61 protein-coding genes and 1 riboswitch (2 of these 62 running past the window's edge) are annotated in these 57,508 nt (G+C 40.8%); of the genes, 5 read left to right on the top strand and 56 right to left on the bottom strand.

Annotation, left to right across the window (positions count from 1 at the left end; genetic code table 11):
• The 24 genes from AMD01_RS15385 to AMD01_RS15270 all read right to left on the bottom strand — a co-directional run.
• A protein-coding gene (locus tag AMD01_RS15385) for a tetratricopeptide repeat protein (protein ID WP_245638956.1) crosses the window boundary here: on the bottom strand, positions 1–1,019 show its 5' portion. Its footprint begins 253 nt before the window's first position; only the first 1,019 of its 1,272 coding nucleotides appear in the window; it begins with the start codon at positions 1,017–1,019; the stop codon falls past the left edge of the window.
• Positions 1,020–1,201: 182 nt separating this feature from the next.
• Positions 1,202–2,302, bottom strand: a complete 1,101-nt coding sequence (locus AMD01_RS15380) for a prephenate dehydrogenase (protein WP_053402313.1) — start codon at positions 2,300–2,302, stop codon at positions 1,202–1,204.
• Positions 2,303–2,402: 100 nt separating this feature from the next.
• Positions 2,403–3,488, bottom strand: a complete 1,086-nt coding sequence (hisC, locus tag AMD01_RS15375; RefSeq protein WP_053402335.1) for a histidinol-phosphate transaminase — start codon at positions 3,486–3,488, stop codon at positions 2,403–2,405.
• Between the two features lie 5 nt (positions 3,489–3,493).
• Positions 3,494–4,306 carry a tryptophan synthase subunit alpha gene (trpA, locus tag AMD01_RS15370; protein WP_053402312.1) on the bottom strand — a complete coding sequence of 271 codons (813 nt, stop codon included), beginning with the start codon at positions 4,304–4,306 and terminating at the stop codon, positions 3,494–3,496.
• Positions 4,272–5,504 carry a tryptophan synthase subunit beta gene (gene trpB / locus AMD01_RS15365; protein WP_053402311.1) on the bottom strand — a complete coding sequence of 411 codons (1,233 nt, stop codon included), beginning with the start codon at positions 5,502–5,504 and terminating at the stop codon, positions 4,272–4,274. Before trpB ends, trpA begins: the two co-directional genes overlap by 35 nt.
• Positions 5,501–6,124 carry a phosphoribosylanthranilate isomerase gene (locus tag AMD01_RS15360; protein WP_053402310.1) on the bottom strand — a complete coding sequence of 208 codons (624 nt, stop codon included), beginning with the start codon at positions 6,122–6,124 and terminating at the stop codon, positions 5,501–5,503. Before AMD01_RS15360 ends, trpB begins: the two co-directional genes overlap by 4 nt.
• Positions 6,111–6,878 carry an indole-3-glycerol phosphate synthase TrpC gene (gene trpC / locus AMD01_RS15355; RefSeq protein ID WP_053402309.1) on the bottom strand — a complete coding sequence of 256 codons (768 nt, stop codon included), beginning with the start codon at positions 6,876–6,878 and terminating at the stop codon, positions 6,111–6,113. Before trpC ends, AMD01_RS15360 begins: the two co-directional genes overlap by 14 nt.
• Entirely contained in the window at positions 6,871–7,896 is a 1,026-nt protein-coding gene (gene trpD, locus AMD01_RS15350; RefSeq protein WP_053402308.1) for an anthranilate phosphoribosyltransferase, read from the bottom strand. The genes trpC and trpD overlap by 8 nt, the downstream gene beginning before the upstream one ends.
• Complete coding sequence (gene trpE / locus AMD01_RS15345) at positions 7,889–9,409, bottom strand: anthranilate synthase component I (RefSeq protein WP_053402307.1); 1,521 nt, start codon at positions 9,407–9,409, stop codon at positions 7,889–7,891. Before trpE ends, trpD begins: the two co-directional genes overlap by 8 nt.
• A 322-nt stretch (positions 9,410–9,731) precedes the next feature.
• On the bottom strand, positions 9,732–10,799 hold the full coding sequence (aroB, locus tag AMD01_RS15340; protein WP_053402306.1) for a 3-dehydroquinate synthase: 1,068 nt from the start codon (positions 10,797–10,799) through the stop codon (positions 9,732–9,734).
• Positions 10,800–10,915: 116 nt separating this feature from the next.
• Entirely contained in the window at positions 10,916–11,689 is a 774-nt protein-coding gene (locus tag AMD01_RS15335) for a CheR family methyltransferase (protein ID WP_053402305.1), read from the bottom strand.
• Positions 11,690–11,892: 203 nt separating this feature from the next.
• Positions 11,893–12,339 (bottom strand): nucleoside-diphosphate kinase, encoded by a 447-nt coding sequence (ndk, locus tag AMD01_RS15330; RefSeq protein WP_053402304.1) that lies wholly within the window; start codon positions 12,337–12,339, stop codon positions 11,893–11,895.
• A gap of 100 nt (positions 12,340–12,439) precedes the next feature.
• Entirely contained in the window at positions 12,440–13,405 is a 966-nt protein-coding gene (hepT, locus tag AMD01_RS15325) for a heptaprenyl diphosphate synthase component II (RefSeq protein ID WP_053402303.1), read from the bottom strand.
• Positions 13,406–13,529: 124 nt separating this feature from the next.
• Complete coding sequence (locus AMD01_RS15320; RefSeq protein ID WP_053402302.1) at positions 13,530–14,237, bottom strand: demethylmenaquinone methyltransferase; 708 nt, start codon at positions 14,235–14,237, stop codon at positions 13,530–13,532.
• Positions 14,238–14,250: 13 nt separating this feature from the next.
• Entirely contained in the window at positions 14,251–15,015 is a 765-nt protein-coding gene (locus AMD01_RS15315; protein WP_169775973.1) for a heptaprenyl diphosphate synthase component 1, read from the bottom strand.
• Positions 15,016–15,273: 258 nt separating this feature from the next.
• Positions 15,274–15,504: a trp RNA-binding attenuation protein MtrB gene (gene mtrB, locus AMD01_RS15310; RefSeq protein WP_053402300.1), complete on the bottom strand. Its 231-nt coding sequence runs from the start codon at positions 15,502–15,504 to the stop codon at positions 15,274–15,276.
• Positions 15,505–15,542: 38 nt separating this feature from the next.
• A complete protein-coding gene (gene folE / locus AMD01_RS15305; protein ID WP_053402299.1) occupies positions 15,543–16,109 on the bottom strand; it encodes a GTP cyclohydrolase I FolE in 567 nt (188 codons plus the stop codon).
• Between the two features lie 154 nt (positions 16,110–16,263).
• Complete coding sequence (locus tag AMD01_RS15300) at positions 16,264–16,536, bottom strand: HU family DNA-binding protein (RefSeq protein ID WP_053402298.1); 273 nt, start codon at positions 16,534–16,536, stop codon at positions 16,264–16,266.
• A 562-nt stretch (positions 16,537–17,098) separates the two neighbouring features.
• Positions 17,099–18,577 (bottom strand): stage IV sporulation protein A, encoded by a 1,479-nt coding sequence (gene spoIVA, locus AMD01_RS15295; protein WP_053402297.1) that lies wholly within the window; start codon positions 18,575–18,577, stop codon positions 17,099–17,101.
• A 287-nt stretch (positions 18,578–18,864) separates the two neighbouring features.
• The gene (locus tag AMD01_RS15290) at positions 18,865–19,590 is read right to left on the bottom strand and encodes a hypothetical protein (protein ID WP_053402296.1); all 726 of its coding nucleotides are present in this window, start codon (positions 19,588–19,590) and stop codon (positions 18,865–18,867) included.
• Positions 19,591–19,616: 26 nt separating this feature from the next.
• Positions 19,617–19,820 carry a DUF2768 domain-containing protein gene (locus AMD01_RS15285; protein WP_053402295.1) on the bottom strand — a complete coding sequence of 68 codons (204 nt, stop codon included), beginning with the start codon at positions 19,818–19,820 and terminating at the stop codon, positions 19,617–19,619.
• Positions 19,821–19,915: 95 nt separating this feature from the next.
• Positions 19,916–20,950: an NAD(P)H-dependent glycerol-3-phosphate dehydrogenase gene (locus AMD01_RS15280; protein ID WP_053402294.1), complete on the bottom strand. Its 1,035-nt coding sequence runs from the start codon at positions 20,948–20,950 to the stop codon at positions 19,916–19,918.
• A 19-nt stretch (positions 20,951–20,969) separates the two neighbouring features.
• Positions 20,970–22,280, bottom strand: a complete 1,311-nt coding sequence (der, locus tag AMD01_RS15275; protein ID WP_053402293.1) for a ribosome biogenesis GTPase Der — start codon at positions 22,278–22,280, stop codon at positions 20,970–20,972.
• Positions 22,281–22,622: 342 nt separating this feature from the next.
• A complete protein-coding gene (locus AMD01_RS15270; RefSeq protein WP_053402292.1) occupies positions 22,623–23,225 on the bottom strand; it encodes a YphA family membrane protein in 603 nt (200 codons plus the stop codon).
• 129 nt (positions 23,226–23,354) lie between these two features.
• Between AMD01_RS15270 and AMD01_RS23580 the strand changes: the two genes are divergently transcribed.
• Positions 23,355–23,486, top strand: a complete 132-nt coding sequence (locus tag AMD01_RS23580; RefSeq protein ID WP_083446571.1) for a YpzI family protein — start codon at positions 23,355–23,357, stop codon at positions 23,484–23,486.
• Between the two features lie 27 nt (positions 23,487–23,513).
• Here AMD01_RS23580 and fni read toward each other — a convergent pair whose 3' ends face one another.
• From fni to prsW, 9 genes are all read right to left on the bottom strand, one after another.
• A complete protein-coding gene (fni, locus tag AMD01_RS15265; protein WP_053402291.1) occupies positions 23,514–24,566 on the bottom strand; it encodes a type 2 isopentenyl-diphosphate Delta-isomerase in 1,053 nt (350 codons plus the stop codon).
• A 12-nt stretch (positions 24,567–24,578) separates the two neighbouring features.
• A complete protein-coding gene (gene rpsA / locus AMD01_RS15260) occupies positions 24,579–25,718 on the bottom strand; it encodes a 30S ribosomal protein S1 (RefSeq protein WP_053402290.1) in 1,140 nt (379 codons plus the stop codon).
• Between the two features lie 175 nt (positions 25,719–25,893).
• Complete coding sequence (locus tag AMD01_RS15255) at positions 25,894–26,475, bottom strand: lysophospholipid acyltransferase family protein (RefSeq protein ID WP_053402334.1); 582 nt, start codon at positions 26,473–26,475, stop codon at positions 25,894–25,896.
• Positions 26,476–26,480: 5 nt separating this feature from the next.
• Positions 26,481–27,152, bottom strand: coding sequence for a (d)CMP kinase (cmk, locus tag AMD01_RS15250; RefSeq protein WP_053402289.1), 672 nt, complete (start codon positions 27,150–27,152; stop codon positions 26,481–26,483).
• A gap of 121 nt (positions 27,153–27,273) precedes the next feature.
• A complete protein-coding gene (locus AMD01_RS24515) occupies positions 27,274–27,450 on the bottom strand; it encodes a YpfB family protein (protein WP_169775972.1) in 177 nt (58 codons plus the stop codon).
• 84 nt (positions 27,451–27,534) lie between these two features.
• The gene (locus tag AMD01_RS15245; RefSeq protein ID WP_053402288.1) at positions 27,535–28,188 is read right to left on the bottom strand and encodes a flagellar brake protein; all 654 of its coding nucleotides are present in this window, start codon (positions 28,186–28,188) and stop codon (positions 27,535–27,537) included.
• Between the two features lie 132 nt (positions 28,189–28,320).
• Complete coding sequence (gene ypeB, locus AMD01_RS15240) at positions 28,321–29,667, bottom strand: germination protein YpeB (RefSeq protein ID WP_053402287.1); 1,347 nt, start codon at positions 29,665–29,667, stop codon at positions 28,321–28,323.
• Positions 29,668–29,681: 14 nt separating this feature from the next.
• Positions 29,682–30,578, bottom strand: coding sequence for a spore cortex-lytic enzyme (gene sleB, locus AMD01_RS15235; protein WP_053402286.1), 897 nt, complete (start codon positions 30,576–30,578; stop codon positions 29,682–29,684).
• A gap of 159 nt (positions 30,579–30,737) precedes the next feature.
• Complete coding sequence (prsW, locus tag AMD01_RS15230) at positions 30,738–31,409, bottom strand: glutamic-type intramembrane protease PrsW (protein WP_053402285.1); 672 nt, start codon at positions 31,407–31,409, stop codon at positions 30,738–30,740.
• Positions 31,410–31,513: 104 nt separating this feature from the next.
• Between prsW and AMD01_RS15225 the strand changes: the two genes are divergently transcribed.
• On the top strand, positions 31,514–32,485 hold the full coding sequence (locus AMD01_RS15225) for an asparaginase (RefSeq protein WP_053402284.1): 972 nt from the start codon (positions 31,514–31,516) through the stop codon (positions 32,483–32,485).
• A 290-nt stretch (positions 32,486–32,775) separates the two neighbouring features.
• Positions 32,776–32,958 (top strand): hypothetical protein, encoded by a 183-nt coding sequence (locus AMD01_RS24210; RefSeq protein ID WP_157052753.1) that lies wholly within the window; start codon positions 32,776–32,778, stop codon positions 32,956–32,958.
• 39 nt (positions 32,959–32,997) lie between these two features.
• On the opposite strand, the gene AMD01_RS15220 is transcribed toward AMD01_RS24210, so the two are convergent.
• From AMD01_RS15220 to AMD01_RS15180, 9 genes are all read right to left on the bottom strand, one after another.
• Positions 32,998–33,969 (bottom strand): YpdA family putative bacillithiol disulfide reductase, encoded by a 972-nt coding sequence (locus AMD01_RS15220; RefSeq protein WP_053402283.1) that lies wholly within the window; start codon positions 33,967–33,969, stop codon positions 32,998–33,000.
• A 158-nt stretch (positions 33,970–34,127) separates the two neighbouring features.
• Positions 34,128–35,408, bottom strand: coding sequence for a Glu/Leu/Phe/Val family dehydrogenase (locus tag AMD01_RS15215; RefSeq protein ID WP_053402282.1), 1,281 nt, complete (start codon positions 35,406–35,408; stop codon positions 34,128–34,130).
• Positions 35,409–35,702: 294 nt separating this feature from the next.
• Positions 35,703–36,296, bottom strand: coding sequence for a genetic competence negative regulator (locus AMD01_RS15210; RefSeq protein ID WP_053402281.1), 594 nt, complete (start codon positions 36,294–36,296; stop codon positions 35,703–35,705).
• A 125-nt stretch (positions 36,297–36,421) separates the two neighbouring features.
• On the bottom strand, positions 36,422–37,336 hold the full coding sequence (locus AMD01_RS15205; protein WP_053402280.1) for a MerR family transcriptional regulator: 915 nt from the start codon (positions 37,334–37,336) through the stop codon (positions 36,422–36,424).
• Positions 37,337–37,447: 111 nt separating this feature from the next.
• Positions 37,448–38,215, bottom strand: a complete 768-nt coding sequence (locus AMD01_RS15200) for a metallophosphoesterase (RefSeq protein WP_053402279.1) — start codon at positions 38,213–38,215, stop codon at positions 37,448–37,450.
• A gap of 116 nt (positions 38,216–38,331) precedes the next feature.
• A complete protein-coding gene (locus tag AMD01_RS15195; protein ID WP_053402278.1) occupies positions 38,332–38,790 on the bottom strand; it encodes a DUF2663 family protein in 459 nt (152 codons plus the stop codon).
• Positions 38,791–38,831: 41 nt separating this feature from the next.
• Positions 38,832–39,413, bottom strand: coding sequence for a CPBP family intramembrane glutamic endopeptidase (locus AMD01_RS15190; protein WP_053402277.1), 582 nt, complete (start codon positions 39,411–39,413; stop codon positions 38,832–38,834).
• A gap of 5 nt (positions 39,414–39,418) precedes the next feature.
• Positions 39,419–40,942, bottom strand: coding sequence for a RecQ family ATP-dependent DNA helicase (locus tag AMD01_RS15185; protein ID WP_053402333.1), 1,524 nt, complete (start codon positions 40,940–40,942; stop codon positions 39,419–39,421).
• Between the two features lie 48 nt (positions 40,943–40,990).
• Positions 40,991–42,034, bottom strand: a complete 1,044-nt coding sequence (locus AMD01_RS15180) for a YpbB family protein (RefSeq protein ID WP_053402276.1) — start codon at positions 42,032–42,034, stop codon at positions 40,991–40,993.
• A gap of 242 nt (positions 42,035–42,276) precedes the next feature.
• On the opposite strand from AMD01_RS15180, the gene AMD01_RS15175 reads away from it, so the two are divergent.
• A complete protein-coding gene (locus AMD01_RS15175; protein WP_053402275.1) occupies positions 42,277–42,525 on the top strand; it encodes a ferredoxin in 249 nt (82 codons plus the stop codon).
• 91 nt (positions 42,526–42,616) lie between these two features.
• On the opposite strand, the gene AMD01_RS15170 is transcribed toward AMD01_RS15175, so the two are convergent.
• On the bottom strand, positions 42,617–43,189 hold the full coding sequence (locus tag AMD01_RS15170) for an ECF transporter S component (RefSeq protein ID WP_053402274.1): 573 nt from the start codon (positions 43,187–43,189) through the stop codon (positions 42,617–42,619).
• Positions 43,190–43,341: 152 nt separating this feature from the next.
• Positions 43,342–43,490: riboswitch (FMN riboswitch) on the bottom strand.
• A 251-nt stretch (positions 43,491–43,741) separates the two neighbouring features.
• Here AMD01_RS15170 and serA point away from each other — a divergent pair.
• Positions 43,742–45,313, top strand: coding sequence for a phosphoglycerate dehydrogenase (gene serA, locus AMD01_RS15165; RefSeq protein ID WP_053402273.1), 1,572 nt, complete (start codon positions 43,742–43,744; stop codon positions 45,311–45,313).
• On the opposite strand, the gene AMD01_RS24205 is transcribed toward serA, so the two are convergent.
• The 13 genes from AMD01_RS24205 to AMD01_RS15105 form a co-directional block, all read right to left on the bottom strand.
• Positions 45,303–45,470 (bottom strand): hypothetical protein, encoded by a 168-nt coding sequence (locus tag AMD01_RS24205; protein ID WP_157052752.1) that lies wholly within the window; start codon positions 45,468–45,470, stop codon positions 45,303–45,305. The genes serA and AMD01_RS24205 overlap by 11 nt on opposite strands.
• 108 nt (positions 45,471–45,578) lie before the next feature.
• Positions 45,579–46,724 (bottom strand): hypothetical protein, encoded by a 1,146-nt coding sequence (locus AMD01_RS15160; RefSeq protein ID WP_053402272.1) that lies wholly within the window; start codon positions 46,722–46,724, stop codon positions 45,579–45,581.
• Positions 46,702–47,250: an RNA polymerase sigma factor SigX gene (gene sigX, locus AMD01_RS15155; protein ID WP_053402271.1), complete on the bottom strand. Its 549-nt coding sequence runs from the start codon at positions 47,248–47,250 to the stop codon at positions 46,702–46,704. Before sigX ends, AMD01_RS15160 begins: the two co-directional genes overlap by 23 nt.
• Before the next feature lie 35 nt (positions 47,251–47,285).
• Positions 47,286–48,335, bottom strand: coding sequence for a FecCD family ABC transporter permease (locus AMD01_RS15150; RefSeq protein ID WP_053402270.1), 1,050 nt, complete (start codon positions 48,333–48,335; stop codon positions 47,286–47,288).
• Between the two features lie 182 nt (positions 48,336–48,517).
• Positions 48,518–50,308 carry an ATP-binding protein gene (locus AMD01_RS15145; RefSeq protein WP_053402269.1) on the bottom strand — a complete coding sequence of 597 codons (1,791 nt, stop codon included), beginning with the start codon at positions 50,306–50,308 and terminating at the stop codon, positions 48,518–48,520.
• On the bottom strand, positions 50,308–51,024 hold the full coding sequence (locus tag AMD01_RS15140) for a response regulator transcription factor (RefSeq protein WP_053402268.1): 717 nt from the start codon (positions 51,022–51,024) through the stop codon (positions 50,308–50,310). The genes AMD01_RS15145 and AMD01_RS15140 overlap by 1 nt, the downstream gene beginning before the upstream one ends.
• A gap of 217 nt (positions 51,025–51,241) precedes the next feature.
• A complete protein-coding gene (gene ccsB, locus AMD01_RS15135) occupies positions 51,242–52,420 on the bottom strand; it encodes a c-type cytochrome biogenesis protein CcsB (protein ID WP_053402267.1) in 1,179 nt (392 codons plus the stop codon).
• On the bottom strand, positions 52,417–54,045 hold the full coding sequence (locus AMD01_RS15130) for a cytochrome c biogenesis ResB family protein (protein WP_053402266.1): 1,629 nt from the start codon (positions 54,043–54,045) through the stop codon (positions 52,417–52,419). Before AMD01_RS15130 ends, ccsB begins: the two co-directional genes overlap by 4 nt.
• A 12-nt stretch (positions 54,046–54,057) precedes the next feature.
• Complete coding sequence (resA, locus tag AMD01_RS15125) at positions 54,058–54,579, bottom strand: thiol-disulfide oxidoreductase ResA (protein ID WP_053402265.1); 522 nt, start codon at positions 54,577–54,579, stop codon at positions 54,058–54,060.
• 250 nt (positions 54,580–54,829) lie between these two features.
• Entirely contained in the window at positions 54,830–55,561 is a 732-nt protein-coding gene (locus AMD01_RS15120; protein ID WP_053402264.1) for a pseudouridine synthase, read from the bottom strand.
• A 120-nt stretch (positions 55,562–55,681) separates the two neighbouring features.
• Positions 55,682–56,215, bottom strand: a complete 534-nt coding sequence (locus tag AMD01_RS15115; RefSeq protein ID WP_053402263.1) for a spore maturation protein — start codon at positions 56,213–56,215, stop codon at positions 55,682–55,684.
• The gene (locus AMD01_RS15110; protein WP_053402262.1) at positions 56,212–56,811 is read right to left on the bottom strand and encodes a nucleoside recognition domain-containing protein; all 600 of its coding nucleotides are present in this window, start codon (positions 56,809–56,811) and stop codon (positions 56,212–56,214) included. Before AMD01_RS15110 ends, AMD01_RS15115 begins: the two co-directional genes overlap by 4 nt.
• Positions 56,804–57,508: the 3' portion of a D-alanyl-D-alanine carboxypeptidase family protein gene (locus AMD01_RS15105; RefSeq protein WP_245638955.1), read on the bottom strand. Its footprint extends 423 nt past the window's final position; 705 of the gene's 1,128 nt are visible here — the last part of the coding sequence; its start codon lies beyond the right edge, outside the window; the stop codon is at positions 56,804–56,806. The genes AMD01_RS15110 and AMD01_RS15105 overlap by 8 nt, the downstream gene beginning before the upstream one ends.

Genomic DNA, 57,508 nt, shown 5'->3' with positions numbered 1-57,508 from the left:
TCATTATAAGAAACGGCTGTTTGAATGTTTTCAATGACATCTTCGTATCGCTCTTGGCTCATGTAAAGGGTAGAAACTGTTAAAATAGCTTCAATGTAACCTGGATCGATGGCAATGCCTTCACGTAGCGCATGTTCCGCCGTTTCTTCGTCGCCCATCTTGAGCGCAAGCTTTCCTTTGTAGAAAAATAGTTCTTTGTTAAACTCATCCTGCTTAATACCATCGTTAACGGCCTCAAGCGCCTCTGGTAGCATTGATTCATGCTCATAGGCTCTTGCTAGGAAGAGATATAGAGAGTGATACTGAGGATCTAATGCTTGTAATTCGATAAATTTCTCAATCGCGGTTTGATAATGCTCCGCATGATACGCAGCAAGCGCATATTCAAACAGCGTGTTAATTTCTAACTTGTTGTCGAGCGCTTTTTCAAAATATGGAATAGCTTGTTCGTATTCACCTGTTCCACATAGACTTTCCGCTAAACGTTGATTTAAATCAATTCCGTTGAAATCAAGCGTTGATTTTTGCTCAATTAAGCGCTCGTAGTAAGTAACCGCCTTGCGATATTCTGCTTGACTTAAGTAAAATTCTCCAAGTCCAAAATCGATGACTTCTTCCTTCGGCAATAGTCGCTTTGCTTCTAACAGCTTTGCTTCTGCTACCTCACTTAGTCCTTGCATTTGATACAAATCAGCTGTTAGCAGAAGGCCGCGAACATAAATCGGGTCGTCTGATTCAATTGTATCTAAAATAGCAATGGCTTTTTCTTCTTCTTCTAGATCGACATATACCTCAGCTTTGAATAAAAGCAGCTCACCTTCTCCTGGATAATACTCCAAAAGCTCGTCCACTAACGCAATCGCATCTTCAAGAAGTCCCCACGTATAAAATTGTTCGGCTAGAAGTAATTTGTCTTCTGCGCTCGCTGTTTTTTGTAATTCCTTTATAAGAGCTAGCCCTTCTTCAACACGATCATTTTCTACATATTGAATGGCTTTTTCTAGTTCTCTCATCATCATTCCCCTTCATTAGCATACCTTCATATGCCCGTTTCTTTCCTCTATCTTATAAAATCCATATTGTTAGTTCAACTAAGGTATTTCATTATGACATAACTATATCCTAGAAGCAAAGTATCTGCTGAGAGGTAACCAATGAAAAAGAGCACCTACATGAGATGTAGAAATGCTCTTTTCGTCTATTATTGAATGAATGTCGCATAGCTGTGTTTCTGAAGACAGACGCGCGCTTTTTTGCGGTCATCATCCGTTTGAAAGCTGAGACGTAATACCCCGTAAATATCTTCACGCGTCTCTAAAATACGGATGTTGGTTATGCTAATCTCTTCTTCAGCTAGATGACCAGTCACCTCAGAGATAATACCCGGATAATCGGGAACATCCACATACAAGTCGTAAAAGGATGGAATAGCTCCTTTTTGACGAACAGGAAGCTGGTCACGAAATTGCTTGGCTTGTTCGAAGTAATCAAAAATGCTCTCTGCTTTCTTTTCTTCAACAAGATCACGCACTTTATGCATTTCAAAAATCCAACGATCAAAAATCTCTAAAAGCATCTCTTTGTTATGTAGTAAAATATCACGCCACATTGCGGGACTGCTTGAGGCGATTCTCGTAATATCGCGAAATCCACCGGCGGCTAACTTTCCAACTAATTCGTTTTCCTGTTCATACTGCTCTGCTTGGTGAACAAGACTTGCAGCAATAATGTGAGGAAAGTGGCTAATAACGCCTGTTAATTTATCATGCTCATCAGGCGTGATAACGATGAACTGCGCTTTTGTCCCACTTAATAAAACTTGAAGTTCGTTCATTTCCTTTTCTGACTCTTCATTCGAAGGTGTTAAAATGTAAAACGCATTTTCAAACAAATGAGCTTTAGCAGCTGTCACGCCGCTTTTATGTGAACCCGCCATCGGATGACCACCGATAAAATGCACGTTGTCTGAGAACACGGCCTGTGCGGTTTGCACGATTTGTTTCTTCGTGCTTCCTACATCTGTTACGATGACGCCTTCTTTTAGTGAGAGCTGTGAGAGTTCGTTGAGTACTTTTTCTGCCTGCGTAACGGGGATTGCCACAATAATGTAATCCGCATTCGCAGCACCTTCCTCAAGCATCGTCACCGTATGATCCACGACTTTTAGTGACTTGGCAAGCTCCAGCTGTTCCGTATTAATGTCATACCCAATGATGGTTACATTCGGATGCGTTTCCTTTATGCTAAGGGCAAGAGAACCACCGATCAGCCCTAATCCTATCATGAACACATTGCTGTTCATACGTGCACCTCTATTTTCTTCATTTTTTCAACATAAAACAGAGGAATGAGACAGATCTGTTCATTGGGACAGGTCCATCTCATTCCTATGTAAGAACAATTTATTGCGCTACAAATTCTTTTAGCAAGTCGATGATTTCAGCATTTTCTTCTTTGGACCCAACGGTAATTCGAACAGAAGTTGGGAACCCTAATGCATTTCCTGAACGAACGATAAAACCGCGCTCTAATAAAAATTGAAATACTTCATCGCCTTGACGTTTGAAGTCAATTAAAATAAAGTTCGTTTCTGAACGATAGTACTCAAGGTTGTACTTCTCACAGAAATCATAATATTGCTGTAACCCTTCTTGATTAAGATCGCGGCACTTCTCAATAAACGCCTGATCATCAAGCGCAGCAATTGCCGCAACCTGTGCAAGTCTGCTCGTATTAAACGGCTCACGTGCTGGCTCGATTTGCTGAAGCAATTCTGTATGGCCAATTCCATATCCAATACGAAGCGCAGCAAGACCGTATGCTTTTGAGAACGTGCGAAGAATAATCAAGTTATCGTATTTATTTAATAGCGGTACTGATTCTGGAAAATCATCAGCTGTTACATACTCATAATATGCTTCATCTAAAACGACCAATACGTGACTCGGTACGTTTTCTAAAAATGGAAGCAGCTTCGCCTCAGGAATATACGTCCCTGTTGGATTGTTTGGTGTACATACCCATACAACTCTCGTTTGCTCATCAATTGCTTCTAACATTGCATCTAAATCATGCTGGCCGTCTACGAGCGGCACTTCACGAATTTCTGCACCTTCAATCACAGCATTATGCTTGTATTGAGGGAACGTAGGAGCTGCCATTACCGTGTTCGTATCGGCACTCAACATGGCACGGCAAATAATTTGAATAATTTCATCAGATCCATTTCCAAAAATCAGCTGATCTTTATCAACGCCTACATGCTTTGCCACTTTTTCACGAACGACACCGGAGTAGCCGTCTGGATACAGTGTTAAATGCTCAAGCTCATCTTGGATCGCTTGCTTCGCAGCTGGTGAATAACCGTAAGGATTTTCATTCGATGCTAGCTTCACTACTTTGGATAAATTAAATTCTTTTTGTACTTCTTCAATAGGTTTTCCAGGCTTATATGGACTTAAGCCTTTTAACTGTTCTTTTACCTTCACAATCATTACACCTCACAAATTTGAATCGGTGAAACGATAGAAGCCACATACTCTCTGAATTCTTTTAGCGCTTGCTCATTCGTATCGTTTGTTAAAAGCGCGTCCTTCAATTCCGCAACTTTGTTCACAATGGCACTGCCAATGATAATTCCGTCACTATGGTCCTTTAACACCTTTACTTGCTCTGCTGTCGAAATACCAAATCCAACGGCGACTGGAATGGTTGCATATTTTTTCACTTCTTGTAGAAACTCATCCAAGTCAGATGGAAGCGTTGTACGAACGCCCGTTACACCAAGAGATGATACGCAATATAAAAATCCATCCGCTTCACTCGCAATCATACGGATTCGGTCTTTTGAAGTCGGAGCAACCAGTGAAATGTGAACGACATCGTGCGCTTTTGCTAATCGACGAACTTCCGCGCTTTCCTCATAAGGCAAATCAGGAATAAGGACACCATCAATTTCATTTTGTTGCACTAAAGTGAAAAAGTGTTCTAAATCTAATTGTAACACAGGATTAAAATAGGTAAAGAGGATAATTGGAATATGAACGCCTCTTTCCCTCATCCTTGGCACTAGATTTATTGCTTTTCGAATGGACATTCCGTTCTCTAATGCTCGTTTGGATGCCTCTTGAATGATGGGTCCATCTGCCAAAGGATCAGAATATGGTACACCTAATTCTAACACGGATGCCCCTTCCTCTTGAAGAGCAAATGCAAGCTCAATCGTCACATCTTGGTGCGGATCTCCTGCTGTAATAAATGGGATAAACAAATTATCGTGCTTCGGCAGGCGTTTTTGAAACGTCATGTTGATTTTCCTCCTCTAATAAGTTGATTAATGAATGAACGTCTTTGTCTCCTCGTCCTGATAAGCAAACTAAAATGGAGTCTTCCGCAGACATACCTTTCGCCAGTTCAAATGCCTTTGCTAGCGCATGAGCAGATTCAATCGCTGGAATGATACCTTCTTGGCGCGTTAAAAATTGTAGAGCTGAAATCGCCTCATCATCCGTTACACTTTCATAACGTACTCGTCCAATTGTTGAAAGGTAGGAATGCTCCGGTCCAATTCCAGGATAATCAAGACCTGCTGAGATGGAGTATGGCTCGGTAATTTGACCGTTCTCGTCCTGCATTAAATACGTCAGCGTACCGTGAATGACTCCTTTTGTTCCTTTGGCCATTTTCGCTGCATGAAGATTGGAGTCTAACCCTTTTCCACCTGCTTCGACACCAATAAGCTCAACGTCGTCTTCTTTAATAAAGTCATAGAACATCCCAATGGCATTACTGCCTCCCCCCACACACGCAATAACTTTATCAGGAAGCTTGTTTTCAACGGCTTGGAACTGTCGCTTTGCTTCCTCCCCAATAATTTTTTGGAAGTTGCGAACCATTTTCGGATACGGATGTGGTCCGATCGCAGAACCGATTAAATAGAAGTGATCCTCGCAGTTGGCAACCCAGTAACGAATCGCTTCGTTTGTAGCGTCTTTTAACGTACGTGTTCCTGAATACACAGGTACAACCTCAGCCCCTAGCATTTTCATTCGGAAAACGTTTAGCGCTTGTCGCTCAATGTCCTCTTCTCCCATAAACACCTTGCATTCCATTCCAAACTTTGCTGCTACGGTTGCTGTTGCTACGCCGTGCTGTCCTGCTCCGGTTTCGGCAATTAGTTTTGTTTTTCCCATTCGTTTTGCGAGCAGTGCCTGACCAATCGCATTGTTAATTTTATGGGCACCTGTATGATTCAAATCTTCACGTTTTAAATAGATTTTTGCTCCACCTAGCTTTTCGGTTGCGTTTCCTGCAAACGTAAGAGCGGTTGGTCGACCAGAGTATTCATGTAGCAAGTGCAAATATTCTTGTAGAAAGGCTTCATCTTCCATTGCTGCATCAAGAGCTGTTTCTACTTCTTCTAATGGTCTCATAAGTGTTTCTGGCACATATTTTCCACCAAAGTCACCAAAGCGACCGAACTGATCTGGATGATTATACGTCATTTTTGAATCTCCCTTTCTATCTCCTGTAGTTTTTGTTTGTTTTTCTTTCCGTCTTCCTCAATTCCACTAGATAAATCAATTCCAAAAGGATCATACGTTAGTAAACTATGAATATTGTTTACCGTAATCCCACCTGCTACGAAAAGGGGTGTCTCATACGACTCCATTACTTCCATATATGTCGGAAGAAAGCTCCAATCAAATGTCTTTCCGGTACCGCCAAACGTATTGTCCACCTTACTATCTAGTAAAAGAGCGTCCACATGCGGCGCATACGTATGAATGAGCGAAATCGTATCCTCACCGTGAGGAATCGCCTTCCATACCTCCACTTCGTAACGGTTCTTTATTCGCTGAATATCAGCAAGAGATTCCGTTCCGTGAAGCTGAACAACGTCAAGAGAAGCATAAGTGATGGAATGATCGATCCATTCATCAGACGCGTTCACAAACACGCCAACGTGCCTTTTAGCTTTCGGTCCCCATTCTTTTACGGATTCTGGTGTGACGAATCGCTTGCTTTTTTCATAAAAGATAAATCCGATATAGCTTCCTAAACTATCTGAAACCATTTCATAATCTTCAAGCGTTCGAATGCCGCAATATTTAACGGTTCGCATGCTTTACACCGAATAAATGAGCAATAGCTTCTGTTTGATTCGATTCTCTCATAAGCGTTTCTCCTACTAAAACAGCTTCAGCTCCAGCTTCTTTTACCGATAAAATATCGGCAGTATTGACAATCCCACTCTCACTAACGATCAGACTTTCCTTCGGTACATATGACGCAATTTTTCTCGTTTGCTCAACGCTCGTCACGAACGTATGCAAGTCGCGGTTGTTAATCCCGACAATTTGTGGTGTAAATACATCGAGTATACCTGTTAACGTATCAAGTGCATGCACTTCAACGAGACAATCTAATCCACTCTCTTTTGCCTGTACATACAATTCATGTAGCTTAGCCGGCTCTAGCGCCTCACCAATGAGTAAAATAGCGTCCGCCCCGATTCGTACACTCTCTTCTACTTGAAGAGGATCAATAATAAAATCTTTTCGCAGTACCGGAAGATTCACGGTTTTTTTTATATCCGTTAAAAAGGATTGATTCCCCATAAAGTACTCTTGATCTGTCAGAACAGATAACGCATCCGCTAGCCCTGCTTCGTAATCACGAGCGATTTGCACATGATTAAAATCTTCTTTAATCAATCCTTTTGATGGCGATGCCCGCTTTACCTCGGCAATGAGTGCTAGTGTGTGGGTAGGATTTTTTAACGCATCATAGAAGGAAACCTTTTTCACTTCTTGTTTTTCTGGAAGAATCAGTGCTTCTACCTCTTCTTTTTTCGTTTGTAAAATCTTATCAAGCATGTTGAGTCATCACCTTTCTAGCGCGTAGCTTCTGCAATTGTCTGTACGCTGTTCCATTTTCAATAACCGTTCTCGCGATATGCGTTCCTTCTGCAATTGAGCCTGCTTTACCTGCGACATAAATCGCTGCCGCTGCGTTTAAAATCACTGCATTTTTGGCACTTTCATGAGCTTGATCACGGAAGATTTGCTCAATTGTGAGGGCACTTTCTTTCGCTGTTTCAACGACTAAGTCTGATACTCTCCCTCGCTCTAAGCCAAAATCTTCTGGTTTGATTGTATAAGAACGAATGTCGCCGTCACGAAGCTCTACAATGTCTGTTTCGGTTTCAACGCTGATCTCATCTAGGCCATCTTTTCCTGCTACAAATAATACATGTCTTGAGCTTAGCTTTTGTAGCGTTCTTGCAAGTTTCTCAGCAAGCCCTGCTGAATAAACGCCGATTACTTGCTTATCACAGTTCGACGGGTTTGCAAGCGGTCCAAGCGCATTGAACACCGTACGAAACCCTAATTCTTTTCGTGGTATCGCCGCATGCTTCATTGCTGGGTGATACATAGGAGCAAATAAGAAGGCCATTCCGTCCTGCTTAAGGGTCTCTATTACCTCCTGTTTCGTAGAAGTAATATCAATTCCCAAGTATTCAAGTACGTCTGCACTTCCGCTTTTAGAAGATACAGCCCGATTTCCGTGCTTAGCCACTTTCACACCTGCTGCGGACGCTACGATCGCACTTGCCGTTGAAATGTTAAACGTTGATGCGCCGTCTCCACCCGTCCCGCACGTGTCAACGACGTTTTCAAGACCCGTCTGGAGTGGAATCATATTTTCACGCATTCCTCTCACAAACCCCGTAATCTCTTCAATCGTTTCGCCTCTATACGTTAAGATTGTCAGCAAGCTTCCGATTTGAGCTGATGAAACCGTTCCTGACATAATCTCATTCATCACCGTTTTAGCTTCGTGTTCCGTTAATGATTGACCTGTTAAACATTTTAAGAGAAATTCTTTAAACATATAAATTCCCCTCTTTTTGATAAATTTTTTCTGCTAGCTGAATCGTTTTAATCAGCGCACTCGCTTTGTTTTTTGTTTCTTTATATTCAAGCTCTGGAACTGAATCAGCCACAATGCCTGCTCCCGCTTGCACGTACGCGTTACAATCTTTTAACAGGATGGTACGAATCGCAATGCAGGAATCAATATTGCCGTCAAAATCTAGATAGGCGACGGTTCCGGCGTAGACATTTCGTGCTGTTGGCTCAAGCTCTGCTAAAATTTGCATCGCACGCACTTTAGGTGCGCCTGATACGGTACCAGCTGGAAAAGCGGCGAGAAGCGCATCAATCGGATGAACGTTCTCTGCTAATCGACCCGTAACCTTTGAAATTAAATGCATTACATGCGAGAAGTTTACTAGTTCCATTAGTACCGGTGTATTCACTGAACCGTATTCGGCAACGCGACCAATATCATTTCTTGCCAAGTCAACAAGCATGTAGTGCTCTGCGCGCTCTTTTTCATCAGCTAGCAGCTCTTCTCCCAACTGCTGATCTTCCTCATACGTTCGGCCCCTTCTCCTCGTTCCGGCAATTGGATGAATTTCTAGATGACCATCATGTATTTGAATCAGCCGCTCAGGCGAACTTCCAATAAGCTCAATACCATTCATGTTCAAATAAAATAAATAAGGAGACGGGTTTACAAGTCGAAGCACTCGGTAAATGTCAAACCCGCTAATGGAAATAGGGATTTTAAAACGCTGTGACAGTACGGCTTGAAACACGTCACCACTTCGAATGTATTCTTTAATGTTCTCAACGTCCTGTAGAAATTTTTCCTTTTCATACGTGGACTCTACGTCATCAAATGAGACAGGCGTTAAGTCTTGTTCAAACATAAGCGGCTGCTCATCATTTTTTCGTAGCGCTCCGTGAAAATACGCTTTGATCTTTTGCTGTGCACTCTCATACAAACGTTCTTTTTCTTCCTCCGTCTCACTGCCATCTAGGCGTATATAGTGGACGATGATTACTTCTTTTTTTTCATGATGATAGGCCAAAATCGTTTCACAAAAAGCAAAATGACAGCGGCTCATTCCTAAATCATTGTAGGAATGGGACGGGACTTTTTCTAACAGCGACACCGCGTCATATCCTAAAAAGCCAACCGCTCCACCTTTGAACGGGAGATCAATATTAGGCACCTTTACCTTCAACAGATTCTGTGCGGTTTGAAACGTCTCTTTAAACGTGTCTCCTTTGTAAAAGCAATCTCCTTTTTGATCCTGAAGCTCATACATTCCGTCTTGTTCATGGATCGTTAGAAACGGCTGTAGTCCGATAAACGAGTAATTGGACCACTCTGATGACGATTCATTGCTTTCTAGTAAGTAAATCGCTTCTTTTTGTAAGTTTTGAAACAAATCCACCGGCGTGATGGAATCGACGTACATTTTTTTTATAATGGGAATCGTTAAATACTGTGACGCTTCTTCTAAAAACGTCTGCTGATCCTGTGGGTATTTCATGTTTGCTCAGTCCTCCATTTGGAAATGGAGAATGAGAAAAGAGGATAGGTTGAAGGGAAAATAAAAAACCCAAATAGCACTAAACAGGCCTTTGGGTAGATTGTTATTTATATATACTCTACTCAACTAACCTCAGCTCAACTATCTCATTCTCATCTCGTCTATACTTTACTTTATCTCACTCATCAGCTCTCTATGCTGATCGAGTTGTTGCATCTCTCACTGTCTGCTCTGCTATGCTACTCACTAAACTAACTTTCTTAATTATTCATTATCTTAGTACGACACGTATCGTTTGTCAATGAGAAAGATTCCAAAAGCATTATTTCGCTAAAAGAGATAAAATGGTTTCATCATCTACTCTTCTCATAACAGGCTCTCCAATCGCTTGTAATAGAACCATGTTGACATTGCTTTCGGTCGACTTTTTATCTCCCTGCATTTTCTGGAGCAATCGCTTATGATCCAAGCTTTTCGGTACATCAACGCTATATCCTAACGATGTTAACCACTTCTTTAGTTCTTCTACGTCAAATCGAAGGCCTTCTAACTCGATGCTCACTTCAAGCGCGAAGATCATCCCAATGATGACTGCCTCTCCGTGACTCACCACTCCGTATCCGCTCTCTGATTCAATCGCATGACCTAACGTATGTCCTAGATTTAAAAAGGCACGAACGCCAGATTCCCGTTCATCTGCTCGGACAATTCCTGCTTTTACATGAATTCCTTTTTCAATCATATGCATTAGATGCTGATTTTGAACGTGCTGAAGCGACGTGATGTTGTCTTGAAGCCATCTGTAAAAAGATTCATCACTGATGAGCGCGTGCTTTACTACTTCTCCAAAGCCAGAGCGCCACTCTCGTTCTGGAAGGCTTTCAAAAAACTGAACGTCATAAAAAACGGCTTCCGGCTGATGGAAGGCTCCAATCATATTTTTCCCAAGCGCGTGATTAATGGCCACTTTGCCTCCAACCGCACTGTCATGGGCAAGAAGCGTCGTTGGAATTTGAATGAATGAAATGCCGCGCATGTATGTGGCAGCAACAAAGCCTGCTAAATCTCCGACTACGCCCCCACCAAACGCCAAAATTAAAGAACGACGGTCAAGTTGATGCTCAAGCGCAAACGTCTGACACTGATAAAAATAATCAAACGATTTTGCGTGCTCCCCGCTCGGAATAACATATTTAACAGGTGATAAATCTCTTAGCACTGAAGCAAGCGCGTCACCATAAAGGCGGTCCACTTCTTCATCCGTAATGATGAATACTTTGGACGCATCCGGTTTGACACTTCCAATGACTTCTGGCAGTTTATCTAAAATTTGATGACCTAAAAATAATGGATATGTTTTAGATGCAGTTTGAATTTGAATCGTTTCCATGAAAACTCCCTCACGTATAATATGTATATTTTCACCGGAGTCGTCCTTTTCTCCGCTGAACATTAATTGTTTTTTATTATACGCCTAGTTAAAAGGAATTCTCAACTCCTACATGTTTAACGCTTTCGATAAAAAAACGTATCTGCCGTTTCAAAGCCATACGACTGCGGGTTAAAAATTTGTTCCGTACTACCTACAAAGAAAATCCCGCCAGGAGTAAGCGCATCACTAAATTTCTTATACACGTGCTGCTTCGCTTCTTCCGTGAAGTAGATAAGGACATTGCGACACACAATTAAATCATATTTATCTACAAACGGATCAGCAAGCAAATTCTGCTGGCGAAACGTAACGGTTCGTTTAATTTGATCGCTTATTTTGTAGAAAGAGCCTTCTTTCGTAAAATATTGCGCTTTAATTGCCGGCGGAACTTCTTGTAGTGAACGCTCCGCGTACAAGCCAATTTTAGCTTTTGTAATAATGTTTTGGTCGATATCCGTCGCAACAACTTTGATTTGCGAAAGCGGCAAATACGTACTCAAAATCATGGCTAGCGTGTATGGCTCTTCTCCAGACGAGCATGCTGCGCTCCACACTTTAAGCGTACGACGCGTTTTCAATAACTCTGGTAAAATTTTTTTCTCTAATACTTCCCAACGCTTGGCGTTTCGATAAAACTCCGACACATTGATCGTAATTCGATCCAAAAATTCTCCCAGTAGCTCCATGTCTTTGTCCATCGCTTGATAAAATTCCTGAAACGTACGAAATCCTTTCTTCTCATATAATGATATAATGCGGCGTTTCATTTGCGCTTCTTTGTAAAGAGCTAAATCAATACCCGTTCTTTTCTTTACACGACTCATAAAATCCGTATAGTCTTGATCCATTGTCTTCCCTCATTTTCGCCAAAGATAATTATTATGGTAATGATCATTTATACGTTTTATATCGTCTAGACTTGCAAACTATTCAACACGTTCTGCTGTTTATGTATAAAAAATCCGTACTCTCCTTGTTAACCGCAAATAAAAAAGCGTGGTGATTTCACCACGCTTTTTTGTCCCCTTCTGCTACTGCAGGAAGGCTTCTTTTAATAAACCCAATCTTCAATTAACTTACCGTAGTGAACAAGTTCTTCTTCACCGAAGAACAATGCGATTTCACGCTTTGCACTTTCAACCGCATCAGATCCGTGAATAACATTTTTCTCAACAACAAGACCAAAGTCACCGCGGATTGTTCCTGGTAGTGCATCTTTTGGATTTGTTTTTCCAAGCATTTGTCTAGCTACCTCTACTGCGTTTTCCCCTTGCCAAACCATCGCAAATACAGGACCAGACGTAATGAAGTCTACTAATTCCCCAAAGAACGGTTTATCTTTATGCTCTGCATAATGATTGCCCGCTAATTCTGTCGAAATCTGCATTAATTTTGCACCAACTAGTTGAAACCCCTTTTTTTCAAATCTAGTTACGATTTCGCCGATTAAACTTCTTTGTACCCCATCAGGTTTTACCATAATAAATGTTTTTTCCATGAGAATCCCACCCCGAATTATGTAAAATGAAAGCGCAAACACTCTCAGAAGAATAGTAACACTATTTTCAGTATTTTACAACTTTCTCATGGAAATACTGTTAAAATTTTCTCTTTCCGATAAATTTCGCAATTTTATGTAGCGCTGTTTTGGCCTTGTTCGGTGGTAACTCCTCTAAGACATGAAACGCCTTTGTCAAGTAACGATTGCTTAAATCCACGGAACGCTCAATCGCGTCTGAACCTTTAATTTCATCAATGATTGATGTAATATCTTTTTCGGGATTCGTGCTCACGAAAAGATTTTCTACTTTTTCACGAAACGCTTGATCCTGAATGGCATATAGTACAGGCAACGTAATATTTCCTTGTAGCAGGTCGCTTCCTGCTGGCTTTCCAAGCTGCTCTGCTGTTGCTGTGAAATCTAAAATATCGTCCGTAATTTGGAAAGACATGCCTACATAATAGCCAAACCAGAACAAGCGTTTATGAACTGAGCTTGGTGCCCCAGTTGCAATCGCGCCGAGCTGACAGCTTGAAGCAATAAGCAGGGCTGTTTTTCGTTTAATACGACGAAGGTATGTACGTAAACTTTGATCTAGATCGTATTTATCACGGATTTGCTCAATTTCACCTAGTCCGACTTCAACAATCGTATGAGATAAAATTTGATGGGCTTCTGCATCTTCGATTTTCGTAATCATCTCCAGCGCCCGAGCGAATATATAATCGCCCGTATACATCGCGATTCGATTATCCCATCTTGATTTAATGGTATCTTGACCTCTTCGTTTGTCCGCATCGTCAATGACATCATCATGCACCAAAGAAGCCATATGGATGAGTTCTAAAGCGATCGCTACGTACTTTACTGTATCGATCTGATAATCGCCAAATTTCCCTGCGAGAAGCACAAAGACAGGTCGAATTCTTTTCCCACCTGCTTTAAGTAAGTGCAAGGAGGCTTCTTCAATGACTGAATCTTCTGCTTGTACCGTTCGTGCTAATTCCTTTTCAATCAACGCAATATCAGCATTGAGGTAAGGATACATCATTTTTAACTTCATGGAATTCACCTTATATCTAAATTTCAATCCAATGTATAAAAAGAAGAAAGGTCCTGTACCTTGATGTAACGCTTTACATAGCTTATGGATACCTCATTAGCGTAAGGACCTCTCCGAAATACAGTTATTTGTCTTTATACCCCATATGCATGGCTGCTACTCCACCCGTATAAGATTTGACTTCAACCTTTGCAAATCCTGCTTCGTCAAACATTTTTGCCAATTCTTTTTTACCAGGGAAGTTAACCGTTGATTCTTGTAACCATGAATATTCTTCGTAGCTTTTCGCCACAAGCTTTCCTAACATCGGCATAATATGCTTAAAATAAAGGAAATACAGCTGACGATAGCCAGGGGTTGTTGGCTGAGATGTTTCTAAACACACTACCTTACCACCTGGTTTTACCACGCGGTGCATTTCTTTTAACACCGTCATGTAATCCGGCACGTTTCGAAGTCCGAATCCAATCGTGACGTAATCAAACGTGTTGTCCGGAAATGGTAGTTCCATCGCGTTACCGTGTATAAGCTTGATGTTTTTGTGAGACGAACTGGCTACTTTTTCTTCGCCTATTTTTAGCATATTTTGGCTAAAATCAAGTCCGACGACCTCACCTTTTTCACCAACAGCTTCTGCTAACGCTAGTGTCCAATCAGCCGTTCCACAGCATACATCTAATGCCTTTGAACCTTTTTGAACATCCATTCGCTTCATCGTATCTTGACGCCATGCTTTGTGGCGCTGAAAGCTGATGACGGAGTTCATTTGGTCATAGTTTTTATAAATTTTTTCAAACACATTATGGACGCGTTGCTCTTTTGATTCTTGCATTATTATCCTTCTCCTACAACCTTGATTGGGACTGTTTAAAACGTTGGAAAAGCCCATTTAGATCATCTTGCAGTTCCTCATCTAAGCTTGACATCTTGCTTGCACTCTCTTGAATAAAGGCCTGTGAGCGTACAAGAGATGGATAAAGAATCGTCTCGAGACTGACCTCTTGTTCACCTTTAATTCGATTGGTCAAAAAAGATGCACGCGGCTTTTGGCCATCCAATAGTCTAAACAGCAATTTCATATACATAGCATGTCCAAGTAAAGCTTGCCATTCAGGCTTTCCAAAATAACGACATAATGACTGAATCAGGGACGTTTCAATCGTGTATAGATGTTCTAACGCTTCCTCAGTGGAAAGGTGATCTGTATAATATAATTTCATCTTTGCGACGTTAATATCTTTAATTCCTGCAGATGTTTCACGAATTAAGGAGATACTGCCTTGTTGTGAAAGATAAGAATAGTACAAACCACTGTAATAATCACCTGATAATACAGTAAGCTGCCTTTGCTTCAGCAGATCATTTTCTTGGAGTGCTTGAATCGTTACTAAATCATGGGCATCAAGTGCCGTTTGCACAAGCATAATGGAAGTTACATATGTTTTAAATTCTTCATCAGAAATAGGTAGGGTTTTTAAAAAGGAGCAGATATAAAATAATTTGTCTTCATCAATTTGTGGATGACGAATAAATTTTTTCATATATGAATGAGCAAGTTCTTTTTCAATGTGCTCTTTCATATCGGCAACTGTGTTTGTACTATTTTGCATGATCATCACCCTCTGTCTCCCTCTTACACATTTTATACGGTTGTTCTTCATTAGACCCTGTCAATTATATCATAACTGTATATGAAAAAAACCTCTATTTTCTTTATTCTTGCTACCTTATAGGAAAGATATACCTCCCTAAAATGAAAATGTCTGTATCTATTCTCATAAAGACATCGCCCTTGATCTTCTAAGTGAGAACAAACAATTCACTTTAGAAAAACCCAGGGCGACTACGTGAATAGGGAAATGAAATACTTATCGCTTTGAATCAGATTCTACTTCACCATGGCTTGTTTGAAGCGATGCTTTTCCTCTGATTTTAATTGCAGAAGTATGCTCTGTAAACTGAGCAATTAGCACTTCACCTTTATCAAGTTTTTCGGAATGATGAAAGCGAGTATCTGCACCTCTCGTTAAGCCGATGACGTTGACTCCGTCTTCTAACGCTTTAATGACAATATATTCGTTTGCTCCATTACTTTTCATTTTACCTACTCCTAAAGTCTTATTGAGGCCATCTAGCCTTAAGATTTAATTAATGAAAGCACTTCTGATCTCGCAGCTGCATCTGTTGCTAATACACCTCTAACTGCAGATGTAACCGTCGATGCACCAGGTTTTTTCACGCCGCGCATCGTCATACACATGTGCTCTGCTTCTACCACTACCATCACACCATGTGGCTCAAGAGATTCTACGATAGAGTCTGCTACTGTAGACGTAATTCGCTCCTGAAGCTGTGGGCGTTTTGCAACGGCCTCAACCGCGCGCGCTAGTTTACTAAGACCTGTTACTTTTCCGCCCTTTGGAATGTAGGCGATGTGTGCTTTTCCATAAAACGGTACAAGATGATGTTCACACATAGAATAGAAAGGAATGTCCTTTACAAGTACTAATTCTTCGTGATCTTCACCAAATACTGTTTTAAAATGCTCTTTTGGATCTTCATTTAATCCTGAGAAAACCTCTTCGTACATTTTTGCTACACGTTTCGGTGTATCAAGTAATCCTTCACGATTTGGGTCTTCCCCTACTGCTTCTAAAAGTAATCGAATTGCATGCTCAATTTGTTCTTTATTTACCTGTGACATTATTGTTCCTCCAAGGCCATACATAGAATAAGTTTAAGAAGATTCTAGCATACGTATAAGTTAAAGGCAAAAAAGAAAGGTCGCTCAATGTGCGACCTTTCCCAGCTCTTTGACGGAACGAATCATGTTGCTGATTGTTCTTTATGTAAATGTATTATTTTACAGCATCTTTAAGAGCTTTACCTGGTTTGAATGCAGGAACTTTGCTTGCTGGAATTTCGATTTCTTCACCAGTTTGTGGGTTGCGACCTTTACGAGCAGCACGTTCACGAACTTCGAAGTTACCAAAACCGATTAATTGTACTTTGTCCCCATCTTTTAATGCATCTAAGATAGATTCAAAAACAGCGTCAACTGCTTTTGTAGCGTCTTTTTTAGAAAGTTCACTCGCTTCTGAAACAGCGTTGATTAAATCTGTTTTGTTCATGCCATTCACCTCCTCCCAAAAGTTCTTAATCCTAATATAATAGCTAGAAACCCTTGTATGTCAAGTGATTCTAGTAATTACTTATTTTCATTTGTTCACACTTTTCGCAAATTCTATACATATAATTGCTTTGACACGCCTATCATAAACGATTTATTACTATAATTCAATCTTTTTCCCTTTAAAAAAGCGTAGAAAGCGTATTAAATCAACGTTAATGATACTTGGCTGATAAAAGATTAACATATGAAACAACCATGAATCAAGCTAAAACTATGTAATTTCGCTATATATTACTAATATTACATAAAAAATAAGCTTTTTCTGGAAATCGCTTTCAGATTTAGTAACATATTTCTCTTTTTTTAGCGCTGACAGGCGCTCGGAGCCTCTTGGCAAGTATATTTCTCTGTTACTTCTTTACCCATTCCCTTCCGTTTCAATCTTTAATCCTCTTCATTTATATTTTCCTACCATAACAACCACAACGTTCTCTACTTCCACACCAAATACAAAAGCAAATTTCCACAAAAAAAAGCCCCTTGTGAAAGGAGCTTTTTGCCTAAAGGATGATGGCAATTAATCCACCTGATCCCTCATTAATAATACGTTCAAGCGTTTCTTTAAGCTTGTAGCGCGCATTTTCTGGCATTAAGGATAATTTAGCCTGAATTCCTTCGCGAACGATGGAGCTTAAAGAGCGGCCAAAAATATCTGAATTCCAGATGGATAGCGGGTCGTCTTCAAAATCCTGCATGAGATATCGCACTAATTCTTCGCTTTGTTTTTCAGTCCCGATAATTGGTGCAAACTCTGATTCAACATCCACCTTAATCATATGAATAGATGGGGCCACAGCTTTCAAACGCACGCCGAATCGGGCACCTTGACGAATAATCTCTGGCTCATCTAGGCTCATATCAGCAAGGGACGGAGCAGCAATTCCATATCCCGTCTGTTTCACCATTTTCAAGGCATCTGACACCTGATCATATTCCGCCTTAGCATGAGCAAATTCCTGCATGAGTTGAAGAAGATGATCACGTCCTCTAATTTCAACCCCTACAACCTCTTTTAAAATCTGGTCATAAAGATCGTCCGGCGCATAAAGATCAATCTCTGCAATACCTTGCCCCATCTCAATTCCTGCTAGGCGAGCCTGCTCGATAAAATCATAGCCGCTGAAGTGTTCCACCACTCGGTCCACGTCACGAAGTCGTTTAATGTCTTTGACCGTGTCTTGAACAGCCCCTTGATAGCTTTCACGGAGCCAGTGTTGATCCTTTAAGACCATCACCCAGCTTGGTAGATTTACGTTCACTTCAAGAACTGGAAACTCAAACAACGCTTCACGAAGCACGTTTAGTACGTCGTTTTCTCTCATTGTCTCCACACTCATTGCTAATACAGGAATATCATACTTCTCGCTTAAATTAGCGCGAAGTTTCTCCGTGTTTGGATGATGTGGCTGAGCTGAGTTGACAATCATGATGAATGGTTTTCCTACTTCTTTCAGTTCTTCAATGACTCTTTCTTCTGCTTCAATATAATCCTCACGAGGAATTTCACCAATCGAACCGTCTGTTGTTACGACTACCCCAATCGTAGAGTGCTCTTGAATGACCTTTCTTGTTCCAATCTCAGCTGCTTCATGGAACGGAATTGGCTCTTCGTACCACGGCGTCGTAATCATGCGAGGCCCATTTTCATCCTCATATCCTTTTGCTCCAGGGACTGTATACCCTACGCAATCTACTAATCGAATATTCACTTCTAAGCCGTCATTTACCTCAATATTGACCGCCTGATTCGGTACAAATTTTGGCTCTGTCGTCATAATGGTTTTACCAGCTGCACTTTGGGGTAGCTCATCTTGCGCTCTTGCACGCTCTGCTTCGCTTGAAATGTTTGGTAACACTACTAATTCCATAAACTTTTTAATGAAAGTAGATTTCCCCGTTCTTACTGCACCAACTACTCCTAAATATATATCTCCACCTGTACGTTCAGCGATGTCTTTGAAAATATCGAACTTTTCCAAAAAGATCCCCCTCCGATCTATTAGTTCATGGGTTATGGTATTCATTGCAAGAATAGAATAGGACATTATATAGTTATGACGTTGTCCTATTAAAATATGACTTTCAAAAAAACTTTTCTTTCATTTCGGTTTTTTCTTCGCTTTATTACGCGAGATTAGCATCAGGATCATTGAAAAAACCTTATTTATGTGCCCAGCTGGATGTGTCATAGATAAACTGAAAAGTCATTCTTCAATATGAAAAACCCTTTCTCTTTGATTTTATTCAGTGAGAAAGGGTTCATGACTTATTTTTCTAAAAAGACAGGTTCATCTTTTTTTGAATCAATCGTATACGGTAATGAATACGCAGGGACAAAATCAGAATGTTCCATCAATATTGAACGGATGTCTTGCCCTGCCTGTAGTTTTTCTTTCGTCTCCTTCATTTCTGCGTACAGATCAGAGGAATAGTCTACAAACAATTTGCCATCTTGATTGACAATAAGAGGCAGATTATGACCTGTAAAAGGACTTTCAACATAAGGCTCTTGATCAAGACCCAATTTTTTATAATTAAGTGCAAATACCCCCTTGCCGAGAACCTTTCCAAATGGTACATAACCGCTGTTACTTTCGCGGTACATATCCAATCGTAGCGTGAGGTCACGAATTTTATCTGCCATTCGGACATCAATCACTTTGACCGTTGGAGCTTTTTCAACGTTTATAAGCACGTATGAATAAACGCCTCCACTTTCAAAAGCAGTGCCCGGTGGTTCCTGCATGTATGAGGGCATCAGCTTGTTAAAATCAATGGGATACTTCTGATAGAGTGGTGTGCTCATGTCTCTTGTTTTGATGGGCAACAACCCTCCACTATCTGTTTGAAACTGGTTGACAGCAGTTTGTACAGCTGCTATTTGATCCTTATACGGCACTTGATTTTGCTTCAGCTGATCATCAGGGTATAAACACCCTCCTAAAAGAAGCACAAGCCATACGGATAGGACACATAAGCTCCATCGTTTCATTTTTCGTTTCCAGACCATATGCATCATTATTGATCGACGGGTCCACTAAATACAACGAACACAATCATAATTCCAGCAACAATCATAAAACTATATGCCACGAGGGCTGTTATTCCTCTTATAATTCCCTTTTTGACTTTGTAACGACTAATATAAATAGCTAAAATGGCAATAAACATAAACCCCATCGATGAAAGCGCTATCCACATTTTCATTAAAGCTGGTGACATGACCCTAACCTCCCTCCCTTGTCCTCATATTATAGCATAGAAAGAATGAATAAAAATGGAAAAAAAGAAGGCCATGCATCGGCATGACCTTCTTTTTAACTTCGACCTAAAATGTTCGCTAAGTCTTCCATTTCATGTGTTTTTGTACGTGCCATTAACGCATCTACCGCCTGTTTTGGATGAACATTACTAAACAAAACATTATATAAAGCTTTGGTTAATGGCATTTGCACATCGTATTTTTCAGCCAGCTGATAAGCAGCCTTCGTCGTACGAACACCTTCTACAACCATGCCCATGTTCGCAAGTACCTCGTCAAGATTATGCCCTTTACCAAGGAGATTACCTGCTCGCCAATTTCGCGAATGAACGCTTGTACACGTCACAATTAAATCGCCAATTCCGGTTAGACCAGAAAAAGTAAGCGGATTAGCACCCATTGCCGCACCAAGGCGCGCAATTTCAGCTAGTCCTCGCGTAATAAGCGCTGCTTTTGCATTATCACCATACTCTAGACCATCTGTAATTCCAGCGGCAAGTGCGATAATATTTTTGAGCGCTCCACCAATTTCCACTCCGATTACGTCAGGGTTTGTATACACCCTAAAATAATGCTGGTTGTTAAAGAGCTCTTGCACCTCTTCTGCAGCCTGCATATTTTTTGACGAAACCGTAACAGTTGTTGGCTGTCTTTTACTTACTTCTTCTGCATGACTAGGTCCTGATAGGACGACCACGTCTTTTAATAGACGCGGTGGCATTTCTTCTTCAACAATTTCTGAAATACGAAGAAGGGAATCAGGCTCAATCCCTTTGCTGACATGAACAATTGTATATGGAGGATGCTCAATCTCAATGAGCTTTCTCAATACTTCCCGAATAGCTTTTGTAGGTACTGCAAGAATAATTGTGGAAACATCTTCTACAGCTTCTTGCAAGGAGCTATATCCAACAATTGAAGTCGGCAGCTCAATCCCTGGTAAATAGCGTTCATTTCGATGTGTTTCATTAATCTCATCAACCGTTTCCGATCGATGAGCCCACAACTTCACTTCATGACCATTATCTGCTAATACAAAGGCCAAAGCCGTTCCCCAGCTCCCTGCACCTAATACGCCGATACGTTTCATCTCAATCACATCCCTGTCTTTATTTACGAGGTCGTGCGAAAATTTTGATTGGCGTTCCTTCAAAACCAAAGGCTTCACGTAGTTTGTTTTCTAAGAAGCGCTCATATGAGAAATGCATGAGCTCTGGATCATTAACGAATACCACGAATGTTGGTGGTTGAATCGCCACTTGAGTTGCATAGAAAATTTTCAGACGACTACCATTATGAGTTGGCGTAGGATTCATTGCCACTGCATCCATGATGACATCATTAATAACGGTTGTCGGTACACGTTGTGAATGACTTTCACTTACCATATCGACAACAGGTAACAGCTTATGCGTACGTTTTTTCGTCTTCGCTGATAAGAACACAATAGGTGCATAGCTTAAGAATAAAAAGTGTTCACGAATTTGTTCTTCAAACTCACGCATTGTTTTTTCATCTTTTTCAACCGTGTCCCATTTGTTTACAACGATCACAACAGCTTTTCCTGCTTCATGTGCATAACCAGCGATTCGTTTATCTTGCTCAATAATTCCTTCTTCGGCGTTTAAAACGACTAAAACGACGTCAGAACGCTCAATCGCCTTTAACGCACGTAGTACACTATACTTTTCGGTACTCTCATATACTTTTCCTTTTTTACGCATACCTGCTGTATCAATAATCACGTATTCTTGATCATCGCGCACAAGCTTTGTATCAATTGCATCACGCGTTGTTCCTGCTAGGTCACTAACGATGACGCGCTCTTCTCCTAGCATAGCGTTTACAAGCGATGATTTTCCTACGTTTGGACGACCGATTAAGCTAAACTTAATAACCTCGTCACCATACTCTTCTTCCCCTTCTTTCGGGAAGTGTTCTGCTGCTGCATCTAGAAGATCCCCTAATCCGATACCGTGAGTACCTGAAATCGGGAACGGTTCTCCAAATCCTAATGCGTAAAAGTCATAAATCTGCTCGCGCATTTCAGGATTATCAATTTTATTTACGGCTAAAACAACAGATTTCTTCGAACGGTATAAAATCTTTGCAACCTCTTCATCGGCCGGTGTAACACCGTCTCGACCGTTCGTCATAAAGATAATAACGTCTGCCTCATCAATGGCAATCTCAGCCTGACTTTTAATTTGAGCTAAAAATGGCTCGTCTCCAATATCAATACCACCTGTATCAATAATGTTAAAATCATAATTTAACCATTCTGCTGAACTATAAATACGGTCTCTTGTTACTCCTGGAATATCTTCAACAATTGAGACACGCTCTCCTACAATACGATTAAAAATTGTCGATTTCCCTACATTAGGACGACCAACAATCGCTACAATCGGTTTTGGCATGACACATTTTCCTCTCTTCTACTTCTTGTTATGTGCAGATCACATAGACAGAAGCGTTTTTCTACAATTTATCATCGTTAACGAACAAAATCCGTTCATTATTTACATTATTACATCATATATTCGTTCTTTTTTCACCTAAACCCTCATTTACTCATGAAGCTTGTCTCATTCCATAAGAGACAACCACATCGGCTTCTTTTCAACTAGTATGTGGCCTGAAAAAAAACGATAGAGGCGACTTCAAAATGGGTTATCTCCCTTTTTGAGTCGCCCCCCAGCCTAACTTAAACATTCTATCAAAAAATAACCTATTCAACAATATGATCTTTGACATTGATCTTATTTATTCGAAACACTTTGGCGAGCCTGACTGCGCGTATAGCGGTTAATATACTCGACTCCATAAGAAATCCCCTGCCAAATGAGAACCATCACTACTGCGTTTGCCGCAATGTCTAAAAAAGACAGTGCTCCTACTTGGTAATTGGTATAGGGTGATAGAACATAGCTGTACAAAAAATCTCCCTGACCTGCCCCAACCACAAGCCCAATTAACCGATGTTCAAATTCTTTTAAAAGTATACAGGTCACATATACAAGCAGCAAAGCGAGCACAAAGCGACGATCGAGAAAAAACCAGACGGGATCATACATTTCAAATAATAAATAACTTGTGTACGCTAATGAAAGAATGACGGTTATAATGCCCATTCGGACCTTAAGAGCACGATCGTAGTATGTAAGGCGACTGTAGCAACTGATGAGTAAAATGACAAGCGTTCCGCTGACTAAAAAAGGGCCTGCTTCTACTTTGATCGTAGAACTGATGATGCTAAGTAAGAGAATATATACATAAATGAGTCGCTCTCTTCCCTTTTCTTTAAAAAAGGTCAGAATCGTCCACCCAATCCATGAAAACCAATAAAAGAAAATCCCTTCCATTTTACACTTCCTTCCTTATCCTTTCATTATGTATCAATTTTTTGGAACTTAATCGATTTCACACATAAAAGAGCACGGAATGTAAAAAATAGAAACGTTCACTTAATGGATCATTGAGGAGGTAGAACGATGGGAAAAGACCGCCAAGAAAAGAAGCTGAAACAATCCAAACGTGTAGAATCTGATCGCGATCAAAGTATTGACTATCCGGGCGCAACGAGCCTTGATACGCCTGAAGAAGCGAGAAAAATAAACCGTTAAAAAAACGCCCCGGAAAGGGGCGTTTTTTTATGAACGACGCGCAAAAGAGGTGGTATCAACTCCTCTTTGATTTAACCAATGATATGAATCACCTGAAAGAACGATCGGAGCATGCTTTAGCTCCTCAACAGACGTTGCTCCAACTGCCGTCATGATCATCTTCAATTCTTTATGCAAATGCTCGACTTCTTCTATTACAGCTTCTTGTCCTTCATCTACTAGCACCTTCAGAAAATAACCTGCCATTCCCGTTGCTGAAGCTCCTAAGGCAATCGATTTCGCCACATCTAATGACGTTTGAATGCCTCCTGAACCAATAACAGAAAGGCGAGAAGCAGAGGATGTCACTTCAGCGAGAGACGTTACGGTTGTAATTCCCCACTCGTCAAAGAATGAGAGTTCCCTGGTTCTTCGCTTGTTTTCGATCCGCGAGAAGTTTGTTCCACCGTAGCCACCTACATCAACAATCGGTACGCCAATTTCGTCTAACTTCTTCACCGTTTCCCTCGTCATTCCGTAACCAACTTCTTTAACGATAACGGGCACCTCTAGTTCCTTTACAAGTGCCTCAATACGGCGAAGAGCTCCTGAAAAATGACGATCTCCTTCAGGCATCACAAGCTCTTGAATAATATTCAAATGTACTTGCATCGCATCAGCTTCAAGCATGTCCACCGCTTTTTTTGCCTGATCGACCGTTGCTTCACTTCCTAAGTTTGCAAAGATCTTCCCCTGAGGATGTCTTTTCCTTACAATTCGGTACGTAGACTCTTCTTCTTTATTTTTAATCGCAGACATTTGCGATCCTACCGCTAAAGCTAATCCGCACTCATTTGCTATTTCAGCGAGCGCGTGATTAATATGTTCTGTTTCTTTACCTCCGCCACCTGTCATCGCATTGATGAAAATCGGCGAACTTAACGTAAGTTCGCCGATTTTTGTTTCTATCTGAGTTCCGTCGACATTTGTATCGGGCAGGCTGTTGTGCACGAACCGCACATCTTCGAACCCATGCAGACGATGCTGACCCGTATGGATGGCGTGATGGATGTGATCAATTTTACGTTTTTCTCTATTCACGAGGCATCACCATTACTTCAATTTTTTTAACTGATCGCCAATCATATCACCTAACTGGAAACCTCTTGTCTCTTCGGTAGGCGCATACTCTTTGTAGTCTTGACGTTCTTGTGCTTCTTCTAATTCGCGGATGCTGAGCGATAGGCGTTTATCTGCTACATTCACTTCGAGAACTTTTACTTTAACAGTATCTCCTTCTGATAACACTTCATGAGGAGTACCGATATGCTTGTTCGAAATGTGAGAGATATGCACAAGTCCTTCAACGCCAGGTGCGATTTCAACAAATGCCCCAAATGAAACAAGTCGTTGTACCGTTCCCTCAATGACATCACCGGCCTGAACTTTCTCACCGATATGATCCCAAGGACCTTCAAGCGTATCCTTAATTGATAGAGACACGCGGCCATTGTCCTTATCAACCGATAAAATTTTCACATTTACCTTTTGGCCTTCTTCAACCACTTCAGACGGACTGTCTACGTGCTGATGAGAAAGCTGTGAAATATGAACAAGTCCGTCAAGACCACCAATATCAACAAAAGCCCCGAAGCTTGTTAGACGTTGCACCGTTCCTTCTACAACTTCGCCTTGCTGTAAGGACGTTAAGCGAGCCTCTTTTTTATTCAGCTGCTCTGCTTCCACAACCGCACGGTGAGAAAGGATCACACGATTTTTTTCTCGATCAAGTTCAACCACTTTTACTGAAAGTGTCTGACCTTTGTACTCTTCAAAGTCGTCCACAAAGTACGTTTCTACTAATGACGCAGGAATAAAACCTCTTACTCCAATATCAACAACTAGTCCGCCTTTAACAACTTCCTTCACTTCAGCTTCAAATACTTCGCCTGAGTCAAGCTTTGCTTCAAGATCTTCCCAAGCAAGTTCTGCATCAACTGCACGTTTCGATAGAACTAACAACTCGTCTTCAACTTTTGTTACTTTTGCTTGAAAACTAGCGCCTTCTTCGATTGCGTCACCCGCTTTTTCGACGTGCAGGCTTGAAAGCTCACTAATTGGTACGATTCCGTCTAACTTACTGTTCTCTACCTCAACTAGTACTTGTTTTTCTTCGATTTTTGTGACCGTTGCTTTGACAACGTCACCGATCTGTAAGTTGTTTACCTCTACGTTATTCATATCTTCCGTCATTTTTATTTCCTCCTTTATTACCCACCTAGTAAATATGTATTTTCTGAATATAAAACATGTATGCTTAATATTGAGAACATGCCTTAGTTGTGTAGCATCGGAGTTCAATGTAAAAATCTTCTTTGTAACTAACTTCTAATAAAAGTACCCTTTTTGTCAAGAAATAAGCATCTCTTTACTGGTGTTTGTCTATTAATTCGGCAATTTTACTCATAATCACATCTGTTACCACTTCAGCTGAAGCACGCTCCTGCTTATAAGTTGTCAAATCAATCGGTTCACCGTACACCACTTGCACCTTTTTAAACTTGCGATAAGGGCCAATTACGGCACACGGGACGACCGCTCCTTCTGAACGAAGGGCAAAAAAACCTACGCCCGCTAAACCTTTTCCTAATTTTCCGTCTTTACTTCTCGTACCCTCCGGAAAAAGACCCAACACTTTACCTTCTTTTAAAATCCCAAGACCTTTGCGGAGTGCTTCTCGGTCACTCATCCCTCTTCGAACAGGAAAAGCTTCTAGTTTAGGAAGGATGCTTTTTAGTAAAGGCAATTTAAACAGCTCTTCTTTTGCCATAAACGACACCGGACGGGGACACGTAATTCCCACAGCCGGCGGATCAAGATTATCAATATGGTTGCTACAGACGATTACTCCACCCTCTGATGGAACGTTCTCTGCTCCGACCACTTCAAATCGGTAGACGGGGGACAAAATCCCTTTTACTGCTGAACGTGCAAACGTATAAAAGCTCATTTCTTTCAAGACCTTTCATTAATAACTGTCATAATTTTATCTACTACCCCTAAAATATCCAAAGACGTGGTATCAATCTCCACTGCGTCATCTGCTTTTTTCAACGGTGATACTTCACGTTCAGAATCCAGCTTGTCTCTTTGAGCGATCTCCTCTTTTAACTTCTCTAAATCTGCCGGAAATCCTTTTGAAAGATTTTCTTCATATCGTCTTTTTGCACGTTCTTCTACTGAAGCAAGCAAAAAGATCTTTACTTCTGCATTTGGTAAAACATGTGTACCAATGTCACGACCATCCATAACAACACCACCTTGGTTGCCCATTTGTTGCTGTCTAGCCACCATTTCTTCACGCACTTTTCGGTGCTTGGCAGTAATTGAAACAGAATTCGTCACTTCAGAAGAACGAACTTCTCTTGTTACATCTTTACCATCTAATAAAACGGCTTGTCCAGCTTCTGTTTGCTCTAATTGAATGGTTGTTTGTTTTAACACGTCAAGTAATGCTGTTTCATCTTCTAAATGTACACCATTTGTTTGGGCTTTATATGTTAACGCTCGGTACATTGCACCTGTATCGACATAAATATATGACATTTTTTCCGCTATAATTTTGGCTACTGTACTTTTCCCTGCTGCTGCGGGCCCGTCAATAGCAATCGAAATCGTTTTCTTCATAAGAGTCCTCCTTCTATCCTCATCTCATCGCTGTTGAAATAAAGGATGACGCAAAAAAGAGCAGGTCCATTTCCCTGCACTTTCCTCGCTTTTATTGTGTTTTATTTTAGCATAAGTTTATTTACTGGTCGAATGTTTCCACAATTTTAGTGAAATTATTCTTCGTGACTCCTTCATATTGGATAACCTTTGAAAAATAGCTGCTGTAATCGCTGAACAGAAGGATTGATTGGGCTACAAGTAAAAATAGAAACTGAATGATAACCAGCTTGAGCAAAATTTGTTCGACTCTTTTCATCACACTCATTCTCCCTTACATAAAGTATTCAAAACAAGACTACTTTACTTATCAGAATGAACCAGAATGTGTGTCCTTATACCTTTAGGTAATTCCTTTGTTCTTTAATTCTAGCTGCCTTTTGAAAACGTACCGAATAATGTTTTCTCGATCTTCCGATAAAATATTTGCAAATAGCAGTGACACGCGAGCAGGTTCACGATCTGTCTTTGCGCTGATTCGAATGATTGTCGCCGGAAGCGTAAGCGTAAGGATCCTTCCTTCTCTATCAGGTATATCAAAAGACACGATGATTTGATGGTGCTTTTGAAGATTCACTTGATCCTTTAAAAGCGCTGCAAATCCCCCCGCACTGATATCAAGCATTTTTGTTTGAAACGGTAAAAATTCATTTTTCGTCGAGAAAAATTGAACAGAAAGAGATACCGGCACACGTACAAATTGACGTCGTTGCACCCGTTTAAGTGACTCTGGGAGCACTAGCTTAATAACAGGAATATTTCGAACCGCACGCCCAATGACCGAACTATTAAAAGCATAAACGTTGTTATCTCTTCCTAAGAAGGTAATACGAAGGTTTGTTTGATTAACTAAAAAGACAGTTTTGTCCGTTGCTTCGTTAATAGGATAGCTAATGTATACGTATCCATTTTCTAAATCTGCTACCTTACATTTGTACACAGCTCGATCAATTGAAGCCGTATCCTCTAAAGTAAGCGTCATTCCAACTTGAATCATTTCTCCAACTCCTCGTGATGATCGCCTATATATACCCATTTTACACTATTTTTTCTTTTTTCCGCTACACAAATAGGTATTTATAACTAAAAAAATAAGACCTACATTCATTTCAGTAGGTCTTATCTCTTGTTATGATCGATCGTACAGCGCTTCAGGGTTCTTTAATTTGTCTACTTTTTCTTCCCGCCCTGTTTTTGCATTGACGAAAATTCGGTACGTATCGTCATTAATCGTTCCTAAAAATTCATAGCAAAGTACTTCCTCATTAAGGTCGTTGTTTATGATCGCTAGACGATCTTCCATTATTTTTACATTCTCATTTATCTTCTTGACGGCCTCTTGCTTCGTCAACTCTGGCTTTGGTATTTTACGAAGGCGATGCGTAAGTAAAAATTCTTTAGCTGAGAATCCGACGATGTTTCCATTCTCTAGAGATACCTTCATTTTCACCGCATCCGGATAAATCCACACGCCGTCCTGCTCTTCTACGTATGTGAATACTCCTGTGTTATCATACTGGGTGCTTTCAGCCATTACGAGACTAACAAATCGCTGTTTCTTTAAAAATTTGTTTGACTTCTCCATGGCCTGATTCAGGCTGATATTCGTTTTTTTGCTATCCTCTGTTGAAAGAATCCAAATGGGATACCCGCCTTTTTTTGTAACATCCATGTAGATTTCATTTTTCGTATCAGGATCTTTAATTGTTAAACTGTAGGCATCATATTTTGATTCTTTTCCACTTTCAGTGACCGTAATTTTTTCATTTCCCTTTAACGTTAAAAACGAACGGGCCACTTGTTTCGCTTGTTCCTTGCTAATTTTCTTTCCTTTGAGCTGAGAAAAGTCTTGATTTTGCTGTGAGACGGTTACAAAACTTGGACCAAAATCTGATTCATCATAGCCTTCCATGCTTTTTTCAACCGTTTTTAATCCATCCACAATCGTGTTATCTTCCGTCTTTTCGTTCGTAGCAAGCGCGAGCTCTACGTCCATCCAGCGTAAATTTTCGCTAAGGACCAGCTTTTGAACATGACGTAATTCATTTTGGATATCTGTAGACGTTTTATACAATGATTTTAATGTTTTATATTCATCGTTTGATAGCGGCTCTTTACTTAAATCACGAACCGCTGCTCGGTAACTAAAGTTTCCAACGTTTGCGAGAAAATCTTCTGTTTTATTAAATGGTAACAGCGCAAGAGGAAGCTGCCCTACGTTTTCCTGCGCTTCAGATGTCAAACGCCATACCTCAGCTAAAGCAGGAGACAAACTTTCCTTAGAACTCATTGCGAGCGTATTCCCAATTTTGTTGTTTAGCAAATCCATTTCGTACGTTAAATCATGAAAAGCACGCTGATAATTATTTTCTGCCTGCATTAATACAGCGGTTTTTTGCTGATGCTCTGTATATCCCCAGTATCCAACTCCAATGACCCCAACGGCTAGAATAACAATTAGAATATTACGTATCAAATTCATTCACCCCTTTATTTACAGAAAATATGTTTCCCGATTTGCTTAATTTGTGGTCGAGACCAAATCCATGCGCTAGTTGCCGTATTTGGGTTGAAATAGTACAGTGCATCACCTGTTGGATCCCAGCCGTTAATTGCATCAATAACGGCTTTTTCAGCCTGTTGGTTCGGTTCAAGCCAAATCTGGCCATCCGCTACTGCGGTAAACGCACCGGGCTCAAAAATAACCCCTGCTACGGTATCAGGGAAGTTGGCGCTGTCCATTCGGTTTAAAATAACGGCTGCCACTGCTACTTGACCTACATATGGCTCACCCCGTGACTCTCCGTACACAGCATTTGAGATTAACTTAATATCATTTTGTGTAAATCCACTAGGAACGTTAACAGCGCTTTGTTTTTGCTTCGGAGCTTCTTTTTTTCCTCCGCCTTGATTATTATTCGCCTGTTGTTTGCCGCTGTTAGCATTTCCTGCATTGTTACCCGAGCTACTTCCTTTGGACGACGCATTTTGGCCACCTTTTCCGGATTGCCCGTAATACTTAAACTTTTTCCCTTTGTGCATTTCCTTTTTTACATATTGTTCTTGATATTGCGTAACGCTTACGAGCTTTTGTCGGGTTTTTAATCCACCAAGTCCATCTACTTTCATACCAAATTCATATTGAAAGTTACGAAGAGCCCAGTACGTACTCCACCCAAACACTCCGTCAATCTTTCCGTTGTAAAAACCGACATACTGAAGACGAGACTGCAATTCAATTACATCATCCCCAACGGCGCCGTGCTGGATTACCTGATTTGAAAAAGCACGAGCTTCGTTTCCAGTGGGTAAAATAGAAAATAGTGCTGTCATCACCATTAAGCCACCAACTAACATCCATTTGCGTACTCGTTGAAACGATCGCATATTATAACCTCCTACATGATGCCAATCTCACGATAGGAGTATTTTCTGTAAAGGGTGACATTTTATACAGTAACTTAATAAATTTCTCCAGATAAAAAAGGCACAGGGATACTCCTCATCCCTGTACCTTTTTTATGAATCCAACGCTCGTTCATGTTTTTATAATGCTTTACTTGCTTTGTTAAAAGTGAGCTGCTTTGCTTGCTTCGCCTTACGCAAGCCCAACCACCATAGATAACACATAAACGGAATAATGACTAACACCCAGTTTGTAAAGGCGATGAGAATATAGTCGTATGCTCCGTGTAAAAAAATCGGAATCGTAAGTGAAAGCACAATCCATTTTTGCCTCTTTTGGGCCTTTGTCTCAAACTTCCCTCGACCAAGATAATAGCCCATAATCACACCAAAAAGCGCGTGACTCGACACGGGAAGCATAGCCCGTCCAAATGCGTCATGTAAGCCATTAGCAAACAAGTATAAAATATTTTCTACGGTCGCAAACCCAAGAGAAACGGCTGCTCCGTACACGATCCCATCGTAGTGTTCATCAAATTCGACGTGCTGATAAATCGTGAAAAATAAAATAAACCATTTAAAAAACTCTTCTAAGAGACTTGAGGATACAAATGCTTGTAAAAGCGCTGAATGAAAAATGTGTTCCTCTTTCACTACATATTGAATAAACATAATCGGCAATACTAGAATGGCGCCAGATATGAAGGTGCGTAACACCATCGTAATCGGTTCGGTTTCCAGCTCATCTTTCAAGTAAAAATAACTTAAAAGCGCTAACCCTGGGGCGATTCCTGCCGAAATGATTGTTAGCATAAAAGAGCCTCATTTCCTCTATTTTTTTTAATCGTATCATGTTATGGTAAGAAAGAAAATGAAATCACATTGATTATCCAAATTTTTCTTAAAAGGAGCTTTACATGAAAACTGTTTTAATCTTACATACTGGTGGAACCATTTCGATGAAAGAAGATACAACTGGTGCCGTGAAGCCAGATGGACGTAATCCTCTTGCCGACACAGCGCCTTCTTTGGAAAATTTAGCAACAATCATTTCAGAGGAAATTTTTTATCTTCCCTCTCCACACATGACACCAAAAGATATGCTGATTATTTCAAATCGAATTAAAGAAAAAATAGATGAAGACAACTCTATCAATGGGGTAGTCATTACCCACGGTACGGATACGTTAGAAGAAACGGCCTACTTTTTAGATTTGACGTTAGATATTGATGTCCCTGTCGTACTAACGGGTGCAATGCGTTCAAGCAATGAAATTGGATCAGATGGTCTTTATAATTTAATTAGCGCCATCCGAGTTGCTACAAGTGAAAAGGCACGTCAAAAAGGCGTTCTTGTTGTCATGAACGATGAAATTCATACGGCCAAAAACGTAACCAAAACTCATACAAGCAACGTAGCGACGTTCCAAAGCCCACAATACGGGCCTATCGGAATGGTCACAAAAACCGATGTTACGTTTCACCATACGCCAAACCATCTAGACGTTTATTCTATTTCAGACGTTTCCAAAAATGTACTTTTATTAAAAGCCTATGCAGGGATGGACGAGCAGATTTTCAATGCGATTCAAACGATTCCGATCGATGGTCTTGTCATTGAAGCACTTGGACAGGGTAACCTCCCTCCAACGACCGTACCAGCCATTGGGCATCTTATCCAAAAAGGAATCCCTATTGTTCTTGTTTCCCGATGCTTTAACGGAATCGCTCAGGATGTGTACGGATACGAAGGAGGCGGCAAACAGTTAAAGGATCTCGGCGTTATTTTCTCCAATGGATTGAACGGCCAAAAGGCACGCCTGAAGCTGCTTGTAGCTTTAGAAACGACACATGATCACGACAAGTTACAATACCTGTTTAATCAGTAAAAAAAACGGCACCTGCCAAAGGGTGCTACTGAAAAACTTCAGATTTTTTAGATGATCAGTAGAACGTAAGACAAAAAAGCTGGATCAATTCCGTTTTCTAGAATTGATCCAGCTTTTTCCTTTCAGTTTTAGACCGTCACTTGGATTTCTCCTTGAAGTATGCTCTTCTTTAAAAAGGTGCTTGTTCCGTTGACGTCAATGAAACAGAATAATTAAAACCACCATTTTAAATAAATGGATTTTCTTTAGTAGAAAGCAAAAAACGGTCAAGTTCCTTTTAAAATGGAAACTTGGCCGTTCTATCTGATGCAGTCGCTCTAGGTTGTTTGAAACGGAAGGTGCGAGACTCCTGCGGGATTAGCGTGACAGGTGAGACCCCGCAGAAGAGCGAGGAGGCTCACCGCACGCCCCGCGGAAAGCGAAGCGACCTGAAGTGGAAATCAACCGACTACGTTATGAACACAATCGCTTAAGAACTTTTTCAGTTGCCTCTGCTAAAGGGTGCCGTTTTTTCATTTGCCTCTTTTTTGTGTAACGTAGGATGCAATTTGTCCACCGTGAAAACGACCGTTTTCAATGAAGATTTCATTCGCATTGTTGCCTGCTGCAATGACACCTGCAATAAAAATACCTTCTACATTCGTTTCCATCGTATCGATATTATGAACGGGTCTACCTGTTTCTGAGTCGATCTCCACACCCATTTTTTGAATAAAGCTGTGGTCAGGATGGTAGCCTGTCATCGCAAAAACGAAATCATTTTTCAGTCGGAATTCGCTGCCATTTTGCTCATAAACTACGGTGTCTTCCATTATTTCTTTCACAGCCGCATTGAACTCCATACGCACCTCACCGCTACGAACAAGGGCTTCAAATTCTGGTAAAATCCATGGCTTGATACTCGGAGAATATTCGCTGCCGCGGTAGAGAACCGTTACTCTTGATCCGCATTTTACAAGCTCAAGCGCTGCGTCCACGCTCGAATTTTTCCCGCCTATCACCACTACATCTTTATCAAAATAAGGATGGCCCTCTTTGAAATAGTGAGACACTTTTGAGAGATCTTCTCCTGGGACGTTCATATAATTAGGATGATCGTAGTAGCCTGTTGCGATGACAACATGCTTCGCTTCATACGTTTGTTTGGTCGTACGCAAATGAAATGCTCCGTCATCCTGCTTCGTCACATCTTCTACCTTTTCAAAAGGATGGATACGTAAATCTTTTCGTTTTGCTACCTGACGATAATAAGCGAGCGCTTGATTGCGCTTTGGTTTTCGCTGTTCAACAATAAATGCCACATCACCAATTTCTAACTTTTCACTTGAACTAAAAAACGTTTGATGAGTCGGGTAGTGATAAATCGCGTTGACAATGTTCCCCTTTTCAATCACTAGGGCATCGATCCCTTCATTTTGAAAAGCAATCGCCGCTGCTAATCCACAAGGACCTCCCCCGATAATAATCACTTCTTCTTTCTGCATCTTGCTACACTCCTCTATTGATATCAACTTGCTGTTTGGTCTATTACGTAATATGCTCAACTACTGTTCAAAGTTCAGTTGAGAAGTTTTTCCGCACAAAAAATCTCCTACCATATAAATGATAGGAGATTTTTTCATATCTGGCAACTAATTATAGTTTAGATCCACCCACGGAAACGAGATGCCTCCGCCATTTTTCGAACCCCAACCATATACGCCGCAAGACGCATATCAACTTTACGCGTTTGTGCTGTTTCATAAATACTGTTAAATGATTTCACCATTACTTTTTCAAGCTTTTCTTCCACTTCTTCTTCTGTCCAATAATAGCCTTGATTATTCTGAACCCATTCAAAATAGGATACTGTCACGCCGCCTGCACTAGCCAGAACGTCTGGGACAAGTAAAATGCCGCGCTCTGTCAGGATTTGCGTTGCTTCTAAAGTAGTTGGTCCGTTAGCTGCTTCAACTACAATTGTTGCACGAATATCATGCGCATTTTCTTCTGTAATTTGATTCTCAATTGCTGCAGGAACTAAAATATCGCATTCTAGTTCGAGCAGTTCTTTATTCGTGATCGTATTGTTAAAGAGCTTTGTGACTGTTCCAAAGCTGTCACGTCGGTCTAATAAGTAATCAATATCTAGACCTTCTGGGTCATGAAGCGCACCATACGCATCCGAAATCGCAATAACCTTTGCCCCTGCATCATGCATGAACTTTGCCAAAAAGCTTCCTGCATTTCCGAACCCTTGTACCACTACACGAGCCCCTTCAAGGTTAATTCCTTTGCGTTTTGCCGCTTCACGTATACAAAGCGTTACGCCTTTTGCTGTTGCCGTTTCTCGTCCATGAGACCCTCCTAAAACAAGGGGCTTTCCAGTAATGAAACCAGGTGAATTAAATTCATCAATACGACTATATTCATCCATCATCCATGCCATAATTTGCGAGTTCGTAAATACGTCTGGAGCTGGAATATCTTTTGTAGGACCTACTATTTGGCTGATCGCCCTTACGTAACCACGGCTAAGTCGCTCAAGCTCACCGAATGACATATTTCTTGGGTCACATACGATTCCACCTTTACCACCACCGTACGGCAAATCAACAATGCCGCATTTAAGGCTCATCCAAATAGAAAGCGCTTTCACTTCTTTTTCACTTACTAGGGGATGAAATCGAATTCCTCCCTTTGTTGGACCTACCGCATCATTGTGCTGAGCGCGATAGCCTGTAAAAATCTTAACTGATCCATCGTCCATGCGAACAGGTATTTTCACCGTCATCATACGAAGCGGCTCTTTTAACAATTCATAAACTTCTTCAGGATAGCCTAGTTTGTCTAAAGCTTTATGTATTACAATTTGCGTTGCTTTTAAAACATCATGCTTGTCTTCTTGGTCGTGTTTTTGATCTTGTGTTTTGTCGGCTACCATCGACCGAACCTCCTAAAATCAATCAATTAGCCCAACGGCTTCTTTCATGACATAGTATACACTTTTCCCAAACTTATGCAAAGAAAAAATAGATACTTTTCACATTTTTTCGTCAACTAACAGAAAACGCTTTCGAAACATTTAGGAGAGTGTTAAAATAATTATTTGTAGTCTACGTATGATACGTATTACCTCTGTTTTTGCATTAAAATGGACGCGGATACAGAAAGAAGGCAACACAAAAAAGACCTCTTACGCAAGGTCTTCTACATGTTTTCTTGTACTATTAGTTTATTAAAAAATGGTGCGAATATTTGATAGCGCATTATGTTCCATCAGAAGCTTTCCATACTCGTGCACGCGATACTTTGTTGTTGTTGAAGGACTACCAAATTCCGCGAAAATGGCGATGAGATCATTCAAATCAATCTCTTCCTGAGAAGCATGATCCACAAGTATATAAAAGCGGTTCTCAAAAGAATACAAGGTGCTTTCAACGACTAGAGAAGAAGACAGTGTTTTTGCTAATTGAATTACATCTTCAAATGTTTGAAACTCAAAAAACATGTCATGACTCTCATCAAGCGTCACTTGCATCTCAATATAATCGTTTGCGTAATCATCCTCCAGGTCATCCTCATAAACTTCGTCTCGAGTAGTGACGATCACAACCATCCCCTGTGCTTGCAAGGAAAATACCTCGACGGAAAGAAACTGCGTGGGTTTGAAATCCAATTCTTCGCTCGCTTGTTCAATCATGTCGCGAAAAAGCTGTTGAACCTTAAGCGAATTTCGCCATAGATCTTCTTTCGTAAGACCTCTGTCTAATAAATCGTCTAATGTAAGAAAAATTTTGATCTTATCATAGTTTAGACGTTCTAATCGCATATATGCCCCTCCCCGCTCACAGTCATACCCATCTACTTCTATTACTTCATCATATGAAATTTCTGGAAGATGGTGCTTTGTATATTACTAAGAGTTTACCCCTTTCACTTGAAAAATACAAGATATTAAGAACTTTCTTTTTCAAGCCCCTCTTGAAGCCATTTGTTCCAATGCTCTTTTGTATTTCCTAATAAAAAACCATCGATTTCTTTTTTTTCAGCTGCCGTCATCTGATCAAAAGCATATCCTCCGAGACCGATCTGTAAAAAAGGAAACTTTTCAGCTAATCCACGAGCAATCTCAATCGTCTTCGGCGCATTATGAAGCATCGTGCAAGACATAAAATAAAACGTTGGATTGACTTCCTCTACAATCGTTTCAATATCGTTGTCATCAATACTCGTACCGAGGTAGATGACTTCGAACCCTTTTCGTCGTAAAAATAAAGTGAAAATGAGTAGCCCCACTTCATGCGTCTCTTCTGGTCCACACACGGCAATTGCTTTTGGAAGCAGACCGTTAGATGGAAGAGAATAAAAAATCATGCCAATACGATTTTTCAAGATTTGAGTGGCATAATGCTCATGAGCGCTCGTAATTTTATGATTTTCCCACATATCACCAATCGTAACGAGAAGTGACCCCAAAATTTCAATAACCACTTTTTCAACCGAATATAAGCTAAATGCTTGGTTAATTAAATCTTGAGATTTTCCCTCTTCAAACGCAAGAAGCAGCTTTAGGAGTTGATCACGAATTTTACGAGGTGATTCTACTTCTTCCTCTTCTTCTGTATCAATGTGTCCCACTTCATTTTCTAAAATGGACACGGCTTGGCTAATGGTAAAACCGTTCTCCACTTTTTCTGCTAGCCACTTCAATTTTTTTAAATCTTCCTCTGTATACAAACGATGACCAGAATCGTTACGAACTGGATTTAAGATCTGATATCTTCTTTCCCATGCTCGTAAGGTTCCTGGCTGTATCCCTACTAAATTTGAAATAGCTTTAATATTATATTTTCCGTCTTGAGAAGTCATACGTACCCTCCACCATCTATACTCAGTTATTTGCATTATATTCTAATGTAACCTTTGTGTAAAATTCGTATATGCTTTGTATAGTGGTAGAACATCTTATTTGCAACAAGATTACTTCATTTTTTTCAATGTTACGTAATTTGCTTCACTTTTCGCTTCTAAGCGCAGTGGCAGTTTGGTTGTTCCATATCCATTACTTACAAACAACAACGTATTTTTACTTTTTTTAAATCCACCTTTTTCATAAGGTCCTTGATTAAAAATGCGAATTTGCCCTCCATGAGTGTGACCGCTTAACACGAAGGAAATCTGGTTCTCTGCTTTAATTTTATGTACAATATCAGGATTATGACTGACAAGCAGACGAAAACCAGGCTCTTCACAGTCGTTAATCGCCAAATCTAGGCGATCACGTCGTTCAGACATATCATCCACCCCTAATAGATAGAGAATTTCCTGCTTTTCTGATTCAAACTTGACTGCTCGATTATCTAGGATTGTGACCCCTTCGTTTAGCATTAAGGCATCTAGCTCATGATAATCCACTTCGTAATCATTATTCCCCCAAACAAAATATAACGGTCCTATTTTTTTTAACGCGTTTAGATTTGCCCGAATCTGGTCCATGGGGACACCTTTTTCAGCCAAATCTCCCCCGATAATCACTAAATCCACTGTTCCACTTATTTGATCGAGAAGCTTTGATGAAACGAGACGACGATGAATATCAGAAATAAAGAAAATGCGAATTTCACCAAAACTATCAGGAAAATCAGCTAGTGGCACATCATGATACACGACTCGATTCCGTTTTGCCTCCGCAAACATATATACAAGCAGTCCTGCTCCTAATACAAGTAATAGTACAATAATGCCCATATGTCCTCCTTATGCAATAAAAGCGTTGCTCCTAACAAGACAAATAGAAAGACCCTTTCTCTGAAGCATTTACTTAGAGAAAAGGCCTTATGTCTACTATCATAGAAGCGTACACCTTATTTGTTCTCGTGATATAAATTAACTCCGAACTGCTCCTTCATCACTTTAAACACGTGCTGCCTTGCTTCCCAACGTTCTTCGGTCGGCCATAAATCCGTGCTTTTTTTGATCAATTCACAGCGTAGGTCATGATATTCTTTCTCTGCTTTTTCTCTTTTTTTATTCAGCTGAATGCCATATCCATACAAAAAGGCAATGCACAAGATCGCCATGAGATGATAGCTTGTTCCAAATAAAAAGTCCACGATGACCCCCATATGAAACGAGGCAACCGATTGGAGAGCATATAGTATATATAATAGAAATAAAAGCGATGAAAACAAGGCAATGAGCTTTGCGTATTTTTCTTTTCGCTCTAATCGGTCAAATTTCACTTTACGATCCACGATATTTTGCAAAAAACACTTCGTAGCTTCGTCTGTCTCACGACCAAGTGCTTGAATAGACAATTCCATGTAATCCCCCCCATATGATACATATGAGGTTGTCTCACATTTCATTCATCTACATTTCTATATTTAAGCTGAATTCCTAGTAAAAAGTCAATGATAAAATGAGCAAAAATCGTCACCCATAAGTTTCCCGTTGCTTGAAATAACCACCCAATAAAAAAGCTGAGCACCACAACAGAAAGAAGTAAAAACCATTTGGTTAAATAGCGAATATGCACGAGCGCGAATACAATGCTCGCCCATAAAATACCGAGATTTGCTTGAAGAACCCCACGAAACAAAATTTCCTCGGTAAAAGCAATCATCATACAAAGAACGGTCAAATGTTTAAATGAGCGGTTGCAAAAAATCCGTTCGTTAATTCCTCCATCATCATACAAGCGCTCAGGCAATACTTTCATCATAATATTATCAAGCACCACGACCATAAGTCCGCTAATACCACCAAATAAAAAGATAGACTGCGGGTCCCACTTCCACAGCTTCCAAAACTGTTCCCAATGATCAAACAGCCAAAAGCCAAGTCCCAATGATAGGACAACTAATATGCCTTGTGTGATATATACTTGTCCTATCAATTGGCGATCTGACATTTGCGCTACGATTTCACTTTGCTTTGAGGCCATTTTTCTCACTCACTTTGTTTAAGTAATCGTGCTAATTCACTTTTCCAATCGGTAAACTCCAGGCGCACGGAACGACTTGTTCCTTCGTAATCATGAAGATTTAGTCCACAGCGATCACAGCAAGCATCAGGTCGTTGAACCAATGACTCCTCATAGTAATGAAGTAGCTGCTCCCTTCTACAAATAGACGAATGTACAAATTGCTTCATCACATGCAGCTTTCGATACTTTGCCTCCACTCGCTTTTGAACAACTTCTACTAAGTATCGATGCACATCATTCAAAGGCATCGATGCATGAATCCACGATTCCCTAATAATTCCGTGGGCTTGGAGATGATGCTTAATAAACCGCCAATGCGTTTCATTCACATGTAAATAGACGGCGACGTTTTGCTCAAATTCTTTTAATGAAATAAGACCGTTCTCATTACGTGCATGGACGTGTAAATACCTCAGCACTTCTTCAATGATGGATACGGACGGAAGCTCTAATTCAATTAAAGAATGTGACAAGTCTTCATCAGATGCGTGATAAAAAGCTAAGGCAAGACTTCTTTCCCCATCACGGCCTGCACGACCAATTTCTTGAAGATAGGATTCTAACTGCGTAGGGAGATGAAAATGAATTACAAAACGAATGTCACTTTTGTTAATTCCCATCCCAAACGCACTCGTGCAGCAAATAACATCAAGCTGATCATTCACAAACTGCTGCTGAACGAGCAGCCGCTGATCATGTTCCATTCCACCATGATAGAAAGCGACGCGCTCGGTGCCATGATCTTTCAGCAACATGGCCAGTGATTCTGTCCATGTTCGACTAGAGCAATAAACAATGCCAGGCTTTTGAAGCTTTTTCACGGTTTCAAGAACTCGTAGCTTCTTTTGTTCCATATCTTCTACCTGTTCCACGTAAAGCGCAATGTTTGGACGATCAATGGAATACGTTAAAATCCGCGGATGCTCTAGATAAAGCTGTGTCTGAATGTCATGAAGAACTTCTTTCGTTGCAGTAGCTGTGAGCGCCAAGCAGGTCGGTTCGCCAAGATTCTTCCACACGTCCCCAAGGCTCGAATAGTCCATGCGAAAATCATGTCCCCATTGCGAAATACAATGTGCCTCGTCCACGACAAATAAACGGAGCTTTGCACGCTTTAGTGACTGAATGAAAGCCGGTGCTTGTAAAATTTCCGGCGAAGCATAAATATAACGATAAACAGAAAGGTCTCGGAGTGCCTGACGTCGCTCTTCTTCAGATAAAAAGCTGTTAAACGCAATTACACGCTTTTCTCCTCTAGCCTTTAGCTGCTGCACCTGATCTTCCATTAAAGATAAAAGCGGGGAAACAATCAAGATAGGTCCCCCGATGACATATGCTGGAAGTTGATAACACAACGACTTCCCTGTTCCAGTTGGTAAGGTAGCTATAACATGCTCTCCTTTTAGCACTTCCTGAATCACTTCTTTTTGTCCTTCACGAAAGGATCGGTAACCAAAGCGCTCGAAAAGAACGGCTTCTAAATTCACTTTGACATCATCCCCCTTTCCACGAAACATGCGCTACTTTCTCTTCGGCTATGATGATAGCTTCGCCAATATGAGTCGTATTTGGAAATATGACACCTCATATGACGTCGTCTCTTTAATCTCTTTTAACTTATTCGTTTGCAATCGCTCTGTAATCTCTTTAATTTCTTCTACAAGCTCTGTCTTTACGTACGGATCAATGGAGAAATCAGGAATAAACAAAGCCAATTCCACGAGATGATCTTCAATTGTGCTCGGCTTCAGCCTTCGAATTCGAGAAATGGTGTGAAGATCATGTCCTTTTTTCAACAGCTCATAAGTCTGCATCGTTGAGGTAGTCAACGGTACGCTAGTCTGATCAATGAGTAAATGAAGTACGGTCAGCTCATTCCGGTGATCCGCTATGTACGTTAACATATGGTGAATAACCGACAAATGCAGAAGATGGACGCGGTGGACACTTATGTCGTGCTGTTCAGCTATTTGTAGTTTCGTGAAAGCAATCCGTTTGTGACCCGTCAAATGCTTAACAAATATGTCTCCCTCTTCTTGTGAACAGGTGGACAAAATCACCGTTAATTCCTCATACAAGTGCTTTGCCCACTGCTCTCTTGTAAAGGGCACAGAAGTCAAAAAGCGCTTCATCCACGAAAGTACTGTAGTGTCGTTGATCAAAGGAATAAAATGACTTTCTTTATATTGAAGATTTGACATCGTTTGGACAAGTAGCAACAGTCGCTGATAAAATGGCCGACTTACATTTGCATACGTCCAACCGTTTAATGACGGAGGAATAGGGGTTTCATGTAAATAGTGTTGAAGTTCCTTCAGTCCTTTTGATGTTAGCCGGTACTTCCCCTCTGCTACTTCCTCTATACAAGCTTCTTTTTCTAATTGTTGCACATATACTGAAAAAGTCTTTTTATCTAAATAAGAAAAAGCACGAAACAGGTTGGAAAGTCCGTACAGCTGTCCGTCTTGAATCGTTTGAGACGATTTCTTCCCAGCAAGTAAATGATACGCTCCAAATATCGTGCGTTCTTCTTTTAGTTTATGGACACAATATAAAATAATAAAGGCAAGATCATTCATATTTTTTCACCTGTCTAATAAATTGTAAAAAACGAGTTAGATGGTCTAAACGCCTATGCTTAGTTTACAACGTGGCGGGTAGGAATGATAGTAAAAACCTTTGTTGATAAGTATTCTCATTGACTTTTCTATTGAAAAGTTTTGAAAACACCCTTAAAATAAAAGTTGATACTTATTTTCTCATCGAGATATTTTTAACAACTATTAATAAAATGTTTTGTTATTTTCAGGAGGTTTTTTACATGGCAAAGTACACAATCGTTGACAAAGAAACTTGTATCGCATGCGGAGCATGTGGTGCGGCAGCTCCAGACATCTATGATTATGATGATGAAGGCATTGCATTCGTAACATTAGATGATAACCAAGGAATTGTTGAAATTCCAGATGTATTAGAAGACGACATGATGGACGCATTCGAAGGATGCCCAACGGACTCCATTAAAGTTGCAGATGAGCCATTTGAAGGCGACGCATTAAAATTCGAATAGGACCCCTTTCCTTTTCGAGGACACCTGATTTTTATCAGGTGTTTTTTTTATCAAAAAAGTCCTCCGCAAATCGCGAAGGACTTTTATATTATTACATAGCGACTTGTTTTGTCAGCCATGTTTTCATTCGAGTAAACAAGAGAACAAAAATAACGCCGGTTAATACACCCTTGATAAGATTGAACGGTAAAATACCCTTTACGATCAATTCACGTGCACCGCTGGTTGTGTAAGCAGGCATGTGTAAAAACATCGTATAAGCTGGTAGGAACACGTAATAATTTAACACGGCCATTAGCACTGCCATAAGAACCGTTCCTGTAACCACACCAAACGTTAAGCCTTTCGTTGTACGGTACTTACGGAACATGTAAGAAACCGGTAGAACAAATGCAGCACCTGCTACAAAGTTTGCCACTTGCCCAACGGGAACTCCTGTAGCACTACCTTGAATGAGGTAATACAACAAGTTCTTAATGGCTTCTACAATCAAACCAGCACCTGGTCCATAAATGAGCGCCACAATTAAAACGGGAAGCTCGCTAAAATCCATTTTTAAAAACGCTGACAACCCGATTGGAAAATCGAGCATCATTAATAAATAAGCAATACTGCTAAATACAGCCATTACAACAAGTCTTTTCGTTTTTGCACCTTGATTCATCTTACTCTCCTCTTTTCCGATCCATCGTTTGAAAAGAAGAAAGGTTCTAGCACACGCGTTCCATAAAAAAACCTCAACCGTTTGGCTGAGGGAGAATACTTAGGCGCGGCTAATAAACATTTTAAGAATGATTTTTCTTAAAATGCCCGAACCTCCACCTTCTCCCATCCAGACTGTACTGTCGGCTTTGGAATCTCACCAAATCCTGCTATACCTTTTAGCGAGGTACGGCTCGCGGGCTCAAAGCGTCATCGCGCTTATTACCGCCGGTCGGGAATTTCACCCTGCCCCGAAGATAGATCAATATTAATATTGTACAAAATGATTATAACTTATCTCGAATTAAAAGTAAATAAAAACATCTTGATCAATTCGTTTCAAGTTTCTTTAGTATATGTAAAAAACCTCAATCTGCGTCAGCTTAATTTATGTATACGCTTCCATTTCATCACCTCTCAACCCCTTATCAATAAAGGTTGTAAGAACAATTGACAGAATTTTTTTATTGTGATAAATTATCAGATATTTAGCACACTAAAGGGAGAGATTGTGATGTATAAAATACTAGTTGCTGATGCAATCAGTAGTGAAGGTTTGGCACCATTACTTGGGCACGATACTATTCAAGTTGTACAGAAAAAAGTCTCTGAAGTTGATGATTTAGCTACTTATGATGCGCTACTCGTTCGAAGCGCTACAAAAGTAACGGATGAACTATTGTCACAAATGACAAACGTCAAAATTGTGGCTCGTGCCGGTGTAGGCGTTGACAATATCGACATTGATGCGGCAACGAAGCGCGGTGTAATTGTCATTAATGCACCTAATGGAAATACGATTTCTACAGCTGAGCATACCTTTGCCATGATGGCTAGCCTCGTTCGCCATATTCCCCAGGCAAACATTTCAGTAAAATCTCGTGAATGGAATCGTTCTAGTTTTGTTGGAACAGAATTGTATAAAAAGCAATTAGGCATCATTGGTTTCGGGCGAATTGGTTCTGAAATTGCCAAGCGCGCCAAAGCGTTCGGCATGGGCGTTCATGTCTTTGACCCTTTTTTAACGGCGGCACGGGCAGAAAAGCTGGGCGTTAACGCTGTAGAGCTTGAGCAACTATTAGCTGTTGCTGATATTATTACCGTCCATACACCGCTCACCAAAGAAACGAAGGGCATTTTAAATGCTGATACCCTCTCTAAAACGAAAAAAGGTGTTTACCTGCTGAATTGTGCTCGTGGTGGTATTATCGATGAAGAAGCGCTTATTCCATTTTTACAAAGCGGACATGTAAAAGGTGTTGCGCTAGACGTATTTGAAGTCGAACCACCTGTTAGTCAGCCGCTCTTAGAATTTGAGCAAGTTATTGCAACACCTCACCTCGGGGCATCTACAAAGGAAGCACAGTTAAACGTTGCTGAAGATGTTGCACAGGAAGTTCTCAACTACTTAAATGGAAACCCTGTGAGTTCCTCCATCAACTTGCCGACCTTATCAAAAGACGTATTTGAAAAAATTCATCCTTTCTCCTCCCTAACGAAAAAAATGGGGTCTCTTTTATCGCAATGTATGAAAGAACCTGTTCAAGATATCACCGTCACATACGGCGGAACGGTAGCCGATTTGGAAACGACTTATATTACACGTGGGTTTTTATCAGGCTTTTTGCAGCACCGTGTGGATCGTTCCGTGAATGAAGTGAATGCTTCAATGATTACAAAAGAACGTGGGATTACGTTTGGAGAGCGCTTCTCAAATGAAACAGAAGGATACTCTAACGTTATTAAAGTAGAAGTTCGCGGTGATCATAGCTCCTTTACTTTAACTGGAACATACGTACAAGACTACGGACCGCGCATTGTGAACATCCAGTCCTTTAATATCGACTTTTATCCTGATGGTCACTTGCTCTATATTCGCCATAGCGATAAACCAGGGGTCATCGGACGTGTCGGAAAGATACTAGGAGATCATGATGTTAATATTGCGACGATGCAGGTAGGACGCAAGCAAAAAGGCGGCGAAGCGATCATGATGCTTTCGTTTGACAAATCGCTTGATGAAGCGATCGTCCAACGACTACAAGCATTTGATGATATTGTATCGGTTCGCAAAATTAATCTATAAACCACAAAAAAAGCAGTAGCCAATCGGCCGCTGCTTCTTTATGCTCTAGAGTTTGATGACGCTCTGCTTTTGCCATCATCATGCCGCTTACAAAAAGGGCTCCAATACATAATGCCATAATGAACACAATTAAGATTCGTCTTAAAAAATCTACCATAAAAGCCTCCTGTACAAAATTTCACATACTTCTACTGTACGCAGACAAAAAATTGGTAGAACAATTTTTCACTCCTCTTTCCTATTCTTTCTAGAAAGCATCTGTTTTCTAATTGGCTCCCTTTACGACATTTGGCGCTAACGGAACAGCGTGTTCCTTTTCTAAATTCATCTCACCAATCGTATCCTCACGATTGCCAGTAATGCGCACATATTTATATTGAAAGTCTCTAGCCGTCAGCATGAGTGCCTGAATGAACGTTCTTCCTTCCTCTGTGTCGGCCACCTTCGCTCCACTAAGCGTAAACGTAATATGATCTGAATCTGTTTGTTCAATTCCAATTTCAACCCCTGCTGGAACAGACGATACGACTCCTATACTGTCATCAGTTTGCTTCATCGCTTGAACTGCTTCATCAATTCTTTCATATGAAGTTAAGGTTGGCACAAGCAGATTTTTATATTGATTGAGAGGATAGCGAACGTAGCCCTTCTTCTGATAATGTTCAATATCAATGTCAGACATGGAGCCAAAATTACCGACGACCGCTCCTTTTTGATTACCCGTATACAGCTCCACCTTTTTGTACGAGGAATAATGAAAGGCCTCTTGAATTCCCTTTACAAACATATCTCCCTGCGTAGTTGAGAACGATTCAAACTGTCCGGGAGTCGTCACCAATTTCAGAACGTCTCCTTGTTCTTTGAATGCATACGACGTTAAAGCAGACGCTTCAACCCCAAGCCGACTTTTCAAAACGGTTTCAAACTTGCTAGAAGCTGCGAAACGATCTTCCCCATTCTGAACGAGAAAAGTAAAGGGAACGGCAAACATCGCATTTTTATCTGCAACGGTTAGCGTCACATGCGGTTCCTTCACGGCTGCTTGCAAAGATGGAACGACCGCTGGGTGAGCAATGCTTTTATCCGCCATTGAGTACTCTTGCCTACGCAAAGGTTGAGCGACGTCTCGTTTATCCTCATTTGCTGACGACGCTCGATCCTCTGACCTTTTTTCTGTCGCTTCATCGGTTCCTTTCATTTCGTTAACAAGAGAAAAAGAAAGAACGACTAGGAGAAGAACACTGACAACGGCTGCGAGAGCCGGAAACCATTTTGGTTTTCGAGGTGCAGGTTCGTGCATGTGAGCCTTCACTGACCTATATACTTCACTTTTACTACGGCGATCTTTTATTGTCGGAAGCTTCCTTAGTACTTCTTCCATTCGATCATCATTTAGCTCGTTTGTTTTCAAGTCGTTCTCCTCCTTCCTCTTTGCTATAACTCATGTGCTGACGCAGAGCCTTCACCGCTCGATGCTGTGTCGTCTTGACCTTACTTTCCGTCCAATTTAAAATAGAGGCCGTTTCTGTAATCGTAAGTTCATGAATATAGCGTAAAATGACAACAGACCGCTGATCAACCGTACATTTTCCAAGGCTGTGATAAATCGTTGCAACTTCTTCATTTTGCATCAAAATCTCTTCTGGAAGCGCGGCGGAGTCAAGGAGCTGATTTTCTTTCCAATCAAACATTTTCAACAGCCGCTGTTTCCAGTTCTTATGCTTTCGAAAATGATCAATTGCCACGTTTCTTGCGATAGACAATAGCCACGTTTTCTCATGGCTTTTACCTTCAAAGTGCTCGTGGGCTTTTAATACTCGAATATATACTTCTTGCACGAGATCTTCAGCCTGCTCACGATTTCGCACCATGTACATCAAAAACTGAAACACATCCTGGTGATAATGATCGTAGAGGTGATCAAAAAGTTCAGACATTCCGCATCCCCCTGTCTTCTTTAGACGCTTCTCTTCTATACCTGTTGACGATATTTTTTCAGCAACAAAATAGCAAAAACAGGGCCCCCAATAATTGATGTAATGACCCCAATTGGAAGCTCTCTTGGCTCAATAAGCACACGTGACAACAAATCCGCAATAACAAGAAATGCGCCTCCGTTTAACATGGCCAGTGGCAAAAGATGACGATGATCGCTACCAATTAGAAACCTTGTAGCATGAGGGACAATTAACCCGACAAATCCGATCGTTCCAGACACCGCCACAGCCCCCCCTGTTAAAATAGATGAAGCGATTAAAATGATGACCTTATAAGCCCCCACCTTGATGCCAAGGGACTGCGCAATTTCTTCTCCAAACAGCAGTGCATTTAGTTCCTTTGAGCAAAGCAACAGGAGAATGGTACCAACGATAAAGAAAGGAAGAAATATGTTTACATAGCTCCACCCTCTCATTGACACGCTCCCTAAAAGCCAGTTCACAATTTGCCTAAGCTCGTCTCCTGAGAGCGCAATAACGAGGGAAATAAGCGCACCCAAAAAGGCGCTCGTGATGACGCCGATCAAAATCATCGACTCCGTTGTCATTCGTTTTAAAACGACATGGGCAAAGAAAAGAATAAATAACAGTGACAAAAGCGCGGTCACAAAGCTCATGAACGGAAGCGTAAACATTCCTAGAAACGGAATTTGCAAGTTAAAAAACAATACAATGACCGCCCCTAATGAAGCGCCAGACGATACGCCAAGCGTATACGGGTCTGCAAGCGGATTTTGAAGAAGCCCTTGAAGCGCGCTTCCGGCCAACGCTAGCGCAGCGCCAATCATTAGTGTAAGAATGACACGTGGAATTCGAATGGACCAAAGCAGGCTGCTAAACTGCTGAAGTTCATCTGTCGACACAAAGCCCATCTTAGTGACGATTTTTACTGTATCGATTAACGGGATATGTACAGATCCGATACTGATGCCAATGAAAAAAGACACCAACACGAACGATATAGAAAATAAGTAAGCTCCCCCTATTCGTCGCTTTTGCAATCTCTTTTGGTGGGATAATTCCATTTCATTGACTCCTTTTATGATTACTACCTTTTATCTATCTTCTACTATAAACCAATTTTATCATTCAATTAAAGGGAAAATCATAAAAAGCTCCCAATAAATCGTTCGTCTAACAGTTCAAACACGTTCAATAAAAGGGGGAAATGCCTATTGTTCAGACATTTCCCCTCCTTTAATACGACTCAATCTTGTAGCGCTGTTTTCTGCGGAAGAACGAGTGAAAATGACGTTCCCTCGCCTAGCTTACTATGAACGTTAATACTTCCACCGTGTGCTTCTACGATGTTTTTAGCGATCGCAAGACCTAAGCCCGTACCAGATTTCCCTCTTGTACGTGCTTTATCGGCTTTGTAAAAACGCTCGAACACAAACGGAAGATCCTCTTCAGGGATGCCGTCTCCTGTATCGCTCACCTTGACCAATAAGCCGTCATGATACTCTTCTACACAAAGTGTAACAGAACCAGCTTCCTTCGTATGACGAATGGCATTATCAATGAGATTCGTCAGAACTTGTTCAATGCGATCAGGGTCCATGTAAAACTCATTCTGCCGCTCAACATTCATCTCTAGTGACAGCGTAATTTCCTTGTCCTTGGCAAGACCTTGGAATTTACGCACTACGCGATCAGCAAACTCTTTAATGTGGACGTAGTCTTTCTCAAGCTGAACGTGACCTGCTTCCATTCTCGCAAGGTCTAACAATTCATTTACGAGGCGCCCCATTCGAAGAGATTCTTCGTAAATAATTTGCGCAATCTCCTTTTGCTCTTCTTCAGACCCCGCAATGTCATCCACAATTGCCTCGCTATATCCTTGAAGCATCGCAATAGGGGTACGTAATTCATGCGACACGTTTGCGATAAAATCTTTACGTAGCTTATCTAACTTTCGTTCCTCCGAAATATCACGTAGTACCGCAACAGCTCCACGAATGGTTGTCTGATTGTAGAGCGGTGACATGAGGATCGCCCATGTTCGACCTTGGATCGTAATTTCTGCAATTTGCTCTCGCTCGACGGTGACGACATGCTTAAACAACGATAGAATTTTTGACGGCAGTTCCCGCATTTCATCATTATCTTTTGTTTTTCCCTGTTCATAGTACCAGGATTGTAAAAACCGCTCTGCTGGTGGGTTCGTGATGAGAAGAACTCCTTCTCGATTCAAGGTCATAACACCATCAGCCATACTGCTTAAAATACTTGCTAGCTGCTCTTTTTCTTGATTAAGCGCATCAATATTAAACTTGAGCTGTCTTCCCATTTTGTTGAATGCGATCGCTAGCTCCCCGATTTCATCATACGTTAAAATCGGTACTTTCGTATCAAAGTTACCCTTCGCCACTTCAAAGGCAGCCAGCCTCATTTTTCGAAGCGGAGCGGTAATACGTGTAGATAAGAAAAAGGCAAAGATTGTCGTTAAGACGATGGCAATTCCGGCTGCTAGCCAAATAAAGCGCGTCGTATATTTAGCAGGCTCCTCAATTTGAGCCAGTGATTGATACAAATAGACAGCGCCGCGTTGGTCGTTTTCAGCAGCAAAAGGCACGCCGACAACATAAAGCGGCTGATTTCCCTTGGTGCCGTTACTATCTACGTAAACTTTTTTCTGAATGGCTTTTCGCTTGTCTATTACTTGTTTGAGCGTTTTATCTGATTTAACAAGGGATGCGACGGCTGATTTTTGTGCGGACTCATCCGGTGTATATTCATATAACGTTTGACCCTTTACAATAATGACGCTTGAATCATCTGCTAGCTCCCTAAGGACGGAGATGCCTATTTTTTCATCCTTCGTATCTTCAATAATATGAGCAATTTTCGAGGCTGTTCCATGTAAATTACGCTCTGCCTCTTTCACATGAGAATTCTCAAAAAATTGTAGAAGCAGCATCGTGAGCGTAAAAAGAACGAAGCTCACGAGCAAAATAATCGTAAACCAAACTTTTACAACAACACTACGCCAAAACATTAGGCATTTCCAACCTCAAACTTGTACCCAACTCCCCAAACGGTTACGATCATCTTCGCAGCATCTGGTGACGTGCGGCTTAGTTTTTCACGAAGACGCTTTACGTGTGTGTCGACTGTGCGTAAATCACCGAAGAAATCATAGTGCCAAACTTCACGAAGCAGCTGTTCACGGTCATACACTTTATCTGGCGTTTTTGCTAAAAAGCAAAGCAGCTCATATTCTTTTGGTGTTAAACTTACTTCGCGCTCATCTGCCATTACGCGATGGGCATCGTGATCAATTGTTAAGTGTGGAAACACCATTAAGTTCTTCGGCGTTGCTTCTGCCTTCGCATGGTTTACAGATGCTGAGCGACGAAGAAGTGCTTTCACACGTAACACCACTTCGCGCGGACTAAAAGGCTTTACAATATAGTCGTCTGTTCCGACTTCAAATCCTTGCACACGATTTGCTTCCTCACCTTTAGCGGTCAGCATAATAATTGGCGTGGCTTTTTTTTCACGAATCTCCTGACATGCTTCGATTCCATCTTTTTCTGGCATCATAATATCTAATAAAATGAGGTCATACTCTTCTGTAATTGCCTTCTCAACGGCTTCGACCCCATTTTTAGCTTCTTCAATTTCATAGTTTTCTTTTTCTAAATACATCTTTAATAGCTTACGAATTCTTTCTTCATCATCTACTACTAAAATTTTCGCTTCTCGTTCCATGTATGTATCCTCCTCTATCACTGTCTCGGCAATTTTATCATGACACTTTTATACGTAGTCTGTCCATTTTAAAGAAGCCTAACAATGAAAACGTGATGTTCGAATGTCATTTCATCCACTCATTGTCTTTTTTAACTAGCAAAAGACCGATTCCAAAAAGAAATCGCTCTCTTGAAGTCGGTCTTTTTACTTTTGACTCACACACTTATGCAGAGCATTAAGCATAGGAATGTAAGCCCGCAATGACCAAGTTAACGGCCACTAGATTAAACATAATAATCGCAAAACCTACAACGGCAAGCCAAGCAGACTTTCTGCCGTGCCATCCTTTTGAAAGACGCAAATGTAAAAATGCCGCATAAAACAGCCATGTAATAAGCGCCCAAACTTCTTTCGGGTCCCATGACCAGTAGCGTGTCCATGCTTCCTGCGCCCAAATCATCGCGAAAATAAGTGCCCCTAACGTAAACACCGGGAAGCCAATCGCAACAGAGCGATAGCTCACTTCATCAATTAAATCCAGCTTCGCGTTTTTCACAAGCGGCTGAAGCGCTTTTCCAATACGCTTGCGTAAAATAAGGCGAAGCAGGAAGTATAAAAGAGCACCGATCACTAATGACCATAAAAACGTATTTAATTTACTAGCATTAATAACGGCTGGCAAATAGAAAAACGGTTCGAAATGGCCTTTCGTTATCAGCTCACCTGAATGAGGACCTACAACAGCAGGAAGATGGTACACTGCCTGTGCTGCTTTTCCTGTCTTATCCACCCAATTAAACTCTGTTTTATAACCAATTCCATTAAAAATGGAGGTAATCAGAATAAAACCGATCGTACTGATCAATGAATAAAGAACGACTTCCATCCAAAAAGTTTGCTTGCCTTTTTTTGATTGATCAATGACTTTTAATAAATAGATTAAACCACTCGCAAAGCTAATTGCTAAAATCGCTTCTCCCGCTGCTGCTGTTGTAACATGAATATACAACCAATAGCTCTTAAGCGCCGGAATAAGAGGCGACACCTCACGTGGAAACATGCTTGCATAAGCAATAATTAAAAGCGCGATTGGTAAAACAAACAGACCAACCATGCTGATACGATAGATGAAATAAATAATAATAAAAGCACCTACAAGCATCATACCGAAAAACGTCGTAAACTCAAACAAATTACTTACAGGAGCGTGACCTGACGCAACCCACCGCGTAATAAAATAGCCAAGCTGCGCGATAAAACCAATGATTGTCGTCACAATCCCAAGCTGTGCCCACCTGCTAATTTTGCCCGCATGTTTTTTATCTCGAATGGCTCCGCCAAAGAAAAATGTCCCGACCAAATATAGAATAAACGCAATATACAGCAAGTTACTGCTCACCGATATTAAGCTCATGCCCCAACCTCCTTCTTATTTGCGCTTTCCGTTTGATCCTCTGGCAACGCAAATACTGTATCTTTTAACACACCGTTAAGCTCATTGCGGATTCCATACCAGTTTTTATTCGTATGTGCTGCAATCCATACTTCGTTATTTTTCCGTTGAATCCAAATACGACGATGATTCCAGTACATCCCTTGTATAACACCAATCATAAAGATGGCACCACCAACAGCTAGAATCCAAAGCGTCATATCTTTGTGTACGGTCAGACCGGTTACGTTTTTCGTTTCAATTCCAGAAAACTCCATCTTATATTTGTTGGTACCTTCAGCTTCAATGTTTTGTTTAATTGCAATAAAGCTTTTTTCACCTTTTGGTCGATCAGGCGCAATCATTTGCATCACAAAAGCAGGGTTATTTGGAATTTTAGTTTTTGTATTTGGCTTGTTTTCGTCATCAAAGTAGAAATCAGGATAATATCTTAAAAGCTCTACTTTGTAGCCGTTTTTCAAGTCATACTCATGTTGAGGATCATGGAGGTTAATTTTGATCGTTCCATATTCTTCTTTTGTTGTCTTATTGACCATGCTAAGTGACATAGTGCTCAGCTCATCTAGCTTAAAATCACTTTGATAGAGCGCATAGTGGTCATATTTGAGAGGATGATTTACTTGAATTTGGTCACTTTTTACTTTATGTAAAACTGGGTCTTCCCCTGCCACTGATTCACCTGTTCGTTTGTACAGCTGAACGTTAGACTGAAAGTTTTTAGGTACATTTCCAACGCGGTCAATGGCTTCTGAAAATACCGCTTTGTCTTTTCCCTTTTCATACTGTTGAAACACAAACTGCTCGTTTTTCAAAAAGTATTCTCCGTTTGTTCCGGGAATTTCCTTCGTCTCCCCTTCGCGTATCCATAACGTTTTGTCCACGTACATTCCTGGTACGAAGCGGAGCATAGCCCCAAATAAGAAGATAATAAGTCCAATATGATTGACGTATGGGCCCCAACGAGAAAAGCGGCCCTTTTCAGCTAAAATATTTCCGTCTTCTTCCCGAACGTTGTAACGACGTTCTTTCAAACGCTGTTTCACAGTTTCATAGTCTTTACTCGTAGATTGATAGCTTACGCTAAACAGTCGTTGTCTTTTTAAGAAGTTAACATGACGCTTTACGCCCTGCTTTTTCAGCGCCTTATAGAGCGGAATTACGCGGTCTAAACTACAAATGACAAGAGAAATTCCAATAGAAGCAATTAAAATCATATACCACCAGGAGCCGTACAAATTATCAAAGCCAAGCTTGTGATAGATATCCCCTAAAACGCCGTATTGATCCTTGTAATATTGATCTGGTGTAAACGCCGGCGGTATGTAATCTTTTTGTGGATAAATCGTTCCTATGGCAGAAGCTGAGAGCGTAATCACAATCAACCAAACGCCTACTTTAACAGAAGAAAAGAAGTTCCAAATTTTATCAATAATCGTTTTATTATACGTTTGCGATCGTCTCGCACTTCCTTCATACTTCATATCAAGTAATGCACTTGAAGCGTCTTTTACTGGCTTTCCGCAGGCTTCACAAAAAATCGTTCCGTGTGGATTCACATGTCCACATTCACATTTCACATGTTCCATCACCAAAACTCCCTATGGTTTTATTTCATCCATGTATTCTTTTATCTTCGATTCGTCCAATCCACCTAAAAAGACGTCCACAACGCTTCCATTTTTATCAATTAAATACGTTGCAGGAAGCTGATCGATGCCGTACACATTTTGGACCTGTGATCCCTTGTCAATCATCACTGGAAACGTTAGTCCATATTCCTTCACAAACTGACGGACCGCAAAATTAGTCTCGTCCACATTCACTGCCAAAATATCAACGCCTTGTTCTTTGTACTTTTCATACTGACGCTGCATCGCTGGCATTTCTCTCTCGCAAGGCTTGCAATACGTTCCCCAAAAATTTAGAAAGACGCCTCGACCGCGATAATCCGATAAGCGGTGCTTCTCTCCCTGCAAATCTTGCAGAACAAAATCCGGGGCTTTCTTGCCTGCTGCTACGGTTTCTTTCGATGTAAAAAAATTAGCATAGAGCGTATAGCATAAGGCAATCAGCAGGACAGCTAAAATAGTAGTCCTTATTAGTAAACGACGTTTTTTCATGCTGATTCTCCCCTTTAAAGCGTTCTCAAAATATTGTCTACATTATACCATTTTTAGTTATTCATAACTTGCTATTTTTTTGAATCTTATGTGACAAAATCAAGGATTTATCTGTTTCCCTCTTACTCATCTCATCTCCCTCCATTATTTTGTAAGCACTTCCATAACATGAAAGAAAGCGATGGGAAATCCCTACTGAAATAGGAATTTCCTCACCGCTTCATTCAGACTACTTTCCTGGACAAGTTCATTATCGTCCTGAACCACTTTGTGCATGAGCACGAAGCTGTTTTACCTCATGAGTCGTTAACTCACGAGATTCTCCAGCATTTAGTCCGTGTAAGGTTAGAAAACCGTAACGTTCACGACGAAGCTTTAACACAGGATGTCCTATTGAATCTAACATGCGGCGTACTTGTCGATTTCGTCCCTCATGAATAATTAATTCAACGATAGCAGTTTGTTTTTTCTTGTCCAATGAAACAAGCTTTGCTTTTGCAGGAGCCGTTTTTCCATCTTCAAGCATAACGCCTCGCTCAAGCTGTTTGATCTGCTGTCTCGTTGGGATGCCTTTTACTTTGGCAATATATACTTTATCTACCTCGTATTTTGGATGCGTCAGAACGTTGGCAAATTCGCCATCGTTTGTTAATAAAAGAAGCCCAGACGTATCATAATCCAGTCGTCCAACAGGATAAATACGCTCTTGTACATTCTCGAAATAATCAACAACCGTCGTACGGCCTTTATCATCTTCAGCACTCGAAATAACTCCGCGAGGTTTATATAAAAGAAAATAGACAGGTGCTTCTCGTTGAAGAGGGATTCCATTCACTTCTACTTTATCTTGTGAGCCTACTTTGACTCCTAGCTCCTTCACTACTTCTCCATTTACTGTTACTTTTCCTTCTTTAATCATCTCTTCCGCTTTACGTCTAGACGCAACACCGGCATGAGCAATTGCTTTTTGTAATCGTTCCATTTTGCATTCACCTCTTGTAACATCTTACTTGTTTCAAAATATGAATACAAGCCTATCCTGAATTATTACACGCTCTTTCTTTTTAAAGCCATTAGAAAAAGCGCGTCTGCCTACGCGCTTTTAGTTTCCAAACATGATCCAAACAACAAAAATAGCGGCGATAATCCCAACAAGGTCTGCAAGCAACCCCACTTTTACCGCATCCCCCATTTTCTTGATCCCAACGGCACCAAAATAAACGGTCAGGACATAAAACGTCGTATCTGTACTGCCTTGCATCGTTGAAGCGAGCCGTCCGATGAACGAGTCTGGGCCGTACGTAGAAATTAAATCTGTCATCATACCAAGCGCTGCGGTACCAGAAATTGGACGGATCAGTGCGAGCGGCACGACTTCCGGAGGGACGTGCAGAGCTTCTAGTAGAGGACGCATTAAATTCAGTAAAAAATCAAGGGCACCTGAAGCCCTGAAAACGGCAATCGCTACTAACATCCCCACTAAAAATGGAATGATTTGAAAGGCAATTTGAATGCCTTCCTTACCGCCTTCAGTAAAGGTTTCATATGTAGGAACTTTTTTATAGGTTCCATAAAGCAAGATAAACCCAATAATTAAGGGGATCAACAAAAGAGAGAGCTGATTAACGGCTGTCATTTGGTTTTCCTCTCCTTTTTTACTCTCCTATGATAAAAATAGCGATCTAGTAAAATACCACCAATAGCAGAAATGATTGTAGCAAGTAAAGTAGGACCGATAATCTCGGCTGGGTTTGCGGAATCGTAGGTGATCCGGACGGCGATGACCGTCGTCGGAATAAGCGTAATGCTTGAAGTGTTAATAGCTAAGAAGGTAATCATGGAGCGGCTTGCTTCGTCTTTATTTCCATTTAATTTTTTTAATTGTTCCATTGCTTTAATACCAAGAGGCGTAGCCGCATTTCCAAGTCCAAACATATTCGCCATCATGTTTGATAAGATGTAACCGATGGCGGGATGATCTTTTGGAACCTCTGGAAACAGCCGAGTAATGAAGGGTCGAAAGAGAATGGCTAGCTTGTCAAGAAGACCAGATGCCTCGGCAATCTTCATCAAGCCTAGCCAAAAAACAAGAATACTAATAAGGCCAATACTTATGGTAACCGCGTCTGTAGCACCTTGAAAGATTGCTTTGTTCACCTGCTCGACGCGGTCATTTACAACGGCAAAAATCAATCCGATAATGGTGAGAGCCATCCAGATCAGATTAACCATCCGATCTGACTCCGATCACCAATGAAAACATATGCTTTACCTCACCCCAAAAGCTTGGAGATTCTTTTTTAGCAGAGGCTGCACCCTTTTTTAAATAAATAGGGATATTCCCAATTGCTTCATCGTCCTGATAAATTTTAATGCGTCCCACAATGTTTGGAACGGAATCCGGATTAGATTTCCACTTTTTCACTTGGGGCTTTAATAGCTTGGTCTGAAGGCTCACATCATCTTTTTCACCGTCTGATAACGGATACACAAAATCTCTTTTAACGTACAGCTTATTTTTGTAAAAAGTGTTTTTAATATCATCAAGCGTTCCTTTTTCAACAATTTTGACCGGCTTAAATAATTTAAAGCCTTGATCAAACATGTACGTATGATCTTTCCAGTCATCTGGATCATTAATGGTAACAGCAATTAAATTAAGATTTCCTTTTGTAGCGGTCGTAACGAGCGTTCGCTTTGCACGTTTTGTATAACCCGTCTTACCACCGGTGCAATATTTATAAAACGTAGTAAGTAGCTTATTTTTGTTTTTCCATACGCGATCCCATTTTTCAGTTGGATGAGTTGTGCGGTAAATCTTCGTTCCAGAAATATCACGAAACGTTTTGTTATGCATGGCATATCTCATTAAAAGTGCCATATCATAGGCCGTAGAATAATGATTTTCATGATCATCAAGTCCATGAGG

Origin of the sequence: Priestia koreensis (assembly GCF_001274935.1) — a bacterium.
GTDB lineage: Bacteria > Bacillota > Bacilli > Bacillales > Bacillaceae_H > Bacillus_AG > Bacillus_AG koreensis.
Note: the sequence above shows the minus strand (reverse complement) of the source record. Positions and strands in the feature narration are given on the sequence as shown.

What these genes read in the sequence shown, in the direction of transcription:
- AMD01_RS15380 (WP_053402313.1), bottom strand. Translation starts at nt 2,302, where the DNA reads ATGAACAGCAATGTGTTCATGATAGGATTAGGGCTGATCGGTGGTTCT.
- trpA (WP_053402312.1), bottom strand. Translation starts at nt 4,306, where the DNA reads ATGACGTTTCAAAAACGCCTGCCGAAGCACGATAATTTGTTTATCCCA.
- trpB (WP_053402311.1), bottom strand. Translation starts at nt 5,504, where the DNA reads ATGACGTATAATCATCCAGATCAGTTCGGTCGCTTTGGTGACTTTGGT.
- AMD01_RS15360 (WP_053402310.1), bottom strand. Translation starts at nt 6,124, where the DNA reads ATGCGAACCGTTAAATATTGCGGCATTCGAACGCTTGAAGATTATGAA.
- trpC (WP_053402309.1), bottom strand. Translation starts at nt 6,878, where the DNA reads ATGCTTGATAAGATTTTACAAACGAAAAAAGAAGAGGTAGAAGCACTG.
- trpD (WP_053402308.1), bottom strand. Translation starts at nt 7,896, where the DNA reads ATGTTTAAAGAATTTCTCTTAAAATGTTTAACAGGTCAATCATTAACG.
- trpE (WP_053402307.1), bottom strand. Translation starts at nt 9,409, where the DNA reads ATGAAATACCCACAGGATCAGCAGACGTTTTTAGAAGAAGCGTCACAG.
- aroB (WP_053402306.1), bottom strand. Translation starts at nt 10,799, where the DNA reads ATGGAAACGATTCAAATTCAAACTGCATCTAAAACATATCCATTATTT.
- AMD01_RS15335 (WP_053402305.1), bottom strand. Translation starts at nt 11,689, where the DNA reads ATGGATCAAGACTATACGGATTTTATGAGTCGTGTAAAGAAAAGAACG.
- ndk (WP_053402304.1), bottom strand. Translation starts at nt 12,339, where the DNA reads ATGGAAAAAACATTTATTATGGTAAAACCTGATGGGGTACAAAGAAGT.
- hepT (WP_053402303.1), bottom strand. Translation starts at nt 13,405, where the DNA reads ATGAAGTTAAAAATGATGTATCCTTACCTCAATGCTGATATTGCGTTG.
- AMD01_RS15320 (WP_053402302.1), bottom strand. Translation starts at nt 14,237, where the DNA reads ATGCAAGAATCAAAAGAGCAACGCGTCCATAATGTGTTTGAAAAAATT.
- AMD01_RS15315 (WP_169775973.1), bottom strand. Translation starts at nt 15,015, where the DNA reads ATGCAAAATAGTACAAACACAGTTGCCGATATGAAAGAGCACATTGAA.
- mtrB (WP_053402300.1), bottom strand. Translation starts at nt 15,504, where the DNA reads ATGAAAAGTAATGGAGCAAACGAATATATTGTCATTAAAGCGTTAGAA.
- folE (WP_053402299.1), bottom strand. Translation starts at nt 16,109, where the DNA reads ATGTCACAGGTAAATAAAGAACAAATTGAGCATGCAATTCGATTACTT.
- AMD01_RS15300 (WP_053402298.1), bottom strand. Translation starts at nt 16,536, where the DNA reads ATGAACAAAACAGATTTAATCAACGCTGTTTCAGAAGCGAGTGAACTT.
- AMD01_RS15290 (WP_053402296.1), bottom strand. Translation starts at nt 19,590, where the DNA reads ATGAAACGATGGAGCTTATGTGTCCTATCCGTATGGCTTGTGCTTCTT.
- AMD01_RS15285 (WP_053402295.1), bottom strand. Translation starts at nt 19,820, where the DNA reads ATGTCACCAGCTTTAATGAAAATGTGGATAGCGCTTTCATCGATGGGG.
- AMD01_RS15280 (WP_053402294.1), bottom strand. Translation starts at nt 20,950, where the DNA reads ATGAAACGTATCGGCGTATTAGGTGCAGGGAGCTGGGGAACGGCTTTG.
- der (WP_053402293.1), bottom strand. Translation starts at nt 22,280, where the DNA reads ATGCCAAAACCGATTGTAGCGATTGTTGGTCGTCCTAATGTAGGGAAA.
- AMD01_RS15270 (WP_053402292.1), bottom strand. Translation starts at nt 23,225, where the DNA reads ATGGAAGGGATTTTCTTTTATTGGTTTTCATGGATTGGGTGGACGATT.
- AMD01_RS23580 (WP_083446571.1), top strand. Translation starts at nt 23,355, where the DNA reads ATGGGAAAAGACCGCCAAGAAAAGAAGCTGAAACAATCCAAACGTGTA.
- rpsA (WP_053402290.1), bottom strand. Translation starts at nt 25,718, where the DNA reads ATGACGGAAGATATGAATAACGTAGAGGTAAACAACTTACAGATCGGT.
- AMD01_RS15255 (WP_053402334.1), bottom strand. Translation starts at nt 26,475, where the DNA reads ATGAGCTTTTATACGTTTGCACGTTCAGCAGTAAAAGGGATTTTGTCC.
- cmk (WP_053402289.1), bottom strand. Translation starts at nt 27,152, where the DNA reads ATGAAGAAAACGATTTCGATTGCTATTGACGGGCCCGCAGCAGCAGGG.
- AMD01_RS24515 (WP_169775972.1), bottom strand. Translation starts at nt 27,450, where the DNA reads ATGAAAAGAGTCGAACAAATTTTGCTCAAGCTGGTTATCATTCAGTTT.
- AMD01_RS15245 (WP_053402288.1), bottom strand. Translation starts at nt 28,188, where the DNA reads ATGATTCAAGTTGGAATGACGCTTACTTTAGAGGATACGGCTTCAATT.
- sleB (WP_053402286.1), bottom strand. Translation starts at nt 30,578, where the DNA reads ATGCGATCGTTTCAACGAGTACGCAAATGGATGTTAGTTGGTGGCTTA.
- prsW (WP_053402285.1), bottom strand. Translation starts at nt 31,409, where the DNA reads ATGCTAACAATCATTTCGGCAGGAATCGCCCCAGGGTTAGCGCTTTTA.
- AMD01_RS15225 (WP_053402284.1), top strand. Translation starts at nt 31,514, where the DNA reads ATGAAAACTGTTTTAATCTTACATACTGGTGGAACCATTTCGATGAAA.
- AMD01_RS15220 (WP_053402283.1), bottom strand. Translation starts at nt 33,969, where the DNA reads ATGCAGAAAGAAGAAGTGATTATTATCGGGGGAGGTCCTTGTGGATTA.
- AMD01_RS15215 (WP_053402282.1), bottom strand. Translation starts at nt 35,408, where the DNA reads ATGGTAGCCGACAAAACACAAGATCAAAAACACGACCAAGAAGACAAG.
- AMD01_RS15210 (WP_053402281.1), bottom strand. Translation starts at nt 36,296, where the DNA reads ATGCGATTAGAACGTCTAAACTATGATAAGATCAAAATTTTTCTTACA.
- AMD01_RS15205 (WP_053402280.1), bottom strand. Translation starts at nt 37,336, where the DNA reads ATGACTTCTCAAGACGGAAAATATAATATTAAAGCTATTTCAAATTTA.
- AMD01_RS15200 (WP_053402279.1), bottom strand. Translation starts at nt 38,215, where the DNA reads ATGGGCATTATTGTACTATTACTTGTATTAGGAGCAGGACTGCTTGTA.
- AMD01_RS15195 (WP_053402278.1), bottom strand. Translation starts at nt 38,790, where the DNA reads ATGGAATTGTCTATTCAAGCACTTGGTCGTGAGACAGACGAAGCTACG.
- AMD01_RS15190 (WP_053402277.1), bottom strand. Translation starts at nt 39,413, where the DNA reads ATGGCCTCAAAGCAAAGTGAAATCGTAGCGCAAATGTCAGATCGCCAA.
- AMD01_RS15180 (WP_053402276.1), bottom strand. Translation starts at nt 42,034, where the DNA reads ATGAATGATCTTGCCTTTATTATTTTATATTGTGTCCATAAACTAAAA.
- AMD01_RS15175 (WP_053402275.1), top strand. Translation starts at nt 42,277, where the DNA reads ATGGCAAAGTACACAATCGTTGACAAAGAAACTTGTATCGCATGCGGA.
- AMD01_RS15170 (WP_053402274.1), bottom strand. Translation starts at nt 43,189, where the DNA reads ATGAATCAAGGTGCAAAAACGAAAAGACTTGTTGTAATGGCTGTATTT.
- serA (WP_053402273.1), top strand. Translation starts at nt 43,742, where the DNA reads ATGTATAAAATACTAGTTGCTGATGCAATCAGTAGTGAAGGTTTGGCA.
- AMD01_RS24205 (WP_157052752.1), bottom strand. Translation starts at nt 45,470, where the DNA reads ATGGTAGATTTTTTAAGACGAATCTTAATTGTGTTCATTATGGCATTA.
- sigX (WP_053402271.1), bottom strand. Translation starts at nt 47,250, where the DNA reads ATGTCTGAACTTTTTGATCACCTCTACGATCATTATCACCAGGATGTG.
- AMD01_RS15150 (WP_053402270.1), bottom strand. Translation starts at nt 48,335, where the DNA reads ATGGAATTATCCCACCAAAAGAGATTGCAAAAGCGACGAATAGGGGGA.
- AMD01_RS15145 (WP_053402269.1), bottom strand. Translation starts at nt 50,308, where the DNA reads ATGTTTTGGCGTAGTGTTGTTGTAAAAGTTTGGTTTACGATTATTTTG.
- AMD01_RS15140 (WP_053402268.1), bottom strand. Translation starts at nt 51,024, where the DNA reads ATGGAACGAGAAGCGAAAATTTTAGTAGTAGATGATGAAGAAAGAATT.
- ccsB (WP_053402267.1), bottom strand. Translation starts at nt 52,420, where the DNA reads ATGAGCTTAATATCGGTGAGCAGTAACTTGCTGTATATTGCGTTTATT.
- AMD01_RS15130 (WP_053402266.1), bottom strand. Translation starts at nt 54,045, where the DNA reads ATGGAACATGTGAAATGTGAATGTGGACATGTGAATCCACACGGAACG.
- resA (WP_053402265.1), bottom strand. Translation starts at nt 54,579, where the DNA reads ATGAAAAAACGTCGTTTACTAATAAGGACTACTATTTTAGCTGTCCTG.
- AMD01_RS15120 (WP_053402264.1), bottom strand. Translation starts at nt 55,561, where the DNA reads ATGGAACGATTACAAAAAGCAATTGCTCATGCCGGTGTTGCGTCTAGA.
- AMD01_RS15115 (WP_053402263.1), bottom strand. Translation starts at nt 56,215, where the DNA reads ATGACAGCCGTTAATCAGCTCTCTCTTTTGTTGATCCCCTTAATTATT.
- AMD01_RS15110 (WP_053402262.1), bottom strand. Translation starts at nt 56,811, where the DNA reads ATGGTTAATCTGATCTGGATGGCTCTCACCATTATCGGATTGATTTTT.